At 52.1% G+C, this 57671-nt stretch carries 61 protein-coding genes (1 of these 61 only partly in view); 24 read left to right on the top strand and 37 right to left on the bottom strand.

The genetic code is table 11. The annotated features are described in order from the left end of the window. Positions 1-106: 106 nt before the first annotated feature. The 16 genes from CBE72_RS16755 to rpsB form a co-directional block, all read right to left on the bottom strand. Positions 107-4822, bottom strand: a complete 4716-nt coding sequence (locus tag CBE72_RS16755) for an Ig-like domain-containing protein (RefSeq protein WP_229672007.1) — start codon at positions 4820-4822, stop codon at positions 107-109. Positions 4823-5523: 701 nt separating this feature from the next. Continuing rightward, positions 5524-6144, bottom strand: a complete 621-nt coding sequence (rnhB, locus tag CBE72_RS16745) for a ribonuclease HII (protein ID WP_100145175.1) — start codon at positions 6142-6144, stop codon at positions 5524-5526. Then, positions 6141-7301: a lipid-A-disaccharide synthase gene (lpxB, locus tag CBE72_RS16740; protein WP_100145173.1), complete on the bottom strand. Its 1161-nt coding sequence runs from the start codon at positions 7299-7301 to the stop codon at positions 6141-6143. The genes rnhB and lpxB overlap by 4 nt, the downstream gene beginning before the upstream one ends. Before the next feature lie 14 nt (positions 7302-7315). Then, positions 7316-8086, bottom strand: a complete 771-nt coding sequence (lpxA, locus tag CBE72_RS16735) for an acyl-ACP--UDP-N-acetylglucosamine O-acyltransferase (protein WP_025010988.1) — start codon at positions 8084-8086, stop codon at positions 7316-7318. After that, positions 8083-8544, bottom strand: coding sequence for a 3-hydroxyacyl-ACP dehydratase FabZ (fabZ, locus tag CBE72_RS16730; RefSeq protein ID WP_025010987.1), 462 nt, complete (start codon positions 8542-8544; stop codon positions 8083-8085). Before fabZ ends, lpxA begins: the two co-directional genes overlap by 4 nt. A gap of 37 nt (positions 8545-8581) precedes the next feature. Next, positions 8582-9607, bottom strand: coding sequence for a UDP-3-O-(3-hydroxymyristoyl)glucosamine N-acyltransferase (gene lpxD, locus CBE72_RS16725; RefSeq protein WP_100145171.1), 1026 nt, complete (start codon positions 9605-9607; stop codon positions 8582-8584). A gap of 4 nt (positions 9608-9611) precedes the next feature. Then, positions 9612-10109 (bottom strand): OmpH/Skp family outer membrane protein, encoded by a 498-nt coding sequence (locus tag CBE72_RS16720; RefSeq protein ID WP_100145779.1) that lies wholly within the window; start codon positions 10107-10109, stop codon positions 9612-9614. Between the two features lie 58 nt (positions 10110-10167). Continuing rightward, entirely contained in the window at positions 10168-12651 is a 2484-nt protein-coding gene (gene bamA / locus CBE72_RS16715; protein WP_100145169.1) for an outer membrane protein assembly factor BamA, read from the bottom strand. A gap of 31 nt (positions 12652-12682) precedes the next feature. Beyond that, positions 12683-14065, bottom strand: a complete 1383-nt coding sequence (gene rseP / locus CBE72_RS16710; protein WP_100145167.1) for a sigma E protease regulator RseP — start codon at positions 14063-14065, stop codon at positions 12683-12685. 15 nt (positions 14066-14080) lie between these two features. Beyond that, complete coding sequence (gene ispC, locus CBE72_RS16705) at positions 14081-15271, bottom strand: 1-deoxy-D-xylulose-5-phosphate reductoisomerase (protein ID WP_100145165.1); 1191 nt, start codon at positions 15269-15271, stop codon at positions 14081-14083. A gap of 4 nt (positions 15272-15275) precedes the next feature. Beyond that, on the bottom strand, positions 15276-16133 hold the full coding sequence (locus tag CBE72_RS16700) for a phosphatidate cytidylyltransferase (protein WP_100145163.1): 858 nt from the start codon (positions 16131-16133) through the stop codon (positions 15276-15278). Positions 16134-16153: 20 nt separating this feature from the next. Further along, positions 16154-16981, bottom strand: a complete 828-nt coding sequence (gene uppS / locus CBE72_RS16695; protein ID WP_100145777.1) for a polyprenyl diphosphate synthase — start codon at positions 16979-16981, stop codon at positions 16154-16156. 84 nt (positions 16982-17065) lie between these two features. Continuing rightward, entirely contained in the window at positions 17066-17623 is a 558-nt protein-coding gene (frr, locus tag CBE72_RS16690; protein ID WP_039034775.1) for a ribosome recycling factor, read from the bottom strand. Positions 17624-17651: 28 nt separating this feature from the next. Further along, positions 17652-18383: a UMP kinase gene (gene pyrH / locus CBE72_RS16685; protein ID WP_100145161.1), complete on the bottom strand. Its 732-nt coding sequence runs from the start codon at positions 18381-18383 to the stop codon at positions 17652-17654. A 69-nt stretch (positions 18384-18452) separates the two neighbouring features. Further along, positions 18453-19304, bottom strand: coding sequence for a translation elongation factor Ts (gene tsf, locus CBE72_RS16680; protein WP_100145159.1), 852 nt, complete (start codon positions 19302-19304; stop codon positions 18453-18455). A gap of 132 nt (positions 19305-19436) precedes the next feature. Further along, the gene (gene rpsB / locus CBE72_RS16675) at positions 19437-20165 is read right to left on the bottom strand and encodes a 30S ribosomal protein S2 (protein WP_025010979.1); all 729 of its coding nucleotides are present in this window, start codon (positions 20163-20165) and stop codon (positions 19437-19439) included. 415 nt (positions 20166-20580) lie between these two features. Between rpsB and map the strand changes: the two genes are divergently transcribed. The 4 genes from map to CBE72_RS16655 all read left to right on the top strand — a co-directional run bounded on the left by map (position 20581) and on the right by CBE72_RS16655 (position 25444). Next, complete coding sequence (map, locus tag CBE72_RS16670) at positions 20581-21384, top strand: type I methionyl aminopeptidase (protein WP_100145158.1); 804 nt, start codon at positions 20581-20583, stop codon at positions 21382-21384. Between the two features lie 20 nt (positions 21385-21404). Continuing rightward, positions 21405-23984, top strand: coding sequence for a bifunctional uridylyltransferase/uridylyl-removing protein GlnD (gene glnD / locus CBE72_RS16665; RefSeq protein ID WP_100145156.1), 2580 nt, complete (start codon positions 21405-21407; stop codon positions 23982-23984). A 17-nt stretch (positions 23985-24001) separates the two neighbouring features. Continuing rightward, positions 24002-24826, top strand: a complete 825-nt coding sequence (gene dapD / locus CBE72_RS16660) for a 2,3,4,5-tetrahydropyridine-2,6-dicarboxylate N-succinyltransferase (protein ID WP_100145154.1) — start codon at positions 24002-24004, stop codon at positions 24824-24826. Positions 24827-25078: 252 nt separating this feature from the next. After that, a complete protein-coding gene (locus CBE72_RS16655) occupies positions 25079-25444 on the top strand; it encodes a DUF3718 domain-containing protein (RefSeq protein WP_100145153.1) in 366 nt (121 codons plus the stop codon). A 25-nt stretch (positions 25445-25469) separates the two neighbouring features. Here CBE72_RS16655 and purU read toward each other — a convergent pair whose 3' ends face one another. The 3 genes from purU to CBE72_RS16640 form a co-directional block, all read right to left on the bottom strand. Further along, on the bottom strand, positions 25470-26303 hold the full coding sequence (gene purU, locus CBE72_RS16650; protein ID WP_100145152.1) for a formyltetrahydrofolate deformylase: 834 nt from the start codon (positions 26301-26303) through the stop codon (positions 25470-25472). An 84-nt stretch (positions 26304-26387) separates the two neighbouring features. Continuing rightward, complete coding sequence (locus CBE72_RS16645; protein WP_100145151.1) at positions 26388-27869, bottom strand: PTS transporter subunit EIIC; 1482 nt, start codon at positions 27867-27869, stop codon at positions 26388-26390. After that, entirely contained in the window at positions 27821-28285 is a 465-nt protein-coding gene (locus CBE72_RS16640) for a flavodoxin (RefSeq protein ID WP_100145775.1), read from the bottom strand. The genes CBE72_RS16645 and CBE72_RS16640 overlap by 49 nt, the downstream gene beginning before the upstream one ends. Positions 28286-28412: 127 nt before the next feature. Between CBE72_RS16640 and CBE72_RS20160 the strand changes: the two genes are divergently transcribed. Further along, a complete protein-coding gene (locus tag CBE72_RS20160; RefSeq protein WP_100145150.1) occupies positions 28413-28589 on the top strand; it encodes a hypothetical protein in 177 nt (58 codons plus the stop codon). Positions 28590-28853: 264 nt separating this feature from the next. Here the strand turns inward: CBE72_RS20160 and truC are convergent, their stop codons facing one another. After that, on the bottom strand, positions 28854-29696 hold the full coding sequence (gene truC / locus CBE72_RS16630) for a tRNA pseudouridine(65) synthase TruC (RefSeq protein WP_100145148.1): 843 nt from the start codon (positions 29694-29696) through the stop codon (positions 28854-28856). Beyond that, on the bottom strand, positions 29668-29991 hold the full coding sequence (locus tag CBE72_RS16625) for a YqcC family protein (protein ID WP_100145146.1): 324 nt from the start codon (positions 29989-29991) through the stop codon (positions 29668-29670). The genes truC and CBE72_RS16625 overlap by 29 nt, the downstream gene beginning before the upstream one ends. Positions 29992-30095: 104 nt before the next feature. On the opposite strand from CBE72_RS16625, the gene CBE72_RS16620 reads away from it, so the two are divergent. Further along, the gene (locus tag CBE72_RS16620; RefSeq protein ID WP_100145144.1) at positions 30096-31109 is read left to right on the top strand and encodes a DUF3549 family protein; all 1014 of its coding nucleotides are present in this window, start codon (positions 30096-30098) and stop codon (positions 31107-31109) included. Beyond that, positions 31106-31495 carry a DUF3301 domain-containing protein gene (locus tag CBE72_RS16615; RefSeq protein ID WP_100145142.1) on the top strand — a complete coding sequence of 130 codons (390 nt, stop codon included), beginning with the start codon at positions 31106-31108 and terminating at the stop codon, positions 31493-31495. Before CBE72_RS16620 ends, CBE72_RS16615 begins: the two co-directional genes overlap by 4 nt. A 1194-nt stretch (positions 31496-32689) precedes the next feature. On the opposite strand, the gene CBE72_RS16605 is transcribed toward CBE72_RS16615, so the two are convergent. From CBE72_RS16605 to CBE72_RS16595, 3 genes are all read right to left on the bottom strand, one after another. Further along, positions 32690-32977 carry a hypothetical protein gene (locus CBE72_RS16605; RefSeq protein WP_100145140.1) on the bottom strand — a complete coding sequence of 96 codons (288 nt, stop codon included), beginning with the start codon at positions 32975-32977 and terminating at the stop codon, positions 32690-32692. A 198-nt stretch (positions 32978-33175) separates the two neighbouring features. After that, positions 33176-33481, bottom strand: coding sequence for an Mpo1-like protein (locus tag CBE72_RS16600; RefSeq protein WP_028779840.1), 306 nt, complete (start codon positions 33479-33481; stop codon positions 33176-33178). A gap of 12 nt (positions 33482-33493) precedes the next feature. Further along, on the bottom strand, positions 33494-34144 hold the full coding sequence (locus CBE72_RS16595) for a GNAT family N-acetyltransferase (RefSeq protein ID WP_100145138.1): 651 nt from the start codon (positions 34142-34144) through the stop codon (positions 33494-33496). A 271-nt stretch (positions 34145-34415) separates the two neighbouring features. Here CBE72_RS16595 and CBE72_RS16590 point away from each other — a divergent pair, with 271 nt between their 5' ends. Next, the gene (locus CBE72_RS16590) at positions 34416-34646 is read left to right on the top strand and encodes a DUF2789 domain-containing protein (RefSeq protein ID WP_025010969.1); all 231 of its coding nucleotides are present in this window, start codon (positions 34416-34418) and stop codon (positions 34644-34646) included. Positions 34647-34668: 22 nt separating this feature from the next. On the opposite strand, the gene CBE72_RS16585 is transcribed toward CBE72_RS16590, so the two are convergent. Then, positions 34669-35034 carry a DUF3192 domain-containing protein gene (locus tag CBE72_RS16585; protein ID WP_037466957.1) on the bottom strand — a complete coding sequence of 122 codons (366 nt, stop codon included), beginning with the start codon at positions 35032-35034 and terminating at the stop codon, positions 34669-34671. Positions 35035-35200: 166 nt separating this feature from the next. Between CBE72_RS16585 and CBE72_RS16580 the strand changes: the two genes are divergently transcribed. Next, positions 35201-35542, top strand: coding sequence for a hypothetical protein (locus CBE72_RS16580; RefSeq protein WP_100145773.1), 342 nt, complete (start codon positions 35201-35203; stop codon positions 35540-35542). After that, positions 35542-36315 carry a Zn-ribbon-containing protein gene (locus CBE72_RS16575; protein ID WP_028779837.1) on the top strand — a complete coding sequence of 258 codons (774 nt, stop codon included), beginning with the start codon at positions 35542-35544 and terminating at the stop codon, positions 36313-36315. The genes CBE72_RS16580 and CBE72_RS16575 overlap by 1 nt, the downstream gene beginning before the upstream one ends. Positions 36316-36373: 58 nt before the next feature. Here the strand turns inward: CBE72_RS16575 and syd are convergent, their stop codons facing one another. Further along, entirely contained in the window at positions 36374-37015 is a 642-nt protein-coding gene (gene syd, locus CBE72_RS16570; RefSeq protein WP_100145136.1) for a SecY-interacting protein, read from the bottom strand. Positions 37016-37074: 59 nt separating this feature from the next. Between syd and queF the strand changes: the two genes are divergently transcribed. Then, on the top strand, positions 37075-37932 hold the full coding sequence (queF, locus tag CBE72_RS16565) for an NADPH-dependent 7-cyano-7-deazaguanine reductase QueF (protein ID WP_100145771.1): 858 nt from the start codon (positions 37075-37077) through the stop codon (positions 37930-37932). A gap of 83 nt (positions 37933-38015) precedes the next feature. Here the strand turns inward: queF and CBE72_RS16560 are convergent, their stop codons facing one another. From CBE72_RS16560 to CBE72_RS16550, 3 genes are all read right to left on the bottom strand, one after another. Beyond that, complete coding sequence (locus CBE72_RS16560) at positions 38016-38840, bottom strand: mechanosensitive ion channel family protein (protein ID WP_100145769.1); 825 nt, start codon at positions 38838-38840, stop codon at positions 38016-38018. Between the two features lie 30 nt (positions 38841-38870). Next, on the bottom strand, positions 38871-39446 hold the full coding sequence (locus CBE72_RS16555; RefSeq protein WP_037473763.1) for an OmpA family protein: 576 nt from the start codon (positions 39444-39446) through the stop codon (positions 38871-38873). Between the two features lie 193 nt (positions 39447-39639). After that, a complete protein-coding gene (locus CBE72_RS16550) occupies positions 39640-40071 on the bottom strand; it encodes a PACE efflux transporter (protein ID WP_100145134.1) in 432 nt (143 codons plus the stop codon). Between the two features lie 85 nt (positions 40072-40156). On the opposite strand from CBE72_RS16550, the gene CBE72_RS16545 reads away from it, so the two are divergent. Then, positions 40157-41041, top strand: a complete 885-nt coding sequence (locus tag CBE72_RS16545) for a LysR family transcriptional regulator (protein ID WP_100145132.1) — start codon at positions 40157-40159, stop codon at positions 41039-41041. A gap of 63 nt (positions 41042-41104) precedes the next feature. Here CBE72_RS16545 and CBE72_RS16540 read toward each other — a convergent pair whose 3' ends face one another. Then, complete coding sequence (locus CBE72_RS16540; RefSeq protein ID WP_025009455.1) at positions 41105-41662, bottom strand: DUF4136 domain-containing protein; 558 nt, start codon at positions 41660-41662, stop codon at positions 41105-41107. 178 nt (positions 41663-41840) lie between these two features. Here CBE72_RS16540 and CBE72_RS16535 point away from each other — a divergent pair, with 178 nt between their 5' ends. From CBE72_RS16535 to ruvX, 4 genes are all read left to right on the top strand, one after another. Next, a complete protein-coding gene (locus tag CBE72_RS16535; RefSeq protein ID WP_100145130.1) occupies positions 41841-42155 on the top strand; it encodes a hypothetical protein in 315 nt (104 codons plus the stop codon). Positions 42156-42336: 181 nt separating this feature from the next. Next, the gene (yciH, locus tag CBE72_RS16530) at positions 42337-42666 is read left to right on the top strand and encodes a stress response translation initiation inhibitor YciH (protein ID WP_100145128.1); all 330 of its coding nucleotides are present in this window, start codon (positions 42337-42339) and stop codon (positions 42664-42666) included. 27 nt (positions 42667-42693) lie between these two features. Further along, positions 42694-43254 carry a YqgE/AlgH family protein gene (locus CBE72_RS16525; RefSeq protein ID WP_062793315.1) on the top strand — a complete coding sequence of 187 codons (561 nt, stop codon included), beginning with the start codon at positions 42694-42696 and terminating at the stop codon, positions 43252-43254. Positions 43255-43267: 13 nt separating this feature from the next. Continuing rightward, a complete protein-coding gene (gene ruvX / locus CBE72_RS16520; RefSeq protein WP_025009458.1) occupies positions 43268-43687 on the top strand; it encodes a Holliday junction resolvase RuvX in 420 nt (139 codons plus the stop codon). Positions 43688-43803: 116 nt separating this feature from the next. Here ruvX and CBE72_RS16515 read toward each other — a convergent pair whose 3' ends face one another. The 7 genes from CBE72_RS16515 to CBE72_RS16485 all read right to left on the bottom strand — a co-directional run bounded on the left by CBE72_RS16515 (position 43804) and on the right by CBE72_RS16485 (position 50978). Next, complete coding sequence (locus tag CBE72_RS16515) at positions 43804-44934, bottom strand: aminotransferase class V-fold PLP-dependent enzyme (protein ID WP_100145126.1); 1131 nt, start codon at positions 44932-44934, stop codon at positions 43804-43806. A 10-nt stretch (positions 44935-44944) separates the two neighbouring features. Continuing rightward, a complete protein-coding gene (locus CBE72_RS16510; protein WP_100145124.1) occupies positions 44945-45679 on the bottom strand; it encodes a tryptophan 2,3-dioxygenase family protein in 735 nt (244 codons plus the stop codon). A gap of 171 nt (positions 45680-45850) precedes the next feature. Next, on the bottom strand, positions 45851-46864 hold the full coding sequence (hemH, locus tag CBE72_RS16505) for a ferrochelatase (protein ID WP_100145767.1): 1014 nt from the start codon (positions 46862-46864) through the stop codon (positions 45851-45853). 34 nt (positions 46865-46898) lie between these two features. Further along, positions 46899-47495, bottom strand: a complete 597-nt coding sequence (locus CBE72_RS16500; protein ID WP_100145122.1) for a glutathione peroxidase — start codon at positions 47493-47495, stop codon at positions 46899-46901. Positions 47496-47552: 57 nt separating this feature from the next. Continuing rightward, complete coding sequence (locus CBE72_RS16495; RefSeq protein WP_100145121.1) at positions 47553-48662, bottom strand: hypothetical protein; 1110 nt, start codon at positions 48660-48662, stop codon at positions 47553-47555. A 156-nt stretch (positions 48663-48818) separates the two neighbouring features. Next, positions 48819-49931, bottom strand: coding sequence for a PilT/PilU family type 4a pilus ATPase (locus CBE72_RS16490; protein WP_039034904.1), 1113 nt, complete (start codon positions 49929-49931; stop codon positions 48819-48821). Between the two features lie 9 nt (positions 49932-49940). Next, positions 49941-50978, bottom strand: a complete 1038-nt coding sequence (locus CBE72_RS16485) for a type IV pilus twitching motility protein PilT (protein ID WP_025009461.1) — start codon at positions 50976-50978, stop codon at positions 49941-49943. A gap of 36 nt (positions 50979-51014) precedes the next feature. On the opposite strand from CBE72_RS16485, the gene CBE72_RS16480 reads away from it, so the two are divergent. The 8 genes from CBE72_RS16480 to CBE72_RS16445 all read left to right on the top strand — a co-directional run. Further along, positions 51015-51710, top strand: coding sequence for a YggS family pyridoxal phosphate-dependent enzyme (locus CBE72_RS16480; RefSeq protein WP_100145119.1), 696 nt, complete (start codon positions 51015-51017; stop codon positions 51708-51710). A gap of 132 nt (positions 51711-51842) precedes the next feature. Then, positions 51843-52661, top strand: a complete 819-nt coding sequence (proC, locus tag CBE72_RS16475) for a pyrroline-5-carboxylate reductase (protein WP_100145117.1) — start codon at positions 51843-51845, stop codon at positions 52659-52661. A gap of 23 nt (positions 52662-52684) precedes the next feature. Continuing rightward, positions 52685-53236, top strand: coding sequence for a YggT family protein (locus CBE72_RS16470; RefSeq protein WP_039034907.1), 552 nt, complete (start codon positions 52685-52687; stop codon positions 53234-53236). Next, complete coding sequence (yggU, locus tag CBE72_RS16465; RefSeq protein ID WP_100145115.1) at positions 53236-53523, top strand: DUF167 family protein YggU; 288 nt, start codon at positions 53236-53238, stop codon at positions 53521-53523. The genes CBE72_RS16470 and yggU overlap by 1 nt, the downstream gene beginning before the upstream one ends. Positions 53524-53585: 62 nt before the next feature. After that, positions 53586-54020, top strand: coding sequence for a DUF4426 domain-containing protein (locus CBE72_RS16460; protein WP_039034908.1), 435 nt, complete (start codon positions 53586-53588; stop codon positions 54018-54020). A 259-nt stretch (positions 54021-54279) separates the two neighbouring features. Continuing rightward, entirely contained in the window at positions 54280-54882 is a 603-nt protein-coding gene (gene rdgB / locus CBE72_RS16455; protein ID WP_039034909.1) for an RdgB/HAM1 family non-canonical purine NTP pyrophosphatase, read from the top strand. Next, entirely contained in the window at positions 54882-56018 is a 1137-nt protein-coding gene (gene hemW / locus CBE72_RS16450; RefSeq protein WP_100145113.1) for a radical SAM family heme chaperone HemW, read from the top strand. Before rdgB ends, hemW begins: the two co-directional genes overlap by 1 nt. A gap of 216 nt (positions 56019-56234) precedes the next feature. Further along, positions 56235-57671: the 5' portion of a DUF885 domain-containing protein gene (locus CBE72_RS16445; RefSeq protein ID WP_100145111.1), read on the top strand. Its footprint extends 423 nt past the window's final position; the window shows 1437 of its 1860 coding nt (coding positions 1-1437); it begins with the start codon at positions 56235-56237; its stop codon lies beyond the right edge, outside the window.

Below are 57671 nucleotides of genomic sequence, written 5' to 3'. Positions count from 1 at the left end.
TACACGCTGCATAAAGGCGGCCTATGCAGAAGGCCGCCTGTCAATATCGGATCCATCAGCCCGTTTCTATGATTTGCAATCCAGGGCTCCTAATCGAACACCGAAACTATCTTCTTTTACCATATCTGTGATAAGCACAACGCCAGCATGCCAGCCACACCAGCGCGAACAGGTATCCCAATGATATTGCCCCGGAGTCATCTTTGACGGGTCTGGCTTTAAAGCTCACACGCGCATTTGCGGCCTGTACCACCCCACTCTCCCGTAACTCAATCACTGTATATTGGATCTGAATCTCTTCTGGTAACACTTGAGGCAAGGTCAGTGTTAACACCTGTCCATCATGGCTGATCTGTCCATGGCTGGTCTTGGCACTGAGGATAGATAAGGGGTCCTCGGCATCGAGATCGTTAGCAAGGACATCCAATACGGCAACACTCTGATCATTGAATACAATAAACTCATCATCATTCAACTTAGGCAGACTATTGTCTCCCACAATCACGGCGACACCGCCCGGGTCTACTATGGTGCCATTGGCAACACCGTCGGCATCATTGTTACCGCCATCCCGCAATAGGAGTTTGACACACCAATCTCCTTCGTTTAATCCTTGGCGCCATTCTGCCGCATTAACGGAAGGGCAATATCCAGCTTGTCCTTTGGCGGAAAATAAGGCTCCGGAAGTGAGATCAAAGTTTTGCCACTGCCCGTTGGCACCATCCTGTTTAAGGTATTTACGATAAAGTGCATTTGCCGGTATCGGATTAAACTGTGGCAACACAATGGCCGCGACCTCTCCTGGGTGTGATAGACCTTGAATGACAAAGTCATACACACCACCTACTATCGGTCTATCTGCCTCCAATGTTATGGGATCACGCTCAGGTTCGAGCAGCCCACCACCACTAGCAGGTTCTGCGATAGTCACGCCTTTGCGCAATATCAACCCCGCTTCTGTCTCGAGCAGGTAACTATTTTGTTCCGCGACCCTAGATGGCAATACATGAGCGATATCCATGGCATCAAGATAATCAGGGATCCCATCTTGGTCACTATCTACAAACCCCTCAGTCAGATCGGGAATACCGTCACCATCGCTATCCAAAGTGCCTGACAGCTCTGGCAACTGGTTTTTCATTTCCAGATAAATACTGTATTTGAATGCAGGTTCTTGCTCTTCGGCCCCCAAACGGCGTACCTCCACCCAGAGATGCTGTAACCCAGGTTCCATGGACGGCTCGGGTTGAAAACGGGCAACACTTTGACTCAGTAGGTCTTCAACTACCAGTGGCAAGTTTTCGGCATGCCAATCGAACAAATATTGTTCTCCATCTCTGGCATTCGTCACTGTCACCACTATCTCCACCGGCACCCCGACGCTTCCCTGCGCAGGAAGCGCTACCAGAGTTCGTAACTCAGTTCCTTGTTTTATGCTATGACTGAGCCTAGGGCTATTCGGTACAGGAGTTTGCATCAATACAAATTGATTCTTAGTACCGGGATTGGCTGTCGGCTCCAGTTCAATACGATAGCGCGCCACAGGTTCTTCACCTTCCGGTGCATCACCACTCATAATCAGATCGATTTCTCCCGTGAGTCCGGAGTGGATCACTAAGGACTCATTAGAATGCTGACCATTGACTTCATCAATCAGCCGATATTCGACAGTAACGGGATAAGAGACAGGCGCACCACTGAGCGACACTCCGACTCGGTAATGCTCATAGGCAGATAAAAATACTTGGGCGTCAGCCGGTAACAGTACCTGAGGACGGATATGCAATTGTTGCTGGGCAAACATAGGGTTACCCTGAGCATCATTTGCCTTCCATGTTAAAACGTGACGACCGGAAACAAAATGAGTCTGACTATCGACTCGGCTAACTGGCACTGGATTACCAGCCCCATCAAAGGCTTTCGGCGGAATAGGGACAACTTCAGTCAATACTCCGGTAGCATCTATTGAAAGTAAAGCAGGTGTTTCAATGACCACTTCACCCATATCTGTTCTTTGCAATGTCAGTACAACATTAGCGCTATCCTGTTGCCCGGATTCATTCTGAACGTAGTAAACCAAACTCACTTGACTCAAGGGCTGCAACAACTGTAATTGCACTTGTTTCCCGTGGATACTGACCTGGCCATCCTGACTGAAAGCCCCGGTTATTGACAAGGCTTCTCCGGCGGCCACCTTGTCATTGGCTAACACATTCAATAGATACTTCTCATCACTGGTTGGGGTCAAACTCAAATGATCATCGACAGCGAAGTCGGCTTCCGGCTCACCAATCACTTCGAGATTAAATGTAAGAGAAGCACTTGCTATCCCATCGGAGACTCGGATAACAATATTTTCATGCCGTCCCAGATGTTCTTCTGTTGTTGGTTTACCGAGTAATTCTCCACTACGCTGGTTGAGTTCCATCCAAGCCGGTAAATTACTGGCTTGAAAACTCAGTTGATCGCCATCGACGTCCTGAACTTTGGGAACAAAACGATAAAACTCTCCCAGGTTCACTTCGGTGTTCGGAGCCCCGGTCATGATCGGCGCATCATTAACCCCGACAACCATCACCAAGACTTCCCCCGTTACTCTATGAGAACCATCAAAAACACTGATACTGAAACGATCAACACCAGCATAATCTTGATGAGGAAGGTACTGCACCACACTTCCGTTCAATAACACTTGTCCGTGAGCAGCGCTCCCCACACTGAAGCTGAGACTATCTCCATCGGGGTCTTTCACCAACAGGTTCAAATCAAGATAACCTGTATTATCTTCGGCAAGCGTCATGCGGCCTTGCTCCATGACCGGGATATCGGCCACGGGCAAGACATTTACCGTAATGCGACCAACTGCACGTGCCAAAGCGGAATCTTCCACTGAGTACTCAAATTCGGTGGTACCATAAAAATCGCTCATCGGCATAAAGCGTACGACACTCCCCTTTATCATGGCTTGGCCATGTTCCGAGGGAACATCAATAACAAACTTATGCTGCTCGCCACCGTGAATAAAATCGTCATCACTCACCAACGCCGCCAGATCAATATCAATACCTGTATCCTCTGCTGTCGCAAATGCCGCATCTTGAGCAGCGGGTAAATCATTAATATTTTCGACAAATAACAGCTGGAGCGGGAAGTCGTTTTTCACGCCTTGGTTTATACTCCGCAGCCATAGACGGGCCTCCCCTACACCGGCATCGGCTGGAGTGCCAAAAACACGTACCGTTGTTCCTTGTTGCTGTAGTTGCAACCACCCAGGAGCATCCATCACAACAAACTCAACGGCTTGGTTTTCCGGCAGCGCCTCAACCTGCAACTGCAATTCATAATAGTTATCTTCAGTGGCCACCAAAGACAACTCGTTGGGTTGGGTGGTAAATAAAGCGGCCTTAGCCAAAGTCAGACTCGGATAGTCCTGGTGATTCAGTCGCCAAGTCCCTGCTCTGTCGAAATCGCCCAGGTCCCAACCGGCATCAATAAAAGTTTGCAACTGTTGCAACTCGGCGGTAGTTTTTGCGTGAGCAGCAGCGCAACTTGCGCCGCCAACACCGCAATCAAAAAAACTGTTAACTACTTCGGGCTCTGCCTCATAAACGCTACCGATAAGCGCTTTATTAACCCCAGTGGCATAGCTATTCGTTATGTTACAACCTGACCAAGTTACCCCAACCAAGGCACCTATGTTATGGGCACCATCTACCCGTCCCTGAGCAAAGCTATCAACGACATAAGTGACTTTGTTATCTAGGGATGAATCACAGCGCCCCAGTAAACCACCTCCATACCCACCGGCAATGACATCGCCGGTAGCATAGGCGCGCTCGACTCGACTCCCTCTAGAGGCCATACCAATCAAGCCGCCCACATAAATACTATCGGCCTTTACCGAACCCGTGGCAAAGCTATCGGCTACCAGTGAAGCCTCCATATTGCCAATCAAGCCACCACAATCTCCCCCTTCCACACAATGCAAATCCCCCGCCGCCCAGCTGTTATTTACGGTTAGGTGTGAGGCCATTCCAATCAAACCACCACCCGAATGGACACCCGTAACCTGGCCGCTGGCACTGCAGTGAGCAATCTGGCCCGAGTAACCGCGCCCGACCAAGCCGCCCACAGGTTGAGATACTCCCACATAGTTCACCGTCACTGTAACCTTAGCCGAAGAGTGGCTGTAACTTATGTCGCCACCATGAACATAGCCAATCAACCCACCCGCATTGCTACCAGGACGTTGGTCAGGATTAGCCTCATTCCGCTCAGTTCCAACAGCAAAAACTGCCCCTGAGCTAAGACTATGGTTAACGGTTCCACCAAAAAGATTGCCCAGCAAGGCGCCAACATTATTTCGGCCCCTGATATATACAGATCCCAGAACCAGGTGTTCCAAGGTGCCAGTGTCAACAAGGCCAAACAAACCTATAGAATCTGAATTGGGGCGATTGATATACAGACCGCTAATACGATACCCACCACCATCATAACGACCGGTAAAAGAGTTGCTGAGATTCCCTATTGGGCTAAACCCCATAGGCTCATCTGCAGTATCCGGTGATATATCATGATCACCCACATTCCACTGGGCGGTTTCACTGGCGTCAATATCGGCACTCTGCACCCAGGTTTCATCCCAGGCCTGCGGTGTTTCACTGAGCCAACGCAATTCGGCAAGGTTGCGGATAACCCCTCCGCTACCATCAATATAGGGGCTGCCATCACTTTGCTGTGGCGCTTGCGCCAAAGTCTCAGCCTGGATGGGAAACATCATGCCACCGACAAATAACGCAACCATCATTCTAATCAGCATTTTCACCACCCCAACATCCATAAAGTATTAACCACATAGCAGCAGCAATCCGCCGTAAAAAATCACGTTTAGCTCACAAACAATCCTAAGGATACAAATAGATACGTCGAATTGGGTGATGGGGGAATAACCTAGTCCCTATCCATTAAAAGGCATTCACAGTAACCCAAGGTATTAAAAACCAAAGGCTTTGAATATTGAGGATTGCTGTTTTTCAGCAGAGGGGCAAAACAGCAAGCTGCCGAAGAGAGTTGTTGTTTGGTATCAATGGGGAGCCTGGGGATGAGCTCACGAAAAAGCTCAGTTTCGGGCCGAATATCCGCCACCGCTGAACGCCAAAAACGCTCCTTATGAACGGGATCATAAGGTAAAGAATGCTCCATGCTACTGCCTCCAATGCAAAATATTCCTCTACCGCCACCACGGTACAGCTGTGGTTACCCGATCCAGTGCGCGGTATAGATTAATTGCGACAGGCAACCAAAAAGAGACATTATTTAACACTTTCATAAACTTGACGTCTACATCAGCAGATCACATATTGCAGATGTGGGGCAGAAATTTACCCATGAAAAGGAGCAAGCCAAGCACGGTTTTGGGAAACAAAGCAGGTATAGCCGTTGTGATTACGCCTTGTCAGAGCCACAAAAAAGGGCAGTCGCTACTGCCCTTTTGGTTGCATCTTTAGGTTTCAGAACGGCTTATGAATGCTGCTCCAGCCATTCGCGTACCGGCCGGAAGCTGCGCCTGTGCTCTGGCAAGACACCGTGTTGACTCAAGGCTTCGAAATGCGCCTTGGTGGGGTAGCCCTTATGGGCGGCAAAACCATATTCAGGGTGGCGGAGGTCAAGCTCGGCCATCTCCCGGTCGCGGGTGACCTTGGCTATGATAGAGGCGGCACTGATTACTGGGATCAAGCCATCCCCCTTAACCACTGCGGCCGAAGGCAGGCCAAAATCCGGAGTCCGATTACCATCTACCAAGACTTTCTCGGGACACACGTTCAAGCCCGCCACGGCGCGCTTCATCGCCAACATGGTGGCGTGCAGTATGTTGAGCTCATCGATTTCCGCCGGGCTGGCTCGACCGACTGAGACCGCCAGCGCCTTGGCCAGGATCTCTTCATAGAGGGCATCGCGTTTCTTTTCGCTGAGCTTCTTGGAATCATTAAGGCCGCTAATTGGATTGGCGGGATCCAGGATCACCGCCGCGGTGACCACATCGCCGACCAAGGGGCCACGCCCCACTTCATCTACCCCGGCGACCAGCCCCTGGCACAACAGCTGCGCTTCGGCTTCCGAGAGTTGCTTATAGACTGTCATCTTTCCTCGGCTTTTTTATCGAGCAAGGCCACAACCGCTTGGGCCGCCTTCTCACTGGCGTTGCAGGCCAGCAGGCTGTGTAGCTTGCTAAACTCGGCCAGCAGCGGCCGGTTATCTTTATCCAGCAATTTACCCACCTCTTCGGCTAGCCGCTCGGCAGTGCAATCATCTTGGATAAGCTCTGCCACCAACTCCCTTCCGGCCAACAAATTGGGCAAAGAGAAGTGGTTTATCTGCATCATCCGCTTGGCAATACGGTAAGTGATGGGGCTGACCCGATAGCCGACCACCATGGGGCGCTTGACCAACATGGCTTCCAGCGTGGCGGTGCCCGATGCCAGCAAGATAGCATCGCTGGCGGCCATCACTTCCCGAGAGCGCCCTTCCGTCATATGAATTTCCAGATCCGGCGCATAGGTTTCCAGCGCGGCAAGAAACTGCTGACGGCGTTTTTCATTCACCAAGGGGGTAATAAACTTGAGATCCGGATAGCGCTGTTTCAGCAGCCTGGCCGCCTCCACAAAGGGCTGGGCCAACATCTTCAACTCTCCACCACGGGAGCCCGGCAGGATAGCCAGATATTCGGCTTCGACTTTCAAGCCGAGTGCTTCTCTGGCAAGACGCTTGTCATTCTCCATCGGGATCTCATCGGCCAGAGTGTGGCCGACAAAGGTGCAAGGCACTTGATGCTTGTCGTAGAAGGCTTTTTCAAACGGCAGCAGTGACAACACCATGTTGGTAGCGCGGGCGATTTTGAAGATCCGCTTAGGGCGCCAGGCCCAAACCGATGGGCTGACATAATGCACCGTCTTGATCCCGCTCGCCTTGAGCTTGAGCTCCAGGCCGATATTGAAGTCCGGGGCATCTATACCGATAAAGCAATCCGGCTGCAGCGCGGTTATCTGTTTGACCAGACTCGAGCGTATCTTCAACAATCTCGGTAGGCGGGAGAGCACCTCGGCAATTCCCATCACGGCCAACTCTTCCATGGCAAACAGCGATTCGAATCCGAGTGCTTCCATGCGGGGGCCACCGATACCGATAAAACGGGCATCCGGATAGCGCTGTTGCAATGCTTTCATCAGGCCGGCACCTAAAATATCGCCGGAGATTTCTCCGGCGACCATTGCAAAGACTAACTTTCTATTTTGTGTCATTCGTTCTCACTGTGTCAGCGAATAATTCCTCGATTCGAGGAGGTCACAAAATCAACAAATGCTTGAACCTGCGGCTCTTTTGCGGCGTCTTCAGCCATGGCGGCGACAGCCTCTTCCAGAGTCAGGCTGCTGCGGTACAGGGTCTTGTAGGCCCGGCGCAGCGCTTGTTGGGTCTCTTTGGCAAAACCGCGGCGCTTCATGCCTTCCATATTCAGACCACGGGGAATGGCCGCCTGGCCAGAGGCCATCACGAAGGGAGGTACGTCCTGCAGCACCAAAGAGCAACCTGCTGTAAAGGCATGGGCACCTATGTGCACAAACTGATGCACCCCTGTCATACCGCCGAGAATAGCCCAGTCACCCACATGGCAGTGACCGGCAATAGAGGCGTTATTGGCCATGATCACATTGTCACCCACCACGCAGTCGTGGGCGATATGTACATAGGCCATAAACAGGTTATTGGAGCCGATACGGGTCTCGCTGTTGTCCTGCACTGTACCGCGGTGAATGGTGACAGATTCACGGATGATATTGTTATCACCCATGATAAGCCGGGTAGGTTCACCGGCGTATTTCTTGTCCTGGCAATCTTCACCAACGGAGGCAAACTGGAAAATCCGGTTGCCCTTGCCAATGATGCTGGGTCCCTTGATAACCACGTGGGAACTGATCCAGCAGTCATCGCCGATCTCCACATCCGCCCCTATGTAGCTCCAGGGACCGATAGTGACATTTTTACCTATCTTGGCTTCGGGGTGAACGAAAGCTAATTTATCTATCACTTGCTAATCTCTCTGCGGGCACACATGATTTCGGCTGAACACACCAGCTCACCATCCACTTTGGCCTCGCCGTAGAAAACGCCAATCCCGCGGCGTTCCTTGATCATCTTCACTTCAAAGTGCAGCTGATCACCTGGCTCAACAACTCGTTTGAAACGAGCATTGTCGATACCGGCAAAATAATACAGCACGTCCGGAGACGGCTTGTCGCTCATGGTCTTGAACGCCAACAAGCCGGTGGCCTGCGCCATGGCTTCCAGAATGAGCACGCCTGGCATAACCGGCTGCACAGGGAAGTGTCCCTGGAAGAAAGGCTCATTGATGGTGACGTTCTTGATCGCATGCAGAGTTTCACCCGGAGTAAAATCCAGTACTCTATCGATCAACAAAAATGGATATCTATGTGGCAAGTAAGCCAAAATCTCTTTGATATCCATTGTATTTAATTGATTAGACACGAACTCGTTTCCTCATGCCGCTTAACACGCAGCGGTATTAATCTTGGGGTTTAACGGTTTTTTCCAGGGTCTTGACCCGCTGGAACAGCTCGTCCAACTGACGGAAGCGAACCGTATTTTTACGCCATAGCCTGTTGGGCATGGCCACAGTGGCCGAGGAGTATACCCCAGGTTCACGAACATCGTTAGTAATGTTGGTGCTGCCGGTGACGTGCACCCCATCCGTAATGCTCAGATGGCCGGAAATCGCGCAGTTGCCACCAATAATACAATGCTTACCTATAGTCACGCTGCCTGCCAGTACAGTGCAGCCGGCAATCGCAGTGTTGGCCCCTATGATATCGTTGTGAGCTACTTGCACCTGGTTGTCGATTATCACGCCATCATGAATTTCAGTATGGTCGATCGCGCCGCGATCTATAGTAGTACCGGCGCCAATCTCCACTCTGTCACCTATGCGCACACCGCCGGTCTGAGGGATTTTGATCCACTGACCGCGTTCGTTGGCATAACCGAAACCATCGGAGCCGATAACGGCCCCAGAGTGAACGATACAGTTTTGCCCCATATGAACATCGTGATAAACGGTGACATTGGCCCACAAACGGCTGCCTGAGCCTATGATGACATCCTGACCAACCACAGTACCGGCACCTATCTGGACGTTTTCGCCCAAAATGCTGTTGGCGCCGATGACCACATTGGCTCCAACCGCAACGCCCTCACCCAGTTTGGCACTGGGATGAATTTGTGCCGAGGGATGGATATCCTCTGCTGCGGCAGGCGTACTATCCAGCAATTGCGCAACTCTGGCAAAACCGACATAAGGGTCATTGAGTACCAAGGCGTTACCAGCAAAACCGTCCAACTCTTTAGACGAGATCAATACCGCACCAGCCTGAGTCTGCTCCAGCTGGCTACGATATTTGGTGTTGGCCAGAAAGGAGATCTGATCCGGCTGCGCCTTTTCAAGTGTCGCCACCGAGGAGACAGTCACACTGTCATCCCCGCGGACTTCGGCCCCTAACAGCTGGGCAAGCTCTTTCAACGAAAAAGACTTCATCTATTTACTGGCCTTTGCTCAAGGCTTCAACCACTTTAGAGCTGATATCGGCAGCTGGCTTAACATAGACCACAGCGCCGCGTTGCAGTACCATGTCGTACTTCTCTTTTTCGGCAATACTGTTAATGGCCTTCTGCACTTTTACCAGCAGCTTGTTTTGCTCTTCGCCCTGACGGCGACGCAGATCTTCATCCAACGCCTTACCTTTAAGCTGGTAGTCGGCCTTCAGTGATTCCATTTTACGAACCAGTTCGGTCTTTTGCGTTTCGCTCATCAGTGCGGCATCACGCTGTTGCTTTTCCAGCAAACCACGAAGTTCTTCCTGTAGTTTCTGAACTTCAGCCATACGATCACCGAACTCAGTCTTGAGTGCGTTGCTGATCTGCTCACGTTGTGGCAGTTGTTCAAACACGGCGCCCATATCAACAACCGCCAGCTTCTCGGCTTGTGCGGCCAAGGGAGCACCCATCAACATCAGCGTCATCAGTGCGCCGTTTACCATTTTTTTCAAAGTCAGACTCCTTGTTTTTCTTCAGCAATGCTTGCCGAGTTTATGTAATTTAGAAAGTTTTGCCAATATTGAACGAGAAGATCTCGGTCTCGTCATCATCGTATTCCTTAACAGGCCAGGCCAGGCTGAACACCATGGGGCCCATGGGCGACAGCCATTGTAGGCTAAGCCCCCAGGAAGCACGGATACGGCTCGGATCACTGTAGTCGGCCAACTTGGAAAACTCATCTGCCGGCAAGAAACGATAGGAGTCATAATCAAACTCCGTATCCCAGACGTTACCCGCATCGATAAAGAAGCTGGTACGTACTGAGTTGCTATAAGCCTCATCCAGGAAAGGAGTCGGCACAATCAGCTCCATGCTGGCCGTGGCGATGGCGTTACCACCGATAGAACGACCTGAGCTGATGTAAACCTGGTTTGGATCGCCCGGCAGGCTACAACCTTCACCATCCGGATTGGGTCCACAAGGCTCGCTGCCGCGATACAGATAGAAAGCCCTTGGGCCCACTGAGTTGGACTTGAAGCCACGCAATGAGCTGGAACCCCCTGAGTAGTAGTTTTCCCAGAACGGCAGGATCTGGTCGTTGTCATTGAAACCACCGTAGCCATTACCGTAACCCAAACGAGCTCGAGTCAAGAGCACAAAATTATGGCTACGGGTAAGCGGCCAGTAGAAGCTGGTATCGAAGTCTGTCTTGAAGTACTGCAGATCTGAACCGGGAACCGTCATTTTCCCGCTCAAACGCTGGGATGAACCGTCGGTTGGGAAGGTTCCGCGGTTAAGGGTACTGCGATACCACCCCAGGCTGAGTTCGAAGTTGTCGAAGCTCAAGTCAGAGTTGGGGTCATCACTGTCACGGTAAATGTTATAGAAGCGGATCGCCTGCTCATAACTGGAAATCTCAGAAATGGTGTTATGACGATAGCCTATGCCGCCGTTGAGCCTGTTGTACTCGTTGATGGGGAAACCACTGTTGAGTGCAATACCATAGGAGCTGTTCTTATAACGCTCGAGGTTAGCCTCATTGGCATCGAACTCGTTCCAGTAGATGCTGCCACCCAGGCTGACCCCATCCTTGGTGAAATAAGGATCGGTATACGACAGGTTGACGTTCTTGGAGTACTTGTTGGTGTTCAGGTTAATCCCGGCCTGGTTACCCGTACCGAGGAAGTTGGACTGCTGAACCCCGAACTGCAGGCTCATGCCAGACTCGGTACCATAACCTATACCAGCGTTAAAGGAGCCTGATGGCTGCTCTTTCACCTTGAAGGCCACATCCACCAAGTCGTCTGTGCCCGGCACCTGCACGGTTTCAGTATCGACTGTTTCAAAGTAGCCCAAACGGTTGAGGCGCGCCTTGGATTGCTCGACCAAGGCCGAGTTCAACCAAGCCCCTTCCATCTGTCTCAGCTCACGGCGCATCACTTCATCTTTGGTCACTGTGTTACCGGTGAAGTTGATAGAGCGGACATAAACACGCTTGCCGGGCTTAACGTTAACATTCAGGGTGACTTCCTTGGTCTCATCATCGATCTCAGGGAAAGTCTTCACCTCTGGATAGGCATAACCGAAGCGGCCCAGATACTTGCTGTACATCTCTTCGGTAAAGGTCACATCTGCGCCGTTGTACTGTTCTCCAGCCTTGATAGGCAGGATCTCTTTAAGCAGCTCTTCACGGCCCATGAGTTCGCCGGTCAGGTTGACTTCCTTAACCTTGTACTGGTCGCCTTCATCGACATTGATGGTGATGTAAAGGCCCTTACGGTCCGGCGTCATCGCCACCTGAGTCGAGGTCACCTTGAAACGGATATAACCATTATTGTGGTAGTGGGTCTTGATGGTCTCAAGGTCGGCCTGCAGTTTTTGTTTCTGATAACGGCGCTCGCCGAACAGATCCCACCAGGCCACATAGTCTTTGAGCTCCAGCATGCCGATAAGGTCGGCGTCGCTGAAGCGCTCATTACCCACTATGTTAATCTGACGGATTTCGGCCGCCAGACCTTCGGTAAACTTAAACTTAAGTTCTACCCGGTTACGAGGCAGGTTAATCACCTGAGCCTCGACCTTGGCGCCATATTTACCCACGCCGTAGTAGAAGTCCTGCAGGCCCTTCTCAATACCCGAGAGCATAGTGCGATCGAGGGCTTCGCCCACCTTCACACCACTGCCGTCCAGGCTTTCCTGCAACTGTTCATCTTTGATGTCCTTGTTACCTTCGAAGGTCACGGCACTGATGGTAGGTCTTTCACGCACCGACACTATCAGCACCCCACCATCGCGGGACACCTGAACATTTTCAAAGTTACTGGAGGCATACAAGCTCTTTATCGCCTGTTGCAGCTTGAGTTGGTCGACTGTGTCACCCACTTTGACAGGCAAACTCAGCAAGGCCGCACCGAGTGCCACTCGTTGCAAACCTTCAACTTGGATGTCGGTCACTTCAAAAGGCTGGAAAGACTCTGCCCAACCATTCCCTGAAAACGACGCGCCGACTAATAACATCGAGGCAAAAAGTTTATTCAATCGCATAGCGCACTTCTAATTATTTGTCTGTCCTTGCTCAGAGTCGGGCAAAATCATTGAAAAGGGCAATGCTCATCAACATCAGCAGCAACGCCGCCCCAAATCTGAATCCAATTTCCTGTACCCGTTCGGATACAGGCTTACCTGTTATTACTTCCACCAAGTAATACATCAAGTGTCCCCCGTCCAGCACTGGCAACGGCAAGAGGTTAATAATGCCGAGGTTTACGCTTATCAGGGCGAGGAACCCGAGAAAATAGACCAACCCTATGTTGGCGCTGTTACCGGCCCCCTGCGCGATGGAGATGGGACCGCTCAAATTTTTAACCGAAACATCACCGGTAAACAACTTGGCGATCATCTTAAAGCTGACGACCACAAGTTGCCATGTTTTATCTGCCGCCACCGAAATGGATTCAAGCGGGCCATACTGCAGATCCAGCAGCATATTGTCCGGCCACTTGGGGGCTTTAGGCGCCAGGCCGATGACACCTTCCATTTCGCCATTGACACCCTTGCGGCTGTCCGGGATCAGAGTGAAAGTCTGTTGCTCACCACTGCGCTTAACCGTCAGTTGCAACGGCTTACCGGCTGATACTTTAATTTGTCCGACAAAGGTTTGCCAGTCGCTGTATGCCTCACCATTGACGGCCACCAGAATATCCCCGGCCTTGACCCCGGCCTTGGCGGCCGCACCGCCCTCGGTAACCGTCTCCACTTCAGGGATCACATCCGGACGGAAGATATCCAGCCCCAGCGTACTGAAGGGGGATTCTTTTTCCGGATCGAAACGCCAGTTGCGGATATCCAACTGATAAGTACGCCCGGAAGGCTCAAGACCATCGTCAGGCTGAGATATCTGGTCGAGCGGCCTCAGGGTCAAGCTCATACTGTCATCGCCGATATGACCGACCAGCGCCAGATTCACTTCTTCCCAGGTGCGTACCTTTTGCCCGGAAACCGCCACTATCTGCTGAGGGCTATCTATCTGCATCACGGCCGCTGGCGAGCCGGGTCTGACATCGCTGATCACCGGCTTGAGTGAAGGCACGCCGATAAGATACATAATATAGAGCGCGAAAATGGCAAAGATAAAGTTAGCTATCGGCCCGGCAGCGACTATCGCGATACGCGCCCAGACACTCTTGCGATTAAAGGCCTGCTCTTTAAGCTCCTCGGGTACATCCTCGACCCGCTCGTCGAGCATTTTGACATAGCCCCCAAGCGGGATCATGGCTATCACATATTCGGTGCCATCTTTGCCGAGGCGACGCCAGATCGCCTTGCCAAAGCCGATAGAGAAACGCTCTACCTTGACGCCACAGCGCCTGGCTACCCAAAAGTGGCCATATTCATGGGCGGTGATCAGTATCCCCAAGGCGACAATAAAAGCGCCCAGGTTCCATAAAAAATCAAACATCAGACCTTATTTTCCTCACTTGCATCCGGCGATAGCTTCCTCGGCATACTGACGACTTTGGCCGTCCAATGCCAGAATATCCGCTATGGAATTTAAAGGCGATTGCGGCACACGGGCCAAACAGGCTTCATTGACCCGGGCGATATCGGTAAAGCCAATTTCCCCTTTAAGGAAGCTGGCAACGGCCATTTCATTGGCCGCGTTGATGACTGTGGTCGCCTCCTGCCCCGAGGCACTGGCAGTCATTGCCAACTCAAGGCAAGGATAACGGGCAAAATCCGGCTCACAGAAGCTCAATTGTCCGACTTTGAAAAAGTCCAAAGGTTCAACCCCTGAAACAATTCTCTCTGGATAGGCCATGCAATGAGCAATCGGGGTACGCATATCCGGATTGCCCAGCTGTGCCAGCACGCTACCATCCTGATACTGCACCATGGAGTGAATCACACTCTGGGGGTGGATAACCACCTTGAGCTGCTCGGCACTGGCGTTGAAGAGCCAGCGCGCCTCCACATACTCAAGCCCCTTATTCATCATAGTCGCCGAATCGACAGAAATTTTAGGCCCCATAGACCAGTTGGGATGCTTGATAGCCTGGGCCGGTGTCACACTCGCCAGACTGGCAAGATCGGCGCTCAAAAATGGCCCGCCAGAGCCGGTGAGCAGAATAGATGAAATGCCTGCACCTTGAAGATCACAATAGCCCAGCTGTTGCTGCACGGCTTCCGGCAAGCATTGGAAAATGGCGTTGTGCTCACTGTCTACCGGCAACAGAGTCGCGCCCGATTGGCGGGTGGCTTCCATAAACAAACGCCCGGACATTACCAGCGCCTCTTTGTTGGCCAGCAGCACCCGCTTGCCAGCCTTGACTGCCGCCAGCGTTGGCAACATGCCGGCGGCGCCGACTATGGCCGCCATCACGGTATCGACCCGGCTGTGAGCCACCAGCTCAAGTAGTTCTGACTCGCCGGTACTGACGCGGATAGTCGAGGCGGCACCCAAACGCTCGGCCAATGCCTTGGCGGCTTGAGGGCAAACCATATGGGCAATTTCAGGTCGGTGGATTGCACACAACTCGGCCATCTTGTCGACATTGGTATTGGCCACCAACGCATAAACCTGATATGCCGCCGGGTTATGTTGGATCACACTGAGGGTACTGGCACCAATCGAACCAGTCGCTCCTAAAATCACCATGTTTTGCATAGCACTACATCCAGAATGCAATATAGATAAGGGTAAATACAGGCAAGGCTGCGGTCAGGCTATCGATGCGATCCAGCACACCACCGTGACCGGGCAATATAGTGCCCGAGTCTTTGATTTTGGCGGCGCGCTTGAACATGCTCTCAGACAGATCGCCGAGCGCCGAGGCCAGAGCGGTAAATAGAGTCACTGCTATCAGCAGTCCAAGCTCCTGCTCGGGGGAGAAATAACAAACCCCGGCCACCACCACCATGGTGGTCAGCAGGCCGCCTAGTAAACCTTCCAGAGTCTTGGCCGGACTGACATTGGGCATGAGTTTAATCCGTCCCAGCGCCTTACCGGCAAAGTAGGCGCCTGAATCGGCGGCCCATACGGTCAGCATCACCAAGAACACCAGGATACCGCCAAAATAAGGGTCTGCAGGACTGCTGAGCGCCTTGAGGGCAATCAGGGAAACAAAACAAGGTAGCAGGGTCAACTGGCCGAACATGGACTTGAGCATAGGGCTGCCCTGCCAGAGTTTGGCGCTGCGGGGGTAGGAGATCACCAGCACCAAAGAGAATAGCCACCAACAGGCACCGATAAGAATGATGGATAACATGATGGGGTGTAACTGACCTCGGGACCAGACGGCATCGGTCGGTACCAGGAGATTAATCGCCACCAATACTATCGCCAGGGTGGCGGTAAAACTCCATTGAGTGACCTCACAACGGCTGTCGATAATGCGGCCCCACTCCTTCGCCGCAATCAAGAATACCGCCACTAAGGCCCATGAAAAATAACTTGCCGGGAGCAAAAAAATGGTTCCCATCACCAATGGGATTAACCAAGCTGCTGTTATTATTCGTTGTTTTAGCAAAAAATGTCCCTCGTAAGATGTTATACGCTGCGTATTTCTTCTATCTGACTTCCGGTCAGACCAAAACGACGCTGGCGGCTGGCAAAAGTCGCCACTGCCTGGCGAAACGCCTGCTCATCAAAATCTGGCCAAAGGGTGTCGGTAAAGACCAACTCGGCATAAGCCGCCTGCCAGAGAATAAAATTACTGATGCGGTAATCCCCGCCCGTACGGATCATTAAATCAACTTCATGTTGATTTTGCATGCACAAATGTTCTGCCAAGGCCTCTTCGCTGAACTGATTGCTGGTCATTTCACCGGATTCGACTTTTTCGGCCAGTTTACGAGCCGCCTGCATTATGTCCCAGCGGCCACCGTAGTTGGCAGCAACATTGAGGATCAGCTCTGAGTTGGCGGCGGTTTTCTCTTCGGCGGCACGGATCTGCTTTTGCAATCTCTCGGAGAAACGGCTGGTATCACCTATGATGTTCAGCCGAACACCATTTTGGTGCAGTAGCTTGATTTCCCGGCGTAGCACGGTAAAAAACAGTTCCATCAACAGGCTGACTTCCTGATCCGGACGACGCCAGTTTTCACTGGAAAACGCAAACAGAGTCAGTGAACGCACCCCGAGTTGCCTTGCTGTACTCACGGCCCGGCGCACGGCTTTGACCCCGGCCTTATGCCCAAAAACCCTGGCTTTACCCTGGGCCTGTGCCCAACGGCCGTTACCATCCATAATGATAGCCACATGCTGCGGGATAGACTGCTTTACCAGTTCTGAAAGCTGCTCTGGCAAGCACTCTGAAGTCTGGCAGTCACCTGTGCTGGTTGGAGTCTTAGGATCGGCTTCCATATTGGATGACATCTGAATAAACAACCCTTTTAAATAGACAAACGCCGCGTAGTATACCCCTACACGGCGCATCAACTCTAGTTTAGCGAGTCAATATCAGACTTCCATCAATTCCGCTTCTTTTGCGGCCAACAGCTCGTCTATCTTCTTGATATGTACGTCAGTTATCTTTTGTACTTCATCTTCACTGCGGCGTACATCGTCCTCGGTACACTCTTTGTCCTTCTCTAGGTTCTTCACCGCAGAGTTGGCATCACGACGAACGTTACGCACGGCGATACGACCGTTTTCGGCCTCGGCACGCACCACTTTAACCAGATCACGACGACGCTCTTCGGTCAGGGCTGGCAGCGGGATACGGATAGTGGCACCGGCAGACATAGGGTTCAGCCCCAGATCTGAGCTCATGATCGCCTTCTCTACTGCCTGGATCATGCTACGGTCGAACACGTTAACCGCCAGAGTACGGCTGTCTTCAACTGAGATGTTACCCACCTGTTTAAGTGGAGTCATGGTGCCGTAGTAAGACACCTGGATAGAATCCAGCAATGCAGGGTGAGCACGGCCGGTACGCACCTTGGCCATTTGTGCCTTGGTGGCTTCTACACACTTGTCCATACGAACCTGTGCATCTTCTTTAATCGCATCAATCACGTTAAATGTCCTTTTTGCAATCAGTCGGTTATTTCGTTTTGATCAGTGTGCCTTCGTCATCTTCACCCATGATAACCCGGCGCAGCGCACCTGGCTTATTCATATTGAAGACCAATATAGGCATGTCGTGGTCACGGGCCATGGTGAAGGCGGCCAGATCCATGACTTTCAATTCTTTATCCAGAACTTCAGTGTAACTCAGTTCATCATATTTAACGGCTTCAGGATTCTTCATAGGATCATCTGAATATACGCCGTCAACTTTAGTGCCTTTTAGCACGACTTCCGCTTCAATTTCAATCCCTCTCAGGCAAGCTGCAGAATCTGTGGTGCAGAAGGGATTGCCGGTACCGGCAGCAAAAATCACCACGCGTCCGGACTTAAGCAGGCTGATAGCTTCGGCCCAGTTGTATCTATCGCACACGCCATTGAGCGGAATCGCAGACATCAGACGGGCATTAACATAGGCACGGTGCAGCGCATCACGCATTGCCAGACCATTCATCACTGTCGCCAGCATACCCATGTGATCGCCCACCACGCGGTTCATACCGGCCTTAGCCAAGCCTTCACCACGGAACAGGTTTCCACCACCGATGACCACGCCCACCTGAATGCCGAGCTCAACCAGCTCTTTAATCTCCTGGGCCATACGGTCCAGTACCTTGGGATCGATACCGAAGCCTTCTTCACCCATCAGGGCTTCGCCACTCAGTTTCAGCAGAATACGTCGAAATGCAGGTTTTGGATTGGTGCTCATCTTTTTCTGTCCTGGTCATAACAAGACCGCAGCAGTTGCTGCGGTCTTGGGAGGGTTAAGAATTGGCGATTAAGCCTTTTTGGAAGCAGCGATTTGGGCAGCTACTTCAGAAGCGAAATCTTCTTCTTTCTTCTCAATACCTTCACCCACTTCCAGGCGGATGAAGTTAGTCACAGTGGCGCCTTTCTCTTTCAGAATTTCGCCAACAGTTTTCTTTGGCTCCATGATGAATGGCTGACCAGTCAGAGAAACCTCACCGGTGAACTTCTTCATACGGCCGGCAACCATCTTCTCAGCGATTTCCTGAGGCTTGCCTTCGTTCATAGCGATTTCAACTTGAACGGAACGCTCTTTTTCAACCACTTCGGCTGGAACGTCTTCTGGGTTAACGTACTCAGGCTTAGAGGCAGCAACGTGCATTGCGATGTGCTTCAGCGTTTCTTCATCGGCTTCACCGGTAACAACAACACCGATACGATCGCCATGACGATAGAAAGCCATCTTGTCACCGTCGATGTACTCAACGCGACGAACGTTGATGTTTTCACCGATCTTGGCAACCAGGGCAACACGTGCTTCTTCGAACTGGGCTTTCAGATCTTCAACAGATACTTTGGCAGCAGCGGCAGCGTCCAGAACTTCATTGGCGAAAGCCAGGAAGTTGGAGTCTTTAGCTACGAAGTCAGTCTGGCAGTTAACTTCAACCAGAGCAGCATAACCAGCACCGTTTTTGATCAGGATAGTACCTTCGGCAGCGATGTTACCGGCTTTCTTGGCCGCTTTAGCCGCGCCGCTCTTACGCATGTTATCGATTGCAGCTTCGATATCACCGTTAGTTTCGGTCAGGGCTTTTTTACAATCCATCATGCCTGCGCCAGTACGGTCGCGCAGTTCTTTAACCAGGGCAGCAGTAATTGCCATTGTTAAATCCTCTATTGATAATTCGACAAATTTAACCTGTTGATAAGCAGGTATAAAACAGGGGCCATATGGCCCCTGTTAACCAATCATATCTCTTGGTTAATAAGGGTGATGTACTAGCATCGCACCTTATTATTCAGCTTCGATGAAACCGTCTTCTTCAGCTTGAACAGCCAGGTCCTGACCACGGCCAGCTTTAGCAGCAGCAGCTACAGACTCTGCATACAAACGGATTGCACGCATAGCGTCGTCGTTACCAGGAATGATGTAGTCAACGCCATCTGGAGCAGAGTTGGTATCTACTACGGCAACAACTGGGATACCCAGGTTGTTGGCTTCTTTGATAGCGATGTGTTCATGGTCGGCACCGATAACGAAAATGGCGTCTGGCAGACCGCCCATGTTCTTGATACCACCCAGAGACTTCTCAAGCTTTTCCAGCTCACGGGTACGCATCAGCGCTTCTTTCTTGGTCAGCTTGTCGAAAGTACCGTCAACAGACTGGGTTTCCAGATCTTTCAGGCGCTTGATTGACTGACGAACGGTTTTCCAGTTGGTCAGCATACCGCCGAGCCAGCGCTTGTCCACATAGAACTGCTCGCAAGATACGGCAGCTTCTTTGATGGCTTCACTGGCAGCGCGCTTGGTGCCTACGAACAGGATTTTACCTTTTTTAGAAGCAATGTTGCTGATGAAAGCCAGAGCTTCATTGAACATTGGCACAGTGTGCTCGAGGTTGATGATGTGTACACCGTTGCGAGCACCGAAGATGAAAGGCTTCATCTTAGGGTTCCAGTAACGGGTTTGGTGACCGAAGTGTACACCGGCCTGGAGCATATCGCGCATTGAAACTGTAGTCATTTTCTATACCTTAATTTAAGGGGTTAGACCTCCACGCATCCCATGTCTTCGACCCTTTGGCCAAGCCGCGGGCACCCCGAAGAATGTGTCGATACGTGTGTGATTTAGTATTTAGGTTAAATGCCATGTATAATGGCCGCCATCTTTACTCTGACCTGCCAACGAAATGGGATCCCCACCGAAGGCAGCCCGACTTGAAGTCAATTCGAACTCCTAGAGTCGTCAACTCAAAGTCACTTAGAGTCAAACATAACGGCGCGCTTTATACCATAAATCGCCGGCAAACACAAACTTTTTACCGCTCTCATGTCGGCCTTCAACCCAGTTCAAAGCCACGTCAGGAGCGTTATTTTACCGTTTCACAAACAAGGTGCCTCGCCCCGAGCCTGGGCACTCGTTATTAAGAGAAAACCCCATGAGTATAGTCATCAAGACAGCAGACGAAATTGAGAAAATGCGCGCCGCCGGCAAGCTGGCAGCCGATGTCCTAGAAATGATCGCCCCGCACGTCAAGGTCGGCGTCAGCACTAACGAACTCAATGATCTCTGTGCCAAATACACCGAAGAACAAGGCGCCATCTCAGCACCGCTCAACTACCATGGTTTTCCCAAGTCCATCTGCACCTCTATCAATGAGGTGATCTGTCACGGTATTCCCAGCGATCGCGTGCTCAAGGACGGCGATATTCTCAATATCGATATCACTGTCATCAAAGATGGTTACCATGGCGACACTTCCAAGATGTTTCTGATAGGTGATGTCAGCCCGAAAGATCGTCGCCTGTGTCGTATCGCCCAGGAGAGCCTCTATGCCGCCATTCGCAAGGTTCGCCCCGGCATGCAGCTGGGTGAAATTGGCACCACAATTGAAAAATTCATCAAGGCCAGCAAATCAGGCCTGGACAAATATTCAATCGTGCAGGATTACTGTGGTCACGGTATCGGCGCCGGCTTCCACGAAGAACCACAGGTCGTGCACTACAGAAACAATGACAAGACCATATTGCGCCCCGGCATGTGCTTTACCATTGAGCCGATGATCAACGCCGGTCGCCATACTTCTGTACTGAATAAGGATGACGGCTGGACTGTCACCACTTCAGATGGTAAAAATTCGGCTCAGTGGGAACACACTCTGTTGATCACCCAGACAGGTGTAGAGGTTCTGACGCTGCGTGCCGAGGAAGATTTCCCGAGGATCATCAATCACGCCAAATAAGGCGTCACCCAAGGAATAGAATGAGCACAGCGCTGGCAGCCAAAACGGCACTTTGTGAGCAGAATCAAGCCCTGTTTGACAGGTTTACCTCGCGCGAAAAGATAGTCGAACTGGTGGCCAGCCGCTGTCGCTTTGTCGATAAGCAACTGATTGAACAATGGCAAGCCGAAGGGTTAAATGCTTATCCCATCGCCCTCATTGCCGTCGGCGGCTACGGCCGCGGTGAGCTGCACCCATACTCGGACATAGATCTGCTGTTTCTGGTGGATGACAACCTAGACCCGGCAGCCGAGAGTAGGCTCAGTGCCTACATCGCCTTTCTCTGGGACGCTGGTCTTGAAATAGGCCACAGTGTCAGAACCCTGGAAGAAACCCTGCAACAGGGACGTCAGGACATCACCATAGCCACTAACCTGCTCGAAGCCAGATTGCTCACCGGTCCAGAAATCCTGTTTGATACCCTTTACGATAAAATTCGCGAGCATCAGTACTGGCCCTCAAGCGAATTTTTCAATGCCAAGCGTAACGAACAGCGTGCCCGCCACGCCAAAGCCAACGCCTTCGATCTCGAACCCAATATCAAGACCTGCCCGGGTGGCCTGAGGGATATTCAAACCATAGCCTGGGTCGCTATGCGCCACTTCGATGCCGCCAAACTTGAAGAGTTGGTCGGACACGGCTTTTTGGAGCAGGTAGAACTCGAGGAGCTGCTGGAGTGTCAGCACTTCCTCTGGGAGCTGAGATTTGCCCTGCACCTGGCATCGGGCCGTGACGAAAACCGTTTGCTGTTTGACTTGCAGCGCCAGGTAGCCGGCCTAATGGGCTACGAAGATGCCACCCAACTGGCAGTAGAGCAGATGATGAAGCGCTATTACCGCACAGTGCGGCGGGTGATGGAGCTCAACGAGATGCTGCTGCAACTGTTCAAACGCGCCACCCTGGGGCACACTCAGGCGCTGGAAATCCAGCCTATCGATGAACACTATCAGCGCCGCGGCCGCTTTATCGAGGCTTTGGACTTGGCACTGTTTGACGAGCCGGAAGAGATCGTCAGGCTGTTTTTGCATGTGGCCCGCAACTCCAACATTCAGGGAATTTACGCCCCAACCCTGAGGGCCCTGAGAAGAGCCAGACGTGCCCAGCCGCAACCTCTGATGGCTAGGGAAGGTTGCCGCGGAGTGTTTATGGAGATCCTCAAACATCCTCGCGGTATTGCCGCCCTATCACTGATGCACAAACATGGGGTGATGTCGGCTTACTTGCCAGCCTGGCGCGCCATTGAAGGCCAGATGCAGTTTGACCTCTTCCACGCCTACACTGTGGATGAACATACCCATAGGCTGCTGCTCAATATCGAAAAGTTTGCCCAAGTGGAACAAAAAGAGGAGTTCCCTCTCGGCTCGGTACTGATTAATCAGTTACCGAAAAAGGGGCTGCTGGTATTGGCGGCCATTTTCCACGACATCGCCAAGGGGCGCGGTGGCGATCACAGTAAACTCGGCGCCGTTGATGCGCTGGAGTTTTGCAAATTGCATGGTATTAATGATCACGATGGCCGCTTGGTCAGCTGGTTGGTAGAGAATCATCTGTTGATGTCGATTGTCGCCCAGCGGCGGGATATTTCCGACCCGGAAGTGGTGGCCGACTTTGCCGACAAGGTTCGTGATGCGGTGCACTTGAGTTATCTCTACTGCCTAACGGTGGCCGATATCTGTGCCACCAATGAAAAAACCTGGAACAACTGGAAGGGCTCCCTGCTCAGGGACCTCTATTTTTCCACCCAAAGGGTGTTTGCCCGCGGTAAAGAAAAGCCAGTGGATATCCGCGCCCGGGTGCGGGAACATCAGGCCAAGGCAAAAAAAGAACTGCTGCGGCGCGGCTTCAAGGAGAAGACTCTCGATCTACTGTGGCAGAGGTTCAAGGCCGATTATTTTTTGCGCCACCAACCCAATCAAATCGCCTGGCACGCCGAAGCGATCCTCAAGCACAAACAAGATGAGCCGCTGGTGATGGTATCCAAACACACCACCCGTGGCGGCACCGAGCTGTTTATTTACTGTCAGGACAAACCCAAGCTGTTTGCCACCGTGATGGCGGTGCTGGACAACAAGAATATCAATGTCCATGATGCCAATATCATGACATCCAAGGATAATTACGCCCTGGATACCTTTGTGATCCTCGAACAGGACGGCAAGGCAGTCAGTCAGCTGTCGCGGATACAAAGCATACGCAAGGCCCTTGGCAAGGCACTCAGTGGCGAACAACCCAAGATCCCGCGCTTTCGCAAGTTGTCGCGCAAGATGAAACCTTTTAAAGTTCCGACTCAGGTCAGTTTTCTGCCGACCCGCCGCCATGGTACAAGTATGATGGAGCTGATAGCCTTGGATAGCCCGGGCCTGCTGGCCAAGATAGGTGAAACCTTCTATCGCTGTGATGTTACCCTGCTGGCGGCCAAGATCACCACGATAGGCGAACGCGCCGAGGACTTTTTTATTCTACAAACCAATCAGGGACTAGCACTGGATGAAGCCCAGCAACAAAGGCTGCAAGAGTCACTGATCAGTGCCCTGTCCCAATTCGGGACCCCAACAACCTAAGTAAACGGGAGAAACCAATGGAGGCTTTACGCCAACGTATTGAGGCGGCTTTTGAAGCTCGCGCACAGATAAGCCCTACCACAGTTGACGCCGAGCTGCGCGCCGATGTGGAACGAGTGATTGACATGCTGGACAGAGGCGAGGCCAGAGTGGCCGAGAAAATGGACGGTCAATGGCATGTGCACCAATGGCTCAAGAAAGCCGTTTTGCTGTCTTTCCGTATCTTCGACAATGGCGTAATCGATGGGGCCGAAACCAAGTATTTCGACAAGGTACCACAGAAATTTGCCGACTATGATGAAGCTCGCTTCCGCGCCGAAGCCATACGTGTCGTGCCACCTGCTGCAGTGCGCAAAGGCTCTTTCATCGGCAAAAACACTGTGCTTATGCCCTCTTACGTAAACCTGGGCGCCTATGTAGATGAAGGCACCATGGTCGACACCTGGGCCACAGTTGGCTCCTGCGCACAAATTGGCAAGAACGTGCACCTCTCCGGCGGTGTCGGTATTGGTGGCGTACTCGAGCCGCTGCAGGCTGGCCCGACCATAATTGAAGACAACTGCTTTATCGGTGCCCGCTCTGAAATCGTTGAAGGGGTCGTGGTCGAGGAAGGCTCAGTGATCTCCATGGGGGTCTATATCGGCCAGAGCACCCGCATCTATGACCGCGAAACCGGTGAAATTCACTATGGCCGAGTTCCAGCAGGTTCTGTGGTAGTGTCAGGCACTCTGCCCTCCAGCTGCGGCAAGTACAATCTTTACGCCGCCATCATAGTCAAGAAAGTAGACGAGAAGACCCGTGGTAAAGTGGGTATCAACGAACTGCTGCGGATGGTTGACTGACCCTTGCCCTCGGGAGCTGACCTTAAACAATAAGCACTTTATTAGCTCAGTATCCCCATCTATGTGTCTGCTCTGCCCATAAGGGCGCAGGCAGACACATTTACTTACCAAGAGACAAACTTATACACCTTGGGACACACCCTGCCCCAGCAGCAACAACTGCTGACATAAAGCCCTATTCAATCACTGGCAAATGCCGCTGCTACGACTGTACTTAAATGGTACTTGAAGCGTCCCGAAAAGGAGCAAGCCATGAACCTTTGCCAACGTACCCGCACCGGCGCCGTATTACTGGCTGTCGCCGGCCTGAGCTTCGGCTCTCTCAGTGCCCAGGCCGCAATGGATCCTTATATTGAGCAGGCGTTGATCCAGGTCTGTAAGTCCAGTGCCAGCAACAGCATGATAGAGTTTTCCAGCACCCTGCGTGAGTACCGGATCAATGAACAGCGAGTATTCCCTCGACTAGTATGCAATGGTGAGTCACTGCATCAATTTGCCATGAGTCATGGCGCCGATCGCACAGCCAAAAAGATTGGCCGCTTCCTGCCCGGCAAAGTGACCATTTCCGATATGGCCATGATCCCAGAGGAGGAAAAACTCTACGTGAGTTTCCGCTGAACTCACTGAGCCCAAAACACTCGGATTAAAATACCAAGGTCTTATTGCCGTACACCACAACCTGCTCATTGAGTACCAGCGCCAGAGCCCGGCTGAGAACACTTTTTTCCACATCTCGGCCGGCTTTGGCCATATCTGCCGCGCTGTAACTGTGATCCACAGGGATCACATCCTGCTTAATGATGGGCCCCTCATCCAAACAGTTATTCACAAAGTGCGCCGTGGCCCCAATAATTTTCACCCCGCGCTCCCACGCCTGACGATAGGGATTGGCGCCGATAAAGGCCGGCAGAAAGGAGTGATGAATATTGATGATCTTATTGGGATACTGCTCGACAAACTCTGGGGTGAGCACCCGCATATATTTGGCCAGTACCAGGTACTCAGGCTGGTAGCTGGCGATAATTTCCAACATGGCACGCTCGTGGGCGCTGCGATCCAGCCCCTGATGGCTGACATGATGAAAAGGCACCTCAAACTTAGCCGCCAGCGGTGCCAGGGTGTCGTAGTTGGCCACTATGGCGGCTATTTCCATATCGAGGGCACCATAGTAGGTTTTCATCAAGAGATCCCCGAGGCAATGGGCCTCCTTGGTCGCCAACACCACTATGCGCTTGCGTCCGGCATCCACCAGTTTCATATGGTTTTGCTTGGGCAGAACTTCGGCCAATTCTTCTAGCAGCTTAGTTTCATCGAACTCACCTTCAAGTTCGGTACGCATGAAAAAGCGCCCCTGCTGATTATCGACAAACTCGTTGTTTTTGATGATATTCAGTCTGTGCTGAAAGCATACCCCAGTGACTCTGGCGATAAGCCCATATTCATCGGCACAATCAATCATCAGTATTTTGCGTGGCATATCGACTCCTATTGCAGCATTAAAGTTTGAATATGCCATAGTCTCGCCGCTAACGCTTAAAATTTATTCATTAAAAGCAGCCCTTTATCCCCGGCTAGCCGAGCGGCTGTCCAGATACTTTTGCAAAAGCCTTCTTAGGGTCTCGGCCTTGGTGCCAAACACCACCTGGACGCCCTGCCCTACCACTATCACGCCCTTGGCTCCCAATCCCAACAGGCGGGACTTGTCTACCAGCTCAGGGTGTTCGACACTCAGGCGCAAGCGGGTCATGCAGGCACTGAGATTGCGGATATTGGCGGCGCCGCCGAGGGCACCTATCATGGCCAGCAGATTGCCGCCCGAAGCGGTTTCCGGCTCCAGCCGCCCCGGCGTTTTGAGATTGAATGCCATGATGGAAGCACGGAAAATCAGGTAATAGATGACTGCGGTCAAGGGACCCAGGATCAGAAACCAACCGGCGTTGGCAGATTGATGCCACAGAAGGGCAAAATCCAGCAAACCATTGGAAAACACCAGCCCATAGTGAATGTCGAGCCAGATACAGACAGCATAAGCCAGCCCGGTCAACAGTGCGTGCACCAGATACAGCAAAGGCGCTACAAACAGGAAGGCAAACTCTATCGGCTCAGTCACCCCGGTAAGCCAACTGGTTGCCGCCGCCGACAGCATGATGCCGGCCACCCGATTGCGTTCACTCTTGTCGGCACAGCGCCAAATCGCCAGGGCCGCCGCCGGCAGGCCCCACATCTTGATGAGATAGCCTCCGGCCAGATTGCCGGCCTGGGGATCGCCGGCGAGGTAGCGCGCCACTTCGCCTCTGAGCCATTCACCATCCTGATAATATTGCCCAAGCTCCAGATAGAAAGGTGCATTCCAGATATGGTGCAGTCCAAGTGGCAACAAGAGACGCTCCACAGTGCCATAGATGGCAAAGGCCAGCTGCGGCTTTTGATACACAGCCCAATTGGAAAACACCTCAATATAGTGCGCCAAAGGTGGCCAGATAAGCGCCAGCAAATAAGCCAGCAACACCGCCAATGGCAACATCAGCAATGGCGCACTGCGGCGTCCCTCAAAGAAGGAAAAGATAGCCGGCAAACGCAAATGACGACTCATAGCCATCGCCAAACAGGTCATCACCCCAAGCAACATACCACCGGCTATACCTGTATCTATGGTCTCCACTCCGAGCCAAACCGAAGTGTGCACGGGGTTTTGCGAAGCCAGCAGCGATAAGCTTGAGTTGAATACCCCATAGCCGAACGCCGCACTGAAGGCGGCAATCCCCTGATCGCGGCAAAAACCTATAGCAATGGCGATGGCAAACAGCAGCGGCATCATGGTGAAGATGAGATCGCCTGTGGTGGCAAACAGCTCATTGAGCGAAGGAGACAAAATACCTGTCGGCGTACTGGCTAAGCCTTTCATCACACCGGCAGCAGGCAGGATAGCAATGGGGACAAGCAGCGCCTGACTCAAGCGCTGGGCAAACTTAAACCAATGTTGCGAAAAGCCTTTCAGGCGCCCGCTTCCGCTTTCAACAGGGGGAGCCAGTTGTTGAGCCATGCTTGAGCCTCGACCTCGGGTTCCATGGTTTCGCAGGCATCAATCTCCAAACGCTCACCGATACGTTTGGCACCAAGCTCCGCAAACAGTTCATCCAATTGTTTACCTGCGCCGCAGAAGGTCTCATAACTCGAGTCCCCCAGGGCAATAACCCCGTACCTAAGCTCTGGCAAGTAGGGGGCAGTGTCTTTCAGCGCCAAAAACCAGGGTAAAATATCATCCGGAAGATCCCCTTGGCCAGTAGTAGAAGAGACCAACAACAGATACTCATCGGCAGTCGGTACATACCCGTTAAGCTCATGACTTTGCCAAAGTTTGGCTTCCACGCCTTGGGCCTGGAGCTGCTTCTGGAGCGTCTCGGCAACAAACTGAGCATTACCATAGACAGTTCCAAACACCAGGTTCACTTTTTTCATGTTATACTCTGCGCCTCGAGACCAATACTCATTGTTCTCCACCATACTGTATCGTCTGCTTATGCTGCAAGCATAAGCATCAACAGACACCCAGCCGACACGCCACTGGCGATAAGGAAACGCAGCGATGCGACAGAGCAGCAAGCAGAAACTTCAGAAGCAACACCAAAGGGCAACTCATGTCCGCCGTATGTGTTACTTCAGAGCCGCTCAACAAGATAAGCACCACGCCCACTACCCACTCGACGCCTATCGTCCCTTGCTTGACATGATGCACCAGCGCACCAATAAAGACGAAACCTAAGGAAGGTGCGAACAAGTCCCATGTGTGCTCTGCGTCGGCTTACGGGCCTGGATGCAAGGCGTGGTTCGCCGCAAATGGCCCTAGTCCTTTGCAAGAAGCACAACATAGCAGGCAGGTCTGTAAGCCACGCCCTTCGGGGCTTTCACAGCAACCGGCTCTCTGCGTTATCCGACTTCGACAGGCCCCGGCATGCCTTCAGTCAGATGCCTTGAACGCCAATTGCTGTGCAAGCCAGAGTGCCACTAGGACTTATTCGCACCTTCCCTAAGCCAGCAGCAAACCGCTGTCTGACTCAAGCTGGGACTCGTCCCAGCCCAGGCCTTCGAACACTTGCAGCCATTCGGCCTCCGGCTCTGTCACTATGGTGACGGGCTCGCCTGTCGTTGGGTGAGTGAAGCTCAAGCTCTGAGCCAGCAACCATAAACGGTTGAGGCCGAAGTGTTCGCGAAAGAAACGGTTTTGTTTGCCATCGCCATGGGTCGTGTCACCTATGATGGGGTGACGCAGATGAGCCATATGCCTTCTGAGTTGATGCTTGCGCCCAGTCTGCGGCGATAGACGTATCAAGGCAAAACGACTGCTGGGGTACCGCCCTGACGGGAAAGGGATCTCGGCATTGAGCAGCGGCGCATATTGAGTAATGGCGTCCTGGGCTTCCTTGTTGCGGTCGGCATGTTTATCGGCCACGGCATCCAATTCTTCTTTGAGTGGATAGTCCAGCGTACCGGCTTGGTGCATATTGCCGCGCACCAGGGCCAGATACTCTTTGCGTGTCTCGCGCCCGGCAAACTGCTGACACAAAATAGCGGCAATTTCACTGCTCTTGGCGAACAGCAAGACACCCGAGGTCGGCCTATCCAACCTGTGCACCGGAAACACATGACAACCGACCAGATCACGGGTCAGCTGCATGGCGAAAAAACGCTCTTTTCGCGCGAGATAGGTTCTATGCACCAGTAATCCCGCCGGTTTATGGATGGCAACCAAGTGTTCATCTTCATAGAGGATACGGATCTCGGGGCTCTCTTCATCCACATGCGTTAAAGATTGCTCCGAAATCTCGGCTTGAAGCTGGGTCTCATCTTGTTTGTTTGGTAAGGAGTTCATCCAAGGTTCTCAACAAAGTGATCAAATTACGGTATGCGGGCGCTTCGCCCCAGACATGTTCGGCCATAGGTGCAGTTGCTATGGCTGATGGCAGCGGCATTTTGGCGTCTATCAGCGTGCGCATTTTGGGCAACAAAATAAACTGCAACCAGGCTTCAAATGCCATGCTGTCACAGGCAAAAGGCGCCTGACTGGCCATGGCTGCCACGCCAGGTTCGGTTGCGCTCCACATTCCCTGCGCTTTCAACTCGGCCTCTATGGCCAACAGGAGTTTTTCAGTCGCCAGAAAAGGCATCTGTCACCTCGCAGATCCAAAACAATAAATTGGCGCCAATCATACCATCGGGCCAAGCTTATCCCTATAATGCACCGCATTTGTTGTACAAGAGTCAAACGAGCATGGACAGTATCACTACCCTCAGCGAACTTCTCACCGCCGCCAACACCCAATATCAGGTCTATGATCTCGGCCGCCGGGTGCAACACATAGATCCCATGGCTTTTCATCAGATAGAAGCCCTTCAAAGCCCCTATCCCTTCCCCATACAAGGGCATGCCCAGTTTGCCCTGGTATTCTGGGATGGCAGTAATCAACAATATATCTGGTTCCTGAAATTACCTTTGGATGAGCGCGGACTCCTGGTCCCCGCTGCACGCAGCCAGTTTATTCAGATGTTGCTTGAAGCCATGGGGGAAAACCTGACCCGTGAACTGACCGAAGCTCAGCAGCAACAGATGGCCAATCATCCCTTCAGTTTCAAGCCGCCACAGGAAAAACTGGCCCTGTTCAACGCCTTGGTGCGCAAACAACTGGGACAAGCCGCTTCTGTGCAGTATGAATACGCCTGCCAATACCTGAGCGGCAAGGTGGCTGCCGAAAACTGGCAACATTTGGGGCTGCAAGGGCTGGCGGATATCTGTGCCCGGGTCAATGAATTGGATCACTCTGCTCTGTTGCAACAAGGGTTGAGCAAAGGCGCCGCCGAGGTGCAGATAGCCCTTTGCCAGCAACTGGAACATATACTATTGCCAGAGGCGCTTGCCGAAACGCTCTTCCAGGCATTCAAAGATGCTGCCCCCGAGCATAAGGTTTACTTCCTTCGCGCCTTGGCGTCTCACCCTGAACTTTGCCAACAGGCGATAACTGAGCTGGACAAGCAACAAGCGCTGAATATTGACGCCTTGATCGCCATTGCCGCCCGCTGCTGGCTTAGTCTGAAACAGGATGGATGCCGCAAAATTTATCTCGAGGCTTTGGCTTTACAGGAGCAAAGCTTCTTTAATCAAATCTTTGCTGATATTGTGGCCATACCCGGGATACGTACCCAGGTATTGAGCGAACTTCGCAATCCTCACCGCAGTGACCGCCTATCCGGCGCCATTGGCGGTCTGTTCAGGGCGACCACAGAATGATGACAGATTTTCTACTGATCGCAGCGCTGGTTATGATTGCTGCGTTTTTCTGGCAGCTGCGACAAATGGCCGAACTCAGCCGGGTATTTGCCGAAAGGGAATGCCAGCGACAAAAGGTGCAGATGCTTGCCATCGCCATGGAGTCGGCGCGTCCCAGCATAGGTGGCCGGAATGGTCTGTGCTGGAAGGCACGCTTTATGTTTGAGTTCAGTACCGATGGCATCAACCAGTATCGCGGCCATATTCTAATGCACGGCAAACAGATCCAGAAAATAGAGTGGCCCATCTTTCCCGAACCCGAATGGCATGAAGCGCCAACGGCCAGAGGCAGTGTCGGTGGTGGTTGTGGCTCAGGAGGGGGGTGCCGTTCGGGTAAGTGCCGCTGATATTTTGCTGCATCTGACAGAAAACTGAGCCGCTCCCGTCGTTGAAGAATCAACAAAGTTTGGCCAGTTACACAGATAAAAAGTCAGGAATATGGCAGCAAGCTCTTGCGCCTTCAAAGTTTGAGAACCGTTTAAGTCCCCAAATAAAAAATCCCTAAAATAAGAAAGGGCGCGACAATTAAGCCGCGCCCATCTATTTCTCTGTTAAGCCTTCCAGCTATTAAGTTGCTTCCCTGCACCATCCATGCGTCTGCCGTGCGTCCTGCGCTCCCTGTACCATCCTGGTGAGTCCCTGTACTTGCGTACCTGTTCCCTTAGTCCCGATTATCCCTTGATCGGGCCTTGCTCTATCCTTAAGCGTGTCCAGTATCGTCCTTGCGCATCCGTTCAATACATCCTGTTTCGTCTTCCTGACGCTGACCACATTCCTTGGGTCAGTACCTTTCCCTGTTTGCCATCATCCTGATAGGCATCTTCCTTGAGTCATCCTTGGACCGTGTTCCTCACGGTTTAGGTCTTCCTGACCTTGTTTCCTGAATCATCCTTGTCCTTGGATGATTTAAATACTAATCCAATCCCGCCCCCAGGGTTGTACAGAAACCGTTCAATAACTCGTGCAACTTTTTTGCAGCAATTGAAATGAATTGCATAAATAATTAATTTTAAATGGCTTAATTGTTTTTCAGCGACAAAACCCGCTGTTTAACTCTTGTTTGTCTCACAACTTTGTGAGACATCTCGCACACGACGCCCAGCTTTAATGGAAAACGGTGTGTAGTTAAATACACATCGGCTATAAATCAGTACCGGAATTACCCAAGCTTTAATGACTCCCTATACGAAAAAACAGCAAAAGAAAAGGCGCGTCCTAAGACGCGCCCTATTTACTGCTGTCAGCCATCCCGCTGAGTTGTGCTCCCTGCACCTTCCATGCGTATGAATTTCTTCCTGTGGACACCTTGTCTCAGTGATGACAGCTTCCAAGCTATCTTTTCATCCCTGCTTACAACCATCCTGGTGTCTGCTCAATTCCCTTGAGCCTCCTTATGGCCTCCTGGCACTCATCTTCCATGTTTGCCCATCCACGAGCTTGTTGTCGTCCATGAGTTGAGTTTTCCATTAACCCAAAGGCTGGCATCCCTGAGCCTGTCCTCTACTTCGTCCTGAACGCTTTCCTTAGCAGACCTTCCTGGCTCAAATGGCCTTTCCTGGCGCGGCAATTTCCTTATTACCGGAAAAAATCTCCTGTGTATCCATCTTGGATACCGCTTTCCATGCGAGCCGTTTCCTTGGCTTTAACGTCCCTGGAATGGTTTCAAGACGTCCTGTCTTGATTGTCATCCATGACTGAAATCCATTTATCAGCCTTCCTTGCAGCTCATCCTTGAATAGGCCTTCCCAAAACGTGTCATCCTGACACTTGCCCTTCCTTGGAAGCTCTGTCAAAGCATCCTGCCCTGACCACAACTTAAGTGTACCCAAGGCCCCCCTCTTTGAGATGGTCAATTTTAGAACATGCTGGGAATGACAAATATTCAGCTGTCGCTAATAAAAGGCTAAATACTTGTTTATTAACAACATTTAATTATTCGCCAGTAAGAACAGCCAATAAGGCTTATGTTTGTCGCACAGCTTTGTGAGACATGTCTCACATTGGTACTGGTAAATAACCAAAAACACTCAGAAACGACGTTTACCACTGACAAATTGGGCCAACATGACCCAGTCAGCCATCAAGCTGTAGACTGGGTATTGAAAGGTCGCCGGCTTATTGTGTTCAAAACCAAAGTGACCCATCCAAGCAAAGCCATAACCCACCACAGGCAGAGCCAAGAGCCATACAAATTGTCCACTAAGCAGGCTGAATAACAGAATAAGCAATACCAGGGTCGAACCTAGATAATGCAAACCTCGGCATACGGGATCGGAATGCTGCGACAGGTAGAAAGGATAAAACTCGGCAAAACTCTTGTACTTTTGCTCCACTCTTAACTCCTGTTATTGGTAGACGTCATCATCGGTATGACTGTGGTAAAAGAGCAACTCTCCGGTTAACTGCCCTATATTGAGCTCAACCACAGGTACAAAGCCTTGCTCTCGGAACAGATGAGAATGGCCATCCTCGGTCACAAAGACTCCAACCCCTTCCAGCTCCGGCTGCTCATCACACCAACCCAATACCGCCTGGACGAGCAACTTGCCATACCCCTTGTGTTGCTCGGTTAATGCTACTGCGATAAATTGAATAACGCCGTACTCTGTCGCCGGCAGGTGCTCCAGAATGGAATTTTCCTTCTGCATCAACTTCTGCGTCGATTGCCAACCTGTCCCCAGCAGCATTTTCAAACGCCAATGCCAATAGCGCCCTTCGCCTTGGGGAAGTGATGAGGTCACCACGCAGGCAACCCCAACCAAGCGCTCAGCATCGAACAACCCAATAAGGGGCTGCTCCTGTTGCCAAAGCTCATTGAGCTCTTCACGAATTGCGGCTCTGAGCTTTTGTTCATATTCGGCGGCATTGGCAGCCGGCAAGGTCTGCTGAAAAAACGCATCATCGTGATAGGCGTTATAGAGAATTGATGCGGCCAGGCGCAAATCTTCTGCCGTCAGGTAGACGGCACGCAGAGAATCGGGAGTCTGGGTTTCCATTTGTTGTTGTCCTTGTCAGCCAAAAGGGTAGTTTCCAATTTAACAATTTTGGATCAAAGTACAATCTTTTGCTTATCAGGCCGTTCGACTACTGCCGTGGGCAACATTCACACAGAGATATTAAGCTCTGCCGATTTAAAGCAATGGATCTGCGGTTCGATTGGTATAAGCTAAGGGAAAGGAATAAGGCTTACTATCTGTTTTATGAAGGCTTGTTCACCCGTCACTCATCACCTTGGCAATATATGTCAGGACTTCTGGAGGTCAGAATATGGATACCACCCACACAGACTTGGCCCATTTATTTGAGCAATTGGGACTCCCCAGCAGCAGCAAGGCGATAGAAGGCTTTATCGGCACACATTCTATCCCCGAGGGAGTCAAACTGGTGGATGCACCATTCTGGAATGAAGCGCAGCGCACTTTTTTAACAGAGGCTCTGGCCGAGGACGCCCAATGGTCAGACACCATAGACCATTTGGACGCCCAGCTCAGGAGTTGATTGAAATTGGGATGAGTGTGAATTACAGCTGCGCGTAGGCCTTATCGCCCCAGCCAATCAGTTGTTGATCGCGAAACACCAAGGGGGTGCACTCATCCTTGGTGGTCTTGCCATCACTGTGTCTGTGGCGGGTACGGTAAAATAGTACCTGTACTTGCTGATCATTGGAGAGAAAGGCTTCATTAAAGTCGGCCTGCCCCATGAGCTGCTGCACCTGTTGCTGATCCATCCCCAGAGTCAACTTGGCCAGTTGTTGCTGATTTTGCTGTTGCTGCAGCTGCCAGGACTCCTTTTCATCCCAGTTGGCTTCGTGATCGCCGACATTGACCACACAGGCACTAAGCCCTAAGCTTGCAATCCCCATCAGTGGCAGTAATAACTTGTTCATTGTCACTCCTTGTTATATTTATCAAATGTTAACTTTTGTTAAGCAAATGCAGCAAACGCTATGCAACATGCAGGCCAACAAATAAACTGATAAATATCAAAATGATAAAAGCAAACAACTGCTGCACTATGTAGCTATTGGCGAAAATGTGAGGTTTTTTACCAAGATGTCCACTCCACTGGAACAGGTCATGGCCGCCGCGGCGGCAGTAGCCCAAAGCGGCCATACTCCCTCTCTGGCACTGATTAAGGCAAGACTCGGCAACAAGTTACCAATGCCACTGCTGGTTGAAGGTCTGCAGCGTTTCAAATCCCTGCCAGAGAGTGAACGGGAAAAACTGCTTGAAGACGCACCTCAACTGCAAGAAACCGTGCCACAACAACAAGCTGTCACCACAGTAGAAGTTCTTCAGCAGGAGATCAGCCAGCTACGCCAGGAACAGCAGCAACTGAAACAAGAATTCGCGGCCTTGCAACAAAGACTCGCCAAGCTTGAGGGCCAGCAATAATGTTTGTCTGCGAACTCAGGTTTGAATGCTTTGCCAACACCACTATCAGCGCCGCAGAAAAAGCCATCAATACCCTGCTTGAGGCCTGGCGGGCCAACGGTCAGGTATTGGGGCGCGAATTTGCGGTGGCCTTTAGGGACGGGGAGTTCAGAGTCAGGCTGCTGCTACCGGAAGAAACCAGTCTGGCCAACAGGCACAACAGTCCCTGGGCCAAACAGGCGTTGCAGCAGTTAACCGAGGCCAAACTGCTGGCCCCCAAGGAAAAGCTCATAGGTCAGGATATCAATTCCGAGGTCAGCACCCTGGAGCCCCCAAGTTGGCAGCTACTTTATACCAGCTATGTGCATATGTGCTCGCCGCTGCGCAGCGGCGATAACTTGCTACCCATTCCACTCTATCGCATTCCCGCGACCTTCAACGGCGATCACAAGCGGGTGATCCGTTGGCAAACCGAGTGGCAAGCCTGTGATGAACTGCAGATGGCCGCAGCAACCAAGGCCGAATTTGCCGCCCTCGAGGAGCTTTCCAGCCCGGACAGCGATCTGTTCCGCCGCGGCTGGGATCTGCGCGGCCGCATCGAATATCTGACCCAAATTCCGACCTATTACTACCTTTACCGGGTCGGGGGAGAGAGTAAGCAAGCCGAATTGGCCCGTCCCTGCCCCCGTTGCGGCAACCCGGACTGGCGCCAACCCAGCCCGTTGCTGGATCTATTTCATTTCCGCTGTGATAACTGCCGGATAGTCTCCAACCTCTCCTGGGATCATCAATAGCCTAGGCTCATCAATAACAGTGTTCATCAATCAATAGTGACAGTGGCAACCCCGACTGTCAGCGGCGAGAAAACAGGTGTTGCCACATAAGCTTCATTCGCGCCCAGAGACCGGGATGGTCGACATCCGCCATGGCCGGCTCCACTGGCTCGACCGCCGGCGCCACTCTGGGGCGCAGCATAACAAGAAACTCTTCCAGGCTATCCGCCAGCTTCTTTGAGGGGAGCTCACCCGGGGTCTCGCGCCAGACAGCACCGGTTTCATTATCCACACAGATCATCTCATCACCTTGCCCCAATAGGCCGATAAACCAGGTCGGTGGCTGCTTGAGCTTGCGTTTCATCATCAGGTGCCCAATCAGATTCTGCTGCAGAAACTCAAAATCATCCTGACTCCAGGGCTGCAGTAGTTCCCCTTCGCCGAAATCGGCTTCAAACAACAGATGCGCGGCAAAAAACTGCCCATAAAACTCGTCGATATCGGCATGCAGCGGCAACTCCAGCGCATGACTGACATTGGCAAAACTGCCTGGCTGTTCACGGCGAATAGTCTGCCACAGTAGCGGATCTTCACCATCCTCCTGCAGCAAACAGGGCGAGGCTTCTCCCCTAGCATAATATCTGGGGCCTTCCCCCAGACTCGACTGGTAACTTTGATGATAACGGCTGAGAAATTGCTCCAACGCCTGGGCACAAGACACTTATCGCACTTCCAAATTCAGGTATAATGGTGGCCTATTTTGACACGGAAACCCGCTTGATGACACAGAATCACGACCCTTACCGGAACGCCGAAGCCTTATCTGGCCTGACACTGGGTCAGCAGACAGATTATCAAGAGCATTACGCCCCTGAGCTATTGCAGGCTGTTCCCCGCAAACTCAACCGTGATGCAATCAACCTGAGTGCGCCTCTGCCGTTTCAGGGGGCCGATATCTGGACCGGCTATGAACTCTCCTGGCTCAATGCCAAGGGCAAGCCCATGGTGGCCATCGCCGAGTTCCAGCTGGATCTCAACAGTGAGCATTTAATCGAGTCCAAATCCTTCAAGCTCTATCTGAACAGTTTCAATCAAACCCGCTTTGACAGTACTGAAGCCGTCGAGCAGACCCTGACCCAAGATCTGAGCCGCTGTGCCAATGGCGAGGTAAAAGTCAGAGTGATTGAGCCCAAGCACTTCAACAGCCAGAGAGTTGTTGAGCTGCCGGGGCACTGCATTGACGATCTGGATATTGAAGTCAGCGACTATGAGTTCAACCCCAAATGGCTCGAAGACAGCACAGACGACAAACAGATAGTCGCCGAGACCTTGAACTCCAACCTGCTTAAGTCCAACTGTTTGATCACCTCACAGCCTGATTGGGGCAGCGTGATGATCCGCTACCAGGGACCCAAGATAGACAGGGAAAAACTGCTGCGCTATCTGATCTCTTTCCGCCAGCATAACGAGTTCCACGAGCAGTGTGTCGAGCGAATATTCACCGATCTGAAGCGTTTCTGCCATTGCAGTAAATTGACCGTCTACGCCCGCTACACCCGCAGAGGTGGGCTGGACATCAACCCCTTCCGCAGTGACTTTGAGCACCTGCCAGAAAACCAACGCCTGGCGAGACAATAATCACCAAAGATGGATTTTATTTAAGCCAAAGAAAATGCCGTTCACAACCAGTGAACGGCATTGAATGTTATGCTGCAGCGGCCTTACTTGGAAGGCAACTCTTTGACATGCAGATCCATCTGAGGATAAGGGATGCCAATGCCGTTGTCGTCCAGAGATTGTTTAATCTGCTCCATCAGCTCGAAGTAGACACCCCAGTAATCAGCAGACTTCACCCAAGGGCGAACCACATAGTTGACCGAAGAGTCAGCCAAGGTGTGCAGACCGACTGTATAACCAGGCTCTTTCAGTACTTTTTCATGGTTATCGAGAATGCTAGTCAGTATCTGCTTGGTATGACGGATATCTGCATCGTAAGAAACCCCGATCACCAGATCGATGCGGCGCTTGTCCATAGCCGAGTAGTTGGTGATGCTACCGTTCATGATAGTGGAGTTGGGCACTATGATGACCTTGTTATCCGGGGTTTTCAGACGAGTTGAAAAGATAGTGATTTCATCGACAGTACCGGCTACACCCGCAGCTTCAATATAATCTCCCACGCGGCAAGGGCGGAACAGAACCATCAAGACCCCGGCGGCAAAGTTAGATAGTGAGCCTTGCAGCGCTAAACCCACGGCCAAACCAGCGGCACCGAGAACCGCAACCAGAGACGCGGTCTGAATTCCAATCTGCCCCAAAGTAGCGATAACCGTGAACACAAACACCACTGCCCAAGCCATATTGGCCACAAAAGAAACCACGGTTTGGTCTATCTTGCGTTTACTCAATACTTTAGCCGTAACCTTCTTGGCCACATTAGACAGATATTTACCGACAAAGAAAATAACAATGGCAAGCAATATCTTGATGCCGTAGGCTGCTATTAACTCAGGCGCCTGTTGCAATAGCCCTTCGAGATTTTCCATCATAAAACTCCCTTTAACACCTTGTTTAAATTACTTAGGTAAATCGACCACAAACTCAACCCTGCGGTTAAGGCTGCGGCCTGAGACATTGGTATTATCAGCGGCAGGCTGCTTACTGCCATATCCACGAGTACTGAATCGCGCCGCCGGAAAACCATAATCCTTAATCAATATTGCTTTAGCACTTTCGGCCCGGGCTGCAGATAAAGGTTGATTTATGGCATCCGAACCGCTGATATCGGCATGCCCTTCAATACTCAGGTTTACATTGTATTGCTCTAGAAAAACTTTCATTTTGGCCAGTTGCGGCCACTGCGCTAGAGGTATCTGCGCCGAGCCCAAGTCGAAATATAGCCTGACAGGTTCAGCGATGCCGCAACCTGCAGGATAGGCACCGGCAGCAGTTGTTGGCAGACAGATATCCGTCAGAGAAAAGGCCTTGTCCAAGACACAACCATTGGCACTCACTGGTATCAGTGTCTGAGTTCCGGGACAGGCATCTTTGTTATCAGGGACGCCATCACCGTCTGAGTCACCCCAGGCAAACACGCCCCAACTCAACAACAATAATGCCAAGCCTAAAGTCACTCGCCAACCACTTATCACTCGGCTCTCCCCGCTCATTTAAGCCATAGTATCGACTGTGTCACTGCAGAGAATAATCCACAATCAACATTGAAGCTTTGATGACTCAAGTCACAGTTTTTCAGAGACACATTGTATAGATATCCGTATTTTTAACCAAGACAAACCATTATTGGTTGATGACAATTAGTGAATGAATTAACGGAACAGCATTTTATTGTTTAACACCTTGCTGATATGGGCCGACATACTTGAGCCGCAAACTGTCATAGAACCAGTTAAACAAGGGGTTGTAGCAAAAGAAGAACACCAGAATACCGGCTTCGATAAAGAAAGCGTTGAGCAAGCTGGTTTCCAGCGCCCAGGCAATAGCGGGAACCGTCACCAGAATGAGTCCACCTTCAAACCCCAGGGTATGCAATAACCTGAGCCCAATACCACGGGCATCACGGTTATTGCCATAAAGCCGGTCAAACCCCAGGTTGTACAAATAGTTCCACACAATGGCACACACACTTAAGAAAACACTCACGCCTGCCATGGTGCTCACTGCGCTGCCTGTGGCCCAGGAGGCAACCGGGATTAATAGAATAAGGGCTATGGCTTCGAATAGTAGCGCCTGAAAAATACGTTCTTGAGTAGTCATGCTTATTTCCATTCTGATTAACAGGCCGCGGATTATCATCTATCATCAAGATACTTAAAAGTTAGATACCATCACCATTAGTGATATGTTAACCACAGAACAATTGGAAGCTTTTGTCGCCAGTGTCGAGACGGGCTCCTTTTCAGCCGCCGCCAGACAACTGGGTAAAGTGCAATCCGGTATTAGCCAGCAGATAATGAATCTGGAGCTGGATACCGGGCTGCAACTCTTTGACCGCAGCGGTCGTTATCCCCAATTGACCGCGGCTGGGCATCACCTGTTGCCCTACGCCAAAGCCGTGTTGGCGCAGCACCGCAGATTGGCTCAACAGGTATCAGGTTTGGGCAGTGACACATCAATGGAAGTGATTCTGGCGGTTGATGAAGGGATCCCCTACAACCGCCTCGGCGATCTGCTCAGACAACTGGAGCTAGAGTTTCCGCAAATTTGCCTGAGTTTGCTGTGCGCCTCGAGCAAAGATGTGATTGCTCTGGTCAAGGAAGGCAAAGCCACTTTGGGCCTGCTGTTCAGTGAACCGGTTTACCCCGAAACCCTGGACTTTGAAACCATAGGCACTGTGACTTTTGAGTTACTAGTCAGCCCCAAACACCCCTTGGCCGAGATACGTGCCATGCATACGGATATTCTCAAACTGCACAGACAACTGGTCATAGGCAGCAAATACTCGAGTAATTTCTGGTTCGATCAGGTGCACTCGCCGGATGTTTGGTTTGCCGACAACTATTACGTCCTGTTGGAGCTGGCCAAACAAGGGTTTGGTTGGGCACTGCTGCCAAGGCCTTTGGCTCAGGAAGCAATGAGTAAGGGGGAATTACAGGCCGTAAAGCTGGATTTTGAAGTAGGCGGCTGGCAGGCCAATGTGGATGTACTCCAGTCATCGGCCAGTCAGGTCTCCAGAGTCAATGTCAGAATGCGGCAACTACTGCGTGAACTGCTTAAAAAACAATAAAGCGGCTTTATGCCGCTTTATTCCAATGTTGAATTCCCACAATGTGCCCGCGTGGATCAGAGGTTATTTTTCCACCTTGGGCGGGAAGTTGCTCATTACACTGGCTACCGCCTCGTTAACCTTGGCAATTCGCTTTTGCGGAGTATCGCTATCGCGAATAGTGTCAGCCACTGAGCCACGCCAGATGAGCTTGCCGGACTTGGCGTCGACCAGATCCACAATCAAGGTACCGACTTCATATTCGCGTACTGTGGTTTGGGTCTGCATATTGCCGCCCCAGCCCCAACCCGGCCCCCAATATGGGTTGTAACCATAGTTGGTGTTGAAAGTGTCGACATTGATTTTCTTGTCTACCTTGGTCAGATAGTTAACCAGGATATCGGCGTTTTCCTTGGTAGCAATCTGTAAGCCCTTTTGTGCCAACTGCCGATCCAAGGCATCACGTACTCGCTGATCCATCAAACCATCCAGATGATAGCTGGTGTCTTCGGATTGCTTTTCCACCCAGGCATAGCTCTTGTACTGGCTGAAGTTCACACCCGGGTCATAATCCCAGCCAGTATTCAGTGTACTGCAAGCACTTAGCATCAGTGCCATTGCGGCTGTTATCAGATACTTCATCGAAATTTCCTCGTTTACCCAGGCCAGGAAACGGCCATAAAAACCCATGAAATCAGCTTACATTTCAATCTTCTGCTCCACAACCGAATTTAACAAAATTTAGTTTACCGATTCAGCTTGACTTCAGTATAGCACCAAATGATAATGATTATCATGTAGGTTAAGTGGTGAATGACTCATGTTTTGGTATCTCGCATTCTTTATTATTGCCAGTGGTGTTTTGCTGACTCGAAATTCTTTGCTACAACAGGCGCAGGAACTGGCCGGAATAGGCAGCATCAATCAAGCCAGACGTTTGCTTATCCTGCCGCTGCTCATTCTCGGTTGGCTCGGTGCCAGATTGGTCGAGCAACAGATTTCACCATTTGATCTGGCCGCTTTCGGCTTTGTCCTGACGACACTGACACTACTGCTGCCCAAGCTCAGAATACTGATGCTGCCCTGCGCCTTTTTATCTGTGATGGCAGTGCTTGGCGGAATACTACTTTCCTGACATCTTCTTGTGATTGCCGGCGTCCAAGCCGGTGGCTGATATTGTTCCCTGCACAATTTCAGTTTTTTACCAGCCACCTTAACGGTGGCTTTTTTTTGATTTCAGCGGCTTGGAGCAAGCCATTGGGCGCTTAGGCTAAATCTGCTAGACTGCGCCCATAAACCATAGATCAGCATCAACAATGAAAACAGATCCTAATGTCAGTTTGGTATACAGTACCGACAAAGGCCGTATCAGCCAGCCCAAGGAAGAACCCGCCATCCCTGCATCCGATGGTATAGTGCGGATCCATAAAGACAGCAAGGGCCGCAAAGGCAAAGGTGTTTCAGTGATCAAGGGGCTGGGACTGGATGCCAAGGCGCTGAAAGAACTGGCACAAAAACTCAAGAAGCAATGCGGTTGCGGCGGCACAGTAAAAGCGTTCGACATCGAGATCCAGACCGACAATCGTGAGCAAATCCAGGGCCTGCTGGAGAAGCTGGGCTACAAGGTGAAGCTGGCCGGCGGCTGACAGGCAACAAGTACCAGGAGCAGTATGATGGACAGTTTGCAAAATCATTTTCTTATCGCCATGCCTTCGCTCGATGATACTTTCTTCGAGCGTTCGCTCATCTATGTGTGCGAGCACGACAGCAAGGGCGCCATGGGACTCATGGTCAATCGTCCCATAGGCATTGAGGTTGATGAGTTACTGCTGCAGATGGAGCTGGCAGAAGAGGTATCTCTCAAGCCTTCAATAGACAACAGCGTACTGGTAGGCGGTCCGGTGAACCCGGAGCGGGGCTTTGTACTGCACAGCAGTCAACCCTATTGGGCCAACAGCACTGCCATCAATGACGAGATAATGCTGACCAGCTCACGGGATATTTTGACCTCTCTTGGCACCTCAAAGGCGCCGGAGCATTTTCTGGTGGCGCTGGGATACGCTGGTTGGAGCCGCCACCAGCTGGAGCAGGAACTGGCGGAAAACAGCTGGCTGACCATTCCCGCCACACCCGAGATACTGTTCAATACTCCCCATGAGCATCGTTGGCTCAAGGCCACCCAATCACTGGGATTCGATATCTGGCAAATGTCCAGCCAGATGGGACACGCTTGATTACAGAGGCAAAATGACAGCAAAAACCGTACTGGGCTTCGATTTCGGCACTAAGAGCATAGGCATAGCCATAGGTCAGCAGTTGACCGGCAGTGCCAGCCCACTGACATCCATCAAGGCAGTGGATGGTATTCCCGATTGGCAGCAGATAGCGGCTTTAATCGAAGAATGGCAACCGGATCTCGTGGTGGTGGGACTGCCACTCAATATGGATGGCACAGAGCAGGAGATGACCCAGAGAGCCCGTAAGTTTGCCAACCGTATTGCCGGGCGTTTCGGTGTCAAGGTGGCCACCCAGGATGAACGCCTGACCACGGCCGATGCCAAGGCCAGATTATTTGAACTCGGTGGCTTCAAGGCGCTGACCAAGGGCCAGATCGATGCCGTCTCTGCTGTGCTGATCATCGAAAGCTATTTCGAGAACCAGTACTGAAACTTCAGCGGCTTAAAGACTCCCGGGGAGTTTAAGCCGCAGCTGGTCCAATCTTATTTCGGCTTCCTCAGGAATGAGTCCCATCTGGATCGGCCCTAGACCCTGCCCCCAAGCGATCAGGGCCTTTTGCCGGCCAACTGTCTGAGCCCCTGCAGCAAAACCTCCATATCCTCACCATCGGTATAGATATGCGGCGAAAAGCGAAAGCCAAATCTTGGGCGCAAGTCTGTCTTGATCCCCAATCTGTTGAACACTTGCTGCGCTGCCTGCCTATCGGCGAAATCGACTACCACAGTGCCACTGCGCTCGCCGCTGATATTGGGCGTTACCACCTTGAATTCATGACTCAGGGCACAATCCAGGATCCCCTGCCCCAGGCGCTGATTGTGTTGATAAATTTGACTATCGCCGAAAGCGCGCAGCTGCTGCAGTGACGCCGCCGCCAGCATGTAAGGCAATACGGAAGGCGTACCCCCCCAAAACCTTTTTGCTCCCTTGGCATAGCGAAAATCATGGATATCGAACTCAAACGGCGCCTCATGGGAGAACCATCCCAGATCCACAGGCTCCAGCGTCTGGGCCAACTTATCGCTGAGCCATAAAAAGGCCGCCCCCGGGCCAGCGCAACACCATTTAACGCAGGACCCCAAGACAGCATCAGCCTGCCACTGCCCCAAATCTATCGGTATGATTCCGAGAGACTGGGCAATGTCCACCACTGTCATTACTCCTAAGCTTCGGGCCAGAGCGCAAATTTCACTCACAGACTGTAACTGACCGTTTTCAGAAATGGCATGGGTGATAAAGGCCAGCGCCACATCCTCTCCCAAGGCCTGTTGCCACTGACTCAAAGACACCAGCCCGGCTTGCGGCTCAAGCAACTGCAGTCGGTAGCCCTTCTTCTCGGCCTGTTGCAGTACAAACCCCATGGAGGGGAAATCCAGTTCGGTGGCCAAGATCCGCTGACCGGGCTTGGCATTCGGCAGGGCGCCGACCAGCTTGGATAAAGCCGAAGAGAGATTCAGCTGCGGGCAAAAGCCACTGGCGGGAACTCGGGTCAGAGCCGCAAGTTGCTGCAAAAACAGCTCAACCCCCTCGAGCCACACAGGCCAGGCGTCACCGCCTTGATGCTTCCAGGCGCCGAGAAACTCGCTGACCGCAGCTTCGCAGCCCTTTGGCATGGCGCCCACAGAGTGGGACAAAAAATAGTGCCCTTCGGGCAGATGAAAACGCGATTTCAACGACATTCCAGGCTCCTCAGTCGGCAATCGAGTCGCGTTTGACACCGTAAACACCGCCCCAGATATCTGTCATCTGACCGCGAATTTGCCATAGTTTAGGGAAAAACTGCATCTTCATACCTGAGTTGAGGATTTCAGTGCTGCGCCCCTTCAGCGACATGCTGTCTATGCCTATGCTTCTGTGAATGAGTTTGATGTGATGGTAACGGAAGTGCTGAAACAGCTGGTCGTACTCTATCATGGCCTCGGCCACCATATAGCTTTCATCATGACGGTATTCACTGTTGTATATCTGCTCGACTGTCAGCCCCTTTTGCTCAAGGTAGACTCGCTCAAAAGTGAGCCACAGCGGCTTATAAAGCTGCAACAGGGTTCTGAATCCCGGTGACTCCTGACCGCTGCCGTTGCCAAGCTGCAGCCGAATGGCCTGATAATCCTTGATGGACATGGTATCAAGAATACTCAGTTGCTCGATAAGAAACCCCATCGCCTTATGTACCCGGGCAAACAGGGTCAACACCTTGAAGGTCTCCCCTGCAGCCATACGCTCATCAATCTCCAGCAGGGTGTAACAGATGAGCTTCATCCACAACTCCTCCGACTGATGCACTATTTGAAACTGCAACTCATCGGCGTTACACAGCTGCTCATAGGGCTTCTGACAGCTGAGCAATTTGGGAGTATTGAGGTACTTTTCATAATCCAGTCGACCCTCTCCGGCCATGCTGGCATATATCTGCTGGCGATCCATGATGCCTTATCCCTATTCTTGTGTTGTTAACCATAAATTAACATTCAACTTGCCAAGCTAAGGCATAGCGTGGCAGGCAACAAGGGCAGCGAAGCAATCCGCAAACAGCGGCAGTGTCAAATATTGTTGGCAGGGCTGCCGGACTGCAGCCCTGGATAGGGGGACGAGCGCTTACAGATAGGGACGAACCAACTCAGCCATCATCTCTATATGGCGCGGCCTGTCGTTGAGCGCCGCTATATAGCGGAATGACTTACCACCGGCCTGCTCGAAGAACTCACGGTTCTGCCCGGCAATCTCCTCCAGAGTTTCCAGGCAGTCGGCGCTGAATGCCGGACAGGCAACGGCTACATCTGTGATCCCCTGTTTTGGCAGAGCCATCATGGTTTCATCCGTGTAAGGGCCCAGCCATTTGGCCTTGCCGAAACGGGACTGGAAGCTGCTGATCACATCATCCTCTGCCAGCCCAAGACGCTCGGCCAACAATCTTGAGGTCTTGATACAGAAGCAGTAGTAAGGGTCGCCCAGCTTGAGATTCCGCTCCGGCATACCATGGTACGACAGCACCAGTTTCTGCGGTTTGCCGTGTTGGGCAAAGTCAGCTTCGATGGACTCGGCCAGCGCCTCGATAAACAGCGGATTATCATGGTAGGTATGGATAAAATGCAGCGACGGCAGGTAACGCCATTGAGTCAACTCTTTGGCTATAGCATCAAACGCAGAGCCCGTGGTAGGGCCAGCATATTGAGGATAGAGCGGCAGTACAACCAGTTTATCGACCCCTTGGTTGTGCAGGCGTTTGAGCACATCGCCCACCGCCGGGTTACCGTAACGCATCGCCAAGGCAACTTCGGCTTCAACACCTTCGGCCTTGAGCTTTTCTGCCAAGGCCCGGGTCTGGCGCTCACTGATATCCATCAGTGGCGAGCCCTTATCAGTCCACACCTCACGGTAAAGGGCCGCCGATTTGGCTGGCCTGACCCTGAGAATAATGCCATGGAGAATAAGCTTCCACAGCGCCTTGGGGATCTCCACCACCCTGGGATCGGAGAGAAATTCGGCCAGATAACGCCGCACCGCCGCGGGTGTCGGTGCGTCCGGCGTCCCCAGATTCAACAGCAATATCCCGGTTTTACCACGCCCGGCGTGGCCCTTGTCTTTATCAAGACCGATAAACTTAGCCAAAATCACCTCAGATAGAAAATCAATAAGTCAGATATTAAAGCACAGATTCAATCGCTTTGATCAATTCATCGCTATCGGGTTTAACTCTGGAGTTAAAGCTCTGCACCTGTTTCCCATCGCCACTGACCAGGTACTTGTAGAAGTTCCACTTGGGCGCGCCGGCCTGCTGCCCCAGATAAGCAAATACCGGGTTCACATCGCTGCCGCGAACCGCTGAAGTGGCCACCATGGTGAAGGTTACGCCATAGTTGATGTAACACACCTTGGCGGTATCTTTCTCTTGGTTTTCTTCCTGGAAGAAGTCATCGGATGGGAAACCTATCACCACCAGCCCACGCTCGCGGTAGCCCTTATGCAGGGCTTCAAGCGCCTTGAATTGAGGCGTAAAACCACAATTGCTGGCGGTATTGACCAGAAGCACAGGTTTACCTTGGGTAAGTTCACACAGGTCGACAGACTCCTGGGAATGGAGCTTTCTCAACTTGATATTGAGGTAATCGGGGCACTGACCGGCAACAGCCACCGTGGGTGCCAAAACCCATGCTGTAAAAGCCAAACCTGTCAAAGCCAGTCCCTTCAATGTCGGCAAGGTTAAATTCAATCTTGCCAGGGGCTTGAATGTCTTCAGCATAACACCTCCATTTGTTTGATCTCTTGTTTGCACTCTACAGCAGTTTAGCTTCAGCCGTTAAAAATAGAAGCCGACATTGATATTCAGCCTTGAATGCCAGCTGCTGTCGCCTTCGGCAATACCTATGCCGGGGCCGTTGACAAACCACATGTTTTTACCGGCGATCCAGTCCACGTAGGAGTAGAACTTACCGGCACTGATGGCACACCCTGTGACATTCTGCACCGAGTCATCCAACCCGGTCCCCGAAGCAAATACCTGGCTGTAGTCGTTATAACAGTTGAGCTGAGTAATAGGGCCCCAATCAACGTCTATGCTGCGCGACAGGTTAAATGTGAGCACATCAGCCTCGGCCGCTATCTCAAACGGATAGGCAAAAGCCGACAGCGCCAGACGCTCGCCGGGCATGTCATAGTCATAATGCAGATACTGCACCTGAGTCTGCCAGGCATGCCAATCCATTTGCCAATGGGCGGCTACCGCCAGGCCATCAGAGTCTTCACCGGCAACGGCGCCGGCCATTGGCTTGTAGTCCAAACGGCTGTATTGCACAGAGGCGCCCAGTTTATGGGCAAACTCGCCATACTTCAGGCTGCGCTCTACCCTGGCGTTAAACTGCCCTGCCTCTTCATAGGGGGCGTTTTCTGTGGTGGCGACATCGAAGGAATAGCGCTTGAAGCGGCTACCGTCGCCATATTCATCATTGGCAAACCAGGCGAGATCGTAGCGCCAGCCGTCCTTGTTGTACTGCCAGTGAATACCGGCATCATAGTCGTCTTCAAAGCCGAGATAATAAGTCGCGCCGAACCAGAAGGAATGAGCCGCATAGGGCAGCAAACCGAAAGGCACCTGGGTGACCCCGAGGCGAATGTCCGAGTTTTCTGAAAAACGATAGCCAAAGAAGGCATGCTGGATCACATCCTGATCCTGATACCAACGATACTGAGCCGATGCAAACAGTTCTCCGTTATCGTATTTGACATCGGCACGAAACAGCTCGAACTCTAACTTGGCATCGTCATCATAGTCTTTCCAGCCATAGTTGACTCGTACCGCTCCGCCGATATCCAGCTCGTCGGAAACCGGCACGGCCGCGGCCGGCAGAGAGAAACAACCGGCCAGCGCCAGCCCCAAAACTGAAAATAAAGTGGTTTGCTGCAATTGCATTCCCCTTTCATCCTTTCACAAAACAGGCGCAACACAATAACAAAACCGCCACCACTTTTCGAACAATCCACTCAATATCAACACAAAGGGCGTCAGAGTGACGCCCTTTCATCCAAGTAGAGTAGTTAAAATCCTACTGAAAACTGTATCAACCTATTAATCCATATCCAGGGTGACCCCCTCCATGAAACCTGAATTACCTGTGTCGTTGCTGTGGAGTTTAATCATCAGTCGCAGGTCGTTCGGCGAGTCGGCATGATGCAGTGCATCGGCGTAACTGATCTCCCCTTCACAGTAGAGCTTGAACAGCGCCTGATCGAAGGTTTGCATCCCCTGCTCGTTGGACTTGGCCATGGTCTCTTTAAGCACGTGCAGCTCGTTCTTTTGAATAAGACTGGCCACCCTGGGAGTGTTAATCAACACTTCGATGGCGGCGCGCCGACCGCTGCCGTCCACCTTGGGCACCAGCTGCTGGGCCACAATACCGCGCAAGTTAAGCGACAGGTCAAACAGCAGTTGTTGGTGCTTACTCTCTGGCACCAGGTGCATGATGCGATCCAGCGCCTGGTTGGCGTTGTTGGCGTGCAGGGTTGCCATACACAAGTGGCCGGTTTCTGCGAACGACAGGGCAAACTCCATGGTTTCCTGGGTACGGATCTCACCGATAAGGATAACGTCCGGCGCCTGGCGCAATGAGCTCTTGAGCGCCGCATCAAACGACTCGGTATCTATACCCACTTCCCGCTGGGTGATAATGCTCTTGCCGTGTTGGTGAACAAATTCCACCGGATCTTCGATGGTGAGTATGTGTCCCCTGGCATTGGCATTACGGTAACCGATAAGTGCCGCCAGTGAGGTGGACTTACCCGTACCTGTTCCCCCTACCATAATCACCAACCCACGCTTGCTCATCACCAAGTCTTTGAGGATGGGCGGCAGATACAGCTGCTCCACAGTAGGGATCTTGGTTTCGATGCGCCGCATCACGCAGCCCGCCGACTCCCGTTGCCAGAAGGCACTGACCCGGAAACGCCCCAGCTCCTTGGCGCCCACGGCAAAGTTACATTCACGGGTCTCGTGAAACTCTTTTTTCTGCTCCGGCGTCATCAAAGATTCGACAAACTCCAGCGACTGCGCCGGGGTAAAGGCGTTTTCCGCCAAGGGTCTGAGTTCACCGTCCACCTTGGCACTGGGAGGAAAGGCGGCGGTAATAAAGAGATCCGAGGCCTTGCGCTCCACCATAGCCTTGAGAAAAGGTCTGACGTCCATGGGGACTCCTTAGAAATTCGCTTGTTTGTTGGAACTCTTGGCCATGGCATCCTCCCGACTGATCAAGCCGCGATTCACCAGGTTCTGCAGGCTCTGCTCCAAGGTTTGCATGCCATGAGCCATACCGGTTTGGATAGCAGAATACATCTGTGCCACCTTGTCCTCACGGATAAGGTTACGGATAGCCGGGGTTCCCATCATGATCTCATGGGCCGCCACCCGGCCGCCGCCAACTTTCTTGATCAGGGTCTGGGAGATAACCGCCTGCAACGACTCAGACAACATGGTACGCACCATGTCCTTCTCGCCTGCGGGGAATACGTCAACCACACGGTCAATGGTCTTGGCCGCCGAGGTGGTGTGCAAGGTACCGAACACCAGGTGGCCGGTTTCTGCTGCTGTCATCGCCAGGCGTATGGTTTCCAAATCCCGCATCTCACCGACCAGGATGACATCCGGGTCTTCACGCAGGGCGCTTCTGAGGGCGGCGTTAAAGCTGTGGGTATGGCGGTGCACTTCCCGCTGGTTGATAAGGCATTGCTTGTTTTGGTGCACGAATTCGATAGGGTCTTCGATGGTGAGAATATGATCGTGGCGGTTCTCATTGACGTAATCTATCATCGCCGCCAGGGTGGTACTCTTACCCGAACCTGTCGGGCCGGTTACCAGCACCAAGCCGCGAGGATATGAAGCGATTTTCTTGAAGATTTCCGGCGCGCCCAGTTGCTCCAAAGTCAAAATGTCGCTGGGAATAGTACGAAAAACCGCGGCGGCGCCGCGGGACTGATTGAAGGCATTGACACGAAAACGCGCCAGATTGGGAACTTCAAAGGAAAAGTCGATTTCCAGAAACTCTTCATAATCCTTACGCTGCTTGTCATTCATTATGTCGTAGACAAGTCTGTGAACCCCTTGGTGATCAAGCGCAGGGACATTAATCTTTCTGACCTCGCCATCGACGCGTATCATGGGAGGTACACCGGCCGAAAGGTGCAGATCCGAAGCGTTATGCTTTACACTAAAGGCCAATAATTCAGTGATTTCCATAGTTTGGGATATCCGTTCAACCAAAAAGTTTACATCATGACAACAATAGCAGACAGACTGGCACTAGCCCAGCGCAGGATAGCTCAAGCGGCGCAAATTTCGTCCCGAAATGCAAGCGAGATCAAGCTGCTGGCTGTCAGCAAGACCAAACCGGTCGCCGACATTGAACAAGCTTATGCCGCCGGGCAACGTTGCTTTGGCGAAAACTATGTCCAGGAGGGGCAACTGAAAGCCATGGAATTGGCACAGCGCTGTCCCGATATAGAATGGCACTTTATCGGCCCGTTGCAATCCAATAAATCAAGAATTGTCGCCGAGCACTTCCATTGGATGCACACCCTGGAGCGGGAAAAGATCGCCCGCCGCCTGTCGGAGCAGCGCCCTGAAGGCATGCCTCCACTGGAAATCTGCATTCAAATCAATGTTTCGGGTGAGAGTTCCAAAGCAGGAATAGCAACACAGAGCGAAATGTTTGAGCTGGCGAGCCTGGTGGACTCATTGCCCAACCTCAAACTCAGGGGACTGATGACAATTCCCAGTGCCGGTGAAGGTCCAAGGCTTGAGGCGGAGCTGTCGCACATGCAGCAACTGTTTGCCGAACTGAAGCTCAAGTTTCCACAGGTAGATACCCTGTCCATGGGTATGAGTCAGGATCTTGAGCTCGCCATCGCCAAGGGCTCTACCATGGTCAGAGTCGGCAGCGCTATTTTCGGCGAGCGTAACTACGGCTGATAAACCAGCCAATAAGATCTGAGATTGGCCGCTGAGACCTTGTTTTTGATAGTATTGGCCCAAATACTAATATCTCCCGCACGGTCAAAGCCGATGCGGGATACACTCCAATCACAAGTGACAGGGGACAGCATGGCTCAAAAGAAAATCTGTTTTATCGGCGCCGGCAATATGAGCCGCAGTATCATCAGCGGGCTGGTGGGCAGCGGTTATCCGGCTGAATTGATCCAGGCCAGCAACCCAAGTACAGCTAAACTCGATGCCCTCAAGTGCGATTTTGGCATCCTCACCACCACAGACAACCAAGCCGCCTGTGACTGGGCCGATATCATAGTGCTGTCGGTCAAACCGCAACTGATGCAACAGGTGTGTGAGCAACTGGCAACACTGCCGCTGGCCGATAAGCTGTTTATTACCATAGCGGCAGGGATCCCGGCCGCCAGATACAATGACTACTTCGGCCAACAGATTAAGCTTATCCGCACTATGCCCAACACCCCAACCCAACTTGGCTGTGGCATGACAGGCCTTTATGCCGCAAGTGGGGTTGAGCAGGCGGATAAAGATCTTTGTCAGCAGATTATGGCCAGTGGCGGCGAGACCCTGTGGGTAGACAAAGAAGCGGATCTCAATTTGGTGATCGCCTTGGCAGGCAGCTCTCCGGCCTATTTTTTCCTGTTTATGGAAGGCATGATGGATGCGGCCAAAGAACTGGGGCTAGATGAATCCAAGGCCAGGTTACTGGTGCAGCAGGCGGCGCTGGGTGCCTCACAGATGGTGATTCAAAATCCTCAGCTGAGCGCCGGCCAACTGCGGCAGAATGTCACCTCCAAGGGCGGTACCACCCATGAAGCGGTGGAAACCTTCCAACAGGGTGATCTCAAGGGACTGATCAAGCAAGCAATGAACAACTGTATTGCCAGGGCTGAAGCCATGGCCAAAGAATTCTAAACGACCCAAGAGCGAAACTTTTCATGAATGACGCATTGATTTACCTGATTACAGTCGTATTCGACCTCTATTTTATGGTAGTCATACTGAGGATCTGGCTGCAGTTGGTGCGGGCAGATTTTTATAACCCCTTCAGCCAGTTTATCGTCAAGGCCACCCACCCGATTGTGGCGCCCATGCGGCGGATACTGCCCTCCATAGGCAGTCTGGATACGGCCTCTGTGGTGCTGGCTCTGCTGGTGGTGGTGGTCAAAATACTCTTGCTGACCCTGATGGCGGGCCAGGAGTTCAACCTGGTTGCCACCTTGATGTTTGCGCTGGTGTCCTTGTTTAAAAAGGCTGGGGTATTGCTGTTCTGGATCCTGATCATCCGCGCCATCCTCAGTTGGGTCAGCCAGGGCCGCAATCCGATTGAGTATGTGATGATGCAGTTGACCGAGCCACTGCTGGCGCCTATTCGCCGCTTCCTGCCGCCCATGGGCGGGCTGGACTTGTCGCTGCTGGTGCTGATGGTGTTGATGAATTTCATTAACATACTGCTGGCCAAGACAATTCCTTTCTGGGCCATTGCCTGATGAAAGCTGTTAGCTGGGAGCAGCAGGATCTGCTGCTCAATCTCTATATCCAGCCCAAGGCCAGCCGGGATCAACTGGTTGGCCTGCATGGTGAAGAGTTCAAGGTGGCCATTACCGCGCCACCTGTGGACGGCAAGGCCAACGCCCACCTGACCAAGTATCTGTCCAAGGCCTTCAAGGTGCCCAAGGGGCAGATAGTCATAGTCAAGGGAGAGCTGGGCCGCCATAAGCAGGTGCGTATTGAAGCGCCCAAAATACTGCCCACTGAAATCGAGGCCTTGCTCTGATGCCATGGCAGCAGACAAGGGACTATAATCAATTCAACACACTTAACCTCAGGTAAAGCATTATGTTGCGCAAATTTTTGACCCTGCTTTTGTGCCTCGGCTCTCTGGCCGGTGTCGCTCAGGCCGAACAGAAGCAGGCCGTCGGCCATTTCGATATCCACTATATGGCGCTGGGCAGCACCTTTTTGACCCCATCCATCGCCAAGAACTATGGCATAGAACGCAGCCGTTATACGGGTATCATCAATATCGCCGTACTGGATACCAGTGAAGAGGGCAATCCGGCAGTACCGGTCGAGATATCCGGCCTGGCCAACAATCTTATCGATGCCAGAATGCAGTTGAAATTCCGCGAAATTCGCGAGGGTGATGCCATCTACTATATTGCCGAGGTGCCCTATCGCGACGATCAGGAGATTAACTTTCAAATCCTGATCAAACACGGCAACGAGCTCAACACCACTCTGACCTTCAAACAGAAATTCTACGTCGATTGAGCGGTACATTCCGTCAATAGAGCGCCGCCGAATAAGCGGCGTTTTTTTATGGCCGCCCCGAGTGGCTATTGACCGCCGGCTTAAAGAAGCGACATTGGCCATTCGGGCTCACACCAGATTGGCCTAGACCAATGTCGATTGCTACCGATAAACCTTCCACTGCTCTACTTGTTTTCACGCCTTTTCATTGTCGCTGAGTGAGTAAACTCTTTTGCAAAATGGTACTATTGCTGGCATTGCGAAATAAGGAAAATCCAAGATGAAACAGATAGTGCTTGCCAGTGGCAACAAGGGAAAACTCAAAGAATTCGCCGAGATGTTCAGCGCCTTCAATATTGAGGTGTTGCCACAAAACCAATTCGACGTGCCTGAAGTGGCAGAAACCGGCACCACTTTTGTTGAAAATGCCATTATCAAGGCGCGCCATGCCGCCGAAATCACCGGCTTGCCCGCTATCGCCGATGACTCCGGCCTCGAAGTTGATGCTCTGGACGGCGCTCCCGGCATCTATTCCGCCCGTTACAGTGGCACCAACGCCTCGGATGAAGGTAACTACAACAAGCTGCTTGGCGCCATAGAGGCAACGCCAGCCCCCCGTACCGCCCGTTTCCAGTGCGTGCTTGTGTATATGCGTCATGCCAAGGATCCGACTCCCATCATCTGCCAGGCCGCTTGGGAAGGGGAAATAGGTTTTGAACCCAAGGGCAACAACGGCCATGGTTATGATCCCGTATTCATTCCCTGTGGTTACCAGCAAACTGCCGCCGAGCTCAGCAGTGATGAAAAGAACCACCTCAGCCACAGAGGCAAGGCGCTGAAATTGCTGCTTGAAGCCTTCAAACAACAGGGGATCCTCGGCTGATGCTGACGCTGCCACCGCTGAGTCTCTATATTCATATTCCCTGGTGTGTGCAGAAATGCCCTTACTGTGATTTTAACTCTCACGGAAAACAGGGTGAGCTGCCGCAGCAAGAATATGTCGATGCCCTGCTTGGCGATCTCGACGCCGACCTGCACTATGTTCAAGGCCGGCAACTGCACAGCATCTTTATCGGTGGCGGCACCCCCTCTCTGTTCGATGCTGCCCAGATAGGCAGGCTGCTGCAAGGCGTGAACCGGCGCATTGCCTTTACCGATGACATAGAGATCACCATGGAGGCCAACCCAGGCACTCTGGAACATGATGACTTCAGCGCTTACCGCGCCGCAGGTGTCACTCGCCTCTCCATCGGTGTGCAGAGCTTTGCCAAAGACAAGCTCAACCTGCTGGGGCGAATTCACGGCAAGGATGAAGCAGTCAACGCCGCCAAAGGCGTTGCCGCAGCCGGATACCAGAGCTTTAACCTGGATCTGATGCACGGTCTGCCGAACCAGAGCTTTGAAGAGGCCATGGCCGATATCGACACGGCGGCGGCGCTCAATCCTCCGCACCTGTCCTGGTATCAGCTCACCATAGAGCCCAATACCCTGTTTCATTCACGCCCGCCGCAGCTGCCGGACGATGAAGCGCTTTGGCACATCTATGAACAGGGCCAGCAAAGACTTGCAGCCCTTGGCTACCAGCAGTATGAAATATCCGCCTACGCCAAACCCGGTTTTCAGTGCCGCCATAACCTCAACTATTGGGAATTCGGTGATTATCTGGGAATTGGTTGCGGCGCCCACGGCAAGCTGACGCTACCGGAGCAGGACCGCATAGTACGCACGGTAAAGATAAAACATCCAAAGGGCTATTTGGCCACAGAGGATTATCTATTTGAGGTAAGTGATGTACTGCCCAAAGACAGGGCGCTGGAGTACCTGATGAACAGGCTGCGACTGATGAGCCCCATCCCCTGGAGCGAATTTGAAGCGCGCACCGGCGTTGCGGCCAACACCCTGGATAAAGGCATGCAGCAGGCTGCCGAGCGCGGGCTGGTAGAGATCACTCCCGGCTACTGGACGCTCTCCAACAAGGGACATATGTTCGTCAACGATCTGCTATCGCAGTTTTGTTAACTCCATCTCTTATTAGCCTCCTCTTGCTGCTGCCAAAGCGAAAGCAGCAAGAGGAAATATTTTCTAACATTTACGCCAATACTTAATTACTCAACTTCATTAGGATGAACTTCTTTAGACGCAAATGAGCCATAGCAGTCGCGGTTTCTGTGCGTCTTTCCTGACTCGGGCCATCGTCATCCGGCCTGCCATTGCCAAGCAAAAAGGAAGTTGTCCATGCCTATAACCATAAGAAAAAGTCTGTTGACGCTGGCCCTTGGCGCCGTTTTAAGCAGCAGTTATCCCCTTCTCGCCCAAGCCTCCGTCTCAGGGCAGAGTAACCAAGCATCAAACCTGGCTCCTGAGGTCATCAAAGCCGAATCCGCCAAAGCCAACGCCCTGTTTGAAGCCATCTTCAACGAGGATGTCGCCGCCAGCCCGGTGCGGCAGACCTTTCTTGGTATCAAAACAGATTACGGCAAGTGGGACTCGCTGGGAGATGCGGCCGATGATGCCGCGCTTGCTCGCGCCAAACAGCAGCTTGAGCGTCTGTCACTACTGGATCCGACAAAGTTGGACCCACAGAGCAAGTTGAGCCTGGAGCTGTTGACCGCCAAGCTGCAACGCCAGATCCGCGATGATAAGTTCCGCCACTACAACTACCCGGTCAACCAGATGTACGGCATCCACTCGCTGGTGCCTTCATTGTTGATAAACCAACACTCGATAGCCGACGAAGCCGATGCCCGCGCCTATATCAGCCGTATAGCCGGAGTTCCTGAGCTGTTCGAGCAGCTGATCACCGCCCTCGAGGTTCGCGCCGAGGAAGGCATAATCGCCCCCAAGTTCGTATTCCCCTATGTGCTTTCAGACAGTCGCAATATTATTCATGGCGCGCCGTTTGATGGTGAGCCGGACAGCGCCATCTGGGCCGACTTCAAGGGCAAGTTGGCAAAAATCAAGCTGGATGAAGACACCCAAGACAAACTGCTGGATCAAGCCGCCATAGCCCTCAAAGAACAATTGAGGCCAGCTTACCAAAAGCTGATTGCCTATCTCGAAACCTTGGAAAAACGGGCCGACAGCAGAGATGGAGTCTGGAAATTCCCGAGCGGCAGCGCCTTCTATAACAATGCCCTGGCCAATACCACCACCACAGAGATGAGCGCCGATACCATTCATCAATTAGGACTGGACGAGGTCGCCAGGATCCACGGCGAAATGCGCGCCATCATGGACAAAGTTGGCTTCAAGGGCGATCTCAAAGCCTTCTTCGAGTTTATGCGCCAGAATGAGGGCTTCTACTTCCCGGACAATGACGCCGGCCGCCGGGCCTACCTGAGAGAGGCCACCGCCCTTATCGATAACATGAACTCGCGCCTAGATGAAGTATTCAAGGTAAAACCCAAAGCGCCTTTGATAGTCAAACAGGTGGAAGCCTTCAGGGAGAAGTCTGCCGGCAAGGCTTTCTACAACCAGCCCTCGGCCGATGGCAGTCGCCCGGGAACTTACTATGCCAACCTCTATGACATAATGGCTATGCCCAAATACCAAATGGAGGCACTGGCCTACCATGAAGGGCTCCCCGGGCATCACATGCAGATAGCCATAGCCCAGGAACTGGAAGGACTTCCCAGCTTCCGTCGCTTCGGCTCTTACACGGCTTATATCGAG

The sequence above is a fragment of the Shewanella carassii genome (assembly GCF_002777975.1).
GTDB classification, from domain to species: Bacteria; Pseudomonadota; Gammaproteobacteria; order Enterobacterales; family Shewanellaceae; genus Shewanella; species Shewanella carassii.
Note: the sequence above shows the minus strand (reverse complement) of the source record. Positions and strands in the feature narration are given on the sequence as shown.

Coding starts and splice junctions, on each gene's coding strand:
- CBE72_RS16755 (WP_229672007.1), bottom strand. CDS start 4,822: ATGCTGATTAGAATGATGGTTGCGTTATTTGTCGGTGGCATGATGTTT.
- rnhB (WP_100145175.1), bottom strand. CDS start 6,144: ATGACAGTCTATAAGCAACTCTCGGAAGCCGAAGCGCAGCTGTTGTGC.
- lpxB (WP_100145173.1), bottom strand. CDS start 7,301: ATGACACAAAATAGAAAGTTAGTCTTTGCAATGGTCGCCGGAGAAATC.
- lpxD (WP_100145171.1), bottom strand. CDS start 9,607: ATGAAGTCTTTTTCGTTGAAAGAGCTTGCCCAGCTGTTAGGGGCCGAA.
- CBE72_RS16720 (WP_100145779.1), bottom strand. CDS start 10,109: ATGGTAAACGGCGCACTGATGACGCTGATGTTGATGGGTGCTCCCTTG.
- bamA (WP_100145169.1), bottom strand. CDS start 12,651: ATGCGATTGAATAAACTTTTTGCCTCGATGTTATTAGTCGGCGCGTCG.
- rseP (WP_100145167.1), bottom strand. CDS start 14,065: ATGTTTGATTTTTTATGGAACCTGGGCGCTTTTATTGTCGCCTTGGGG.
- ispC (WP_100145165.1), bottom strand. CDS start 15,271: ATGCAAAACATGGTGATTTTAGGAGCGACTGGTTCGATTGGTGCCAGT.
- uppS (WP_100145777.1), bottom strand. CDS start 16,981: ATGTCATCCAATATGGAAGCCGATCCTAAGACTCCAACCAGCACAGGT.
- pyrH (WP_100145161.1), bottom strand. CDS start 18,383: ATGAGCACCAATCCAAAACCTGCATTTCGACGTATTCTGCTGAAACTG.
- tsf (WP_100145159.1), bottom strand. CDS start 19,304: ATGGCAATTACTGCTGCCCTGGTTAAAGAACTGCGCGACCGTACTGGC.
- rpsB (WP_025010979.1), bottom strand. CDS start 20,165: ATGACTACAGTTTCAATGCGCGATATGCTCCAGGCCGGTGTACACTTC.
- map (WP_100145158.1), top strand. CDS start 20,581: ATGAGTATAGTCATCAAGACAGCAGACGAAATTGAGAAAATGCGCGCC.
- glnD (WP_100145156.1), top strand. CDS start 21,405: ATGAGCACAGCGCTGGCAGCCAAAACGGCACTTTGTGAGCAGAATCAA.
- dapD (WP_100145154.1), top strand. CDS start 24,002: ATGGAGGCTTTACGCCAACGTATTGAGGCGGCTTTTGAAGCTCGCGCA.
- CBE72_RS16655 (WP_100145153.1), top strand. CDS start 25,079: ATGAACCTTTGCCAACGTACCCGCACCGGCGCCGTATTACTGGCTGTC.
- purU (WP_100145152.1), bottom strand. CDS start 26,303: ATGCCACGCAAAATACTGATGATTGATTGTGCCGATGAATATGGGCTT.
- CBE72_RS16645 (WP_100145151.1), bottom strand. CDS start 27,869: ATGGCTCAACAACTGGCTCCCCCTGTTGAAAGCGGAAGCGGGCGCCTG.
- CBE72_RS16640 (WP_100145775.1), bottom strand. CDS start 28,285: ATGAAAAAAGTGAACCTGGTGTTTGGAACTGTCTATGGTAATGCTCAG.
- CBE72_RS20160 (WP_100145150.1), top strand. CDS start 28,413: ATGCGACAGAGCAGCAAGCAGAAACTTCAGAAGCAACACCAAAGGGCA.
- truC (WP_100145148.1), bottom strand. CDS start 29,696: ATGAACTCCTTACCAAACAAACAAGATGAGACCCAGCTTCAAGCCGAG.
- CBE72_RS16625 (WP_100145146.1), bottom strand. CDS start 29,991: ATGCCTTTTCTGGCGACTGAAAAACTCCTGTTGGCCATAGAGGCCGAG.
- CBE72_RS16620 (WP_100145144.1), top strand. CDS start 30,096: ATGGACAGTATCACTACCCTCAGCGAACTTCTCACCGCCGCCAACACC.
- CBE72_RS16615 (WP_100145142.1), top strand. CDS start 31,106: ATGATGACAGATTTTCTACTGATCGCAGCGCTGGTTATGATTGCTGCG.
- CBE72_RS16595 (WP_100145138.1), bottom strand. CDS start 34,144: ATGGAAACCCAGACTCCCGATTCTCTGCGTGCCGTCTACCTGACGGCA.
- CBE72_RS16590 (WP_025010969.1), top strand. CDS start 34,416: ATGGATACCACCCACACAGACTTGGCCCATTTATTTGAGCAATTGGGA.
- CBE72_RS16585 (WP_037466957.1), bottom strand. CDS start 35,034: ATGAACAAGTTATTACTGCCACTGATGGGGATTGCAAGCTTAGGGCTT.
- CBE72_RS16580 (WP_100145773.1), top strand. CDS start 35,201: ATGTCCACTCCACTGGAACAGGTCATGGCCGCCGCGGCGGCAGTAGCC.
- CBE72_RS16575 (WP_028779837.1), top strand. CDS start 35,542: ATGTTTGTCTGCGAACTCAGGTTTGAATGCTTTGCCAACACCACTATC.
- queF (WP_100145771.1), top strand. CDS start 37,075: ATGACACAGAATCACGACCCTTACCGGAACGCCGAAGCCTTATCTGGC.
- CBE72_RS16560 (WP_100145769.1), bottom strand. CDS start 38,840: ATGGAAAATCTCGAAGGGCTATTGCAACAGGCGCCTGAGTTAATAGCA.
- CBE72_RS16550 (WP_100145134.1), bottom strand. CDS start 40,071: ATGACTACTCAAGAACGTATTTTTCAGGCGCTACTATTCGAAGCCATA.
- CBE72_RS16545 (WP_100145132.1), top strand. CDS start 40,157: ATGTTAACCACAGAACAATTGGAAGCTTTTGTCGCCAGTGTCGAGACG.
- CBE72_RS16540 (WP_025009455.1), bottom strand. CDS start 41,662: ATGAAGTATCTGATAACAGCCGCAATGGCACTGATGCTAAGTGCTTGC.
- CBE72_RS16535 (WP_100145130.1), top strand. CDS start 41,841: ATGTTTTGGTATCTCGCATTCTTTATTATTGCCAGTGGTGTTTTGCTG.
- yciH (WP_100145128.1), top strand. CDS start 42,337: ATGAAAACAGATCCTAATGTCAGTTTGGTATACAGTACCGACAAAGGC.
- CBE72_RS16525 (WP_062793315.1), top strand. CDS start 42,694: ATGGACAGTTTGCAAAATCATTTTCTTATCGCCATGCCTTCGCTCGAT.
- ruvX (WP_025009458.1), top strand. CDS start 43,268: ATGACAGCAAAAACCGTACTGGGCTTCGATTTCGGCACTAAGAGCATA.
- CBE72_RS16515 (WP_100145126.1), bottom strand. CDS start 44,934: ATGTCGTTGAAATCGCGTTTTCATCTGCCCGAAGGGCACTATTTTTTG.
- CBE72_RS16510 (WP_100145124.1), bottom strand. CDS start 45,679: ATGGATCGCCAGCAGATATATGCCAGCATGGCCGGAGAGGGTCGACTG.
- CBE72_RS16500 (WP_100145122.1), bottom strand. CDS start 47,495: ATGCTGAAGACATTCAAGCCCCTGGCAAGATTGAATTTAACCTTGCCG.
- CBE72_RS16495 (WP_100145121.1), bottom strand. CDS start 48,662: ATGCAATTGCAGCAAACCACTTTATTTTCAGTTTTGGGGCTGGCGCTG.
- CBE72_RS16490 (WP_039034904.1), bottom strand. CDS start 49,931: ATGGACGTCAGACCTTTTCTCAAGGCTATGGTGGAGCGCAAGGCCTCG.
- CBE72_RS16485 (WP_025009461.1), bottom strand. CDS start 50,978: ATGGAAATCACTGAATTATTGGCCTTTAGTGTAAAGCATAACGCTTCG.
- CBE72_RS16480 (WP_100145119.1), top strand. CDS start 51,015: ATGACAACAATAGCAGACAGACTGGCACTAGCCCAGCGCAGGATAGCT.
- proC (WP_100145117.1), top strand. CDS start 51,843: ATGGCTCAAAAGAAAATCTGTTTTATCGGCGCCGGCAATATGAGCCGC.
- CBE72_RS16470 (WP_039034907.1), top strand. CDS start 52,685: ATGAATGACGCATTGATTTACCTGATTACAGTCGTATTCGACCTCTAT.
- yggU (WP_100145115.1), top strand. CDS start 53,236: ATGAAAGCTGTTAGCTGGGAGCAGCAGGATCTGCTGCTCAATCTCTAT.
- CBE72_RS16460 (WP_039034908.1), top strand. CDS start 53,586: ATGTTGCGCAAATTTTTGACCCTGCTTTTGTGCCTCGGCTCTCTGGCC.
- rdgB (WP_039034909.1), top strand. CDS start 54,280: ATGAAACAGATAGTGCTTGCCAGTGGCAACAAGGGAAAACTCAAAGAA.
- hemW (WP_100145113.1), top strand. CDS start 54,882: ATGCTGACGCTGCCACCGCTGAGTCTCTATATTCATATTCCCTGGTGT.